The following is a 57349-nucleotide window of genomic DNA, read 5'->3' on the forward strand; positions in this document are numbered from 1 at the left end:
GAGACCAAAAAAGCTAGAAAACCTCAGAGCCACAAAGGGCTGGTTGAGACTTTCTAGCTTACGGTGAATAATCCAGGTGTAAGTAAAATATGCAGGAAATTTGCAATTTTTGGTGGGGTGCGGGGAGTGTCATTTTGCGAGAAATCCAGGTTAATGGCGAAGTCATGGTGCGAGTATGAGAATTAGCTAACATTTCCAGGGGAACCCTAAAAATCTCGTGATAAATCGCGCAAAACGCTTCCCCGCCAGCGCTTTAATTGTTATGATGAAGTTGTAAAAACGATACCACATGGATGGTTTACTATAGGAAGGACGGGATATTATGTATGAACGGATCTTAGTACCAATGGATGGTAGCAAAAACGCGCACGCAGCGCTGATTGAGGCCACCAAATTAGCCAAGGAGCTGGGTTCTAAATTGTTCATCGTTTCCGTCGCCAGCGATCAGACCTATGCCCACTATGGCGCGGAATTTGGCAGTGAAATTGTGACTCACTTCAAGGAAGCCGCCACGAGATTCCTGGAAAGCGCGGTCGCCGAAGTCGAAGCACAGGGTGTGCCGGTTGAAACTTCCTTTAAAGTGGGACTGCCGAAACCAACGATTGCTAAGACGTTGCCAGCTGAATTGCGCACCTCTCTGACGGTCATCGGTCGCTCCGGTGTTCACGGTTTTGGCCGGGCCATCATGGGGTCCACCACCAGTTACGTGGTTCACAATTCAGAGACCAGCGTGCTTGTGGTTGATTAGTCATCGCACTAATTTTTTAAAGATAAATTTGCTATTATTGAAGTCCACCGACCTGTTTCTAGGGCGGTGGATTTTTACGTTTAGCTGGTGGCAAGTTTCCCGGGGAAGTTACGAGCAGGCGTTAAATTTAGCCAGCAACCTGTTCAATTTCGCCACTAATTTAGGCGCAAAATGTTCCTACAGCAGAATCAAACGGCCACGTTCAAAGTTTGCCCCATACTGTGAAAGAATGTGGTAAGATAAACCAAGTATATGTGTACTGAGCTGGTAAGTTTCCGAGCCCAATACCCACGGATATTAATCACTGAGGGATGGATAAAATTATGAAGAAGTTTTTATTGGGCGCCCTGGGGCTGTTAGCCTTGACCCTGGCCGGCTGCTCGAGTAACGCACTGACCACGAACAAGACCAGCTACCACCCAACGGCGTTGACTGCGGTGATTAAGGGTGATGCGAAGGCGAAGACCGTCAGTTACCAAATTAACGACGGCAAAAAGCAGCACGTCAAAGTCAACGGGGGAACCTATTTCTTCCAAGTGCCCGCCGCAACCAAGCAACAGACGGTGAAATTGACGGCCGGTAGCGCGACTAAGACGGTGACGGTCAAGCGGGTGACTGCCCTGGGCAACTACAAGAAATTAGCCGCAACCTACAATCAAATGGCGATTGCCAGCTACCTGCCCACCAAGGTGCAAAAGCAGATGCTGACGGCCCAGAAGACTCAAGCAGCAACCAAGAAGAAGTTGGCCGCGTTAGCCAAGACGAACCCAACGGCCGCTGCCGCCGCAATTCAAAAGGAACAAGCAGCCGCCAAGCAACTACAAGCCAAGCTGGTCACGGCGAAGAAGCAGGCCAAAGACGACCTGTTGCCAACAACGGCCAAGGACGGCGTACAAAATTTGGTTAACAACCAGGACGTCACGGTTCGGGGTAACGTACAGGATGGCAAGCTGATGGGCTTAGCGCTGATTGTGCCAACCAAGCAGATGAAGACCAAGTCCGGTCAGAAGAAGTTTGGGACGACGTTTGCCTTACTGGGCACGACGCTGAAGGCCAAGCCGAAGTACGTCATCAACAAGTTTGAAAAGGTCTTGAAGGACGCTAAGAAGAACAGTAGCTCGACTACTACTAAGACGATCCGGTCGAACGGTATCCGGTTCAACACCGGCTTCTCAACCGATCACCTCTACATCTACATGACTAAGTAGCTTTGTCGCTTAAACTGTGTGTTTGCAGCGCCTCCGGGCTGGTGAAAATGAGACCGGATCGCTGTGGGCGGCCGCGCGGAGCCGAAAGGCGGTCTCCGCGCTTACTTTGAGCCGCTGAAGTGCGCGTCTCAAAGATACCAATTGCCTAAGCGGCGCACCCCGCCGCTAAGGCAATTCCCACGGCTTGGCTCATTTTCACCAGCCCTGCGGCTGACACTGGTTTGGCCCCGCGCTACTGGTCCTGGTAGTTGTTGTGTTCAGTTGGCGGATTTGTAGTTGAGCGTTTGTGTGTTTGTGCTGGAGCAAGTGTATGTGGCGTCCGTTCCCGGCGGCGAGTTTAAGGTGGCCTGCTGTGGGGGCCGGCTCCAGCCTGAGAAGCGGTCTTCCGCCTCGACTTGAAACCTCGCAAGATTCGCGAGTTTCCAAGGTCGGCCCATGGCCTAAGCTGAGAAACCGCTCAGCTAATGCCATCGACACAGCTGGTCACCTTGACTCGCCTCTAGTCACTTTACACGGATGTTCTCGGCTTCAGTGGGTGTTACCGTCGCTGGCTCATTTTCACCAGCCCCGTGGTTGATACTGGGTTATAGTCGCTAGGGGATTGGAATTAGCTGTAGCGCATGATGATTAGGCCATTGCCATCCGCTAGCACAGATAAATATGACATGTTTTGAAGTCTGAGGTTAACTCAGGCTTTTTATTTTGGCCACTACGGACTGTGTTCGTCCGCTTAATTGTGGTAAGTTAGAGGTACTGTCGCAATCTGAAGGCAAAATAAAACGCACCAACAATTATAAATTGTTAGTGCGTTCTATGGTATTGGCGTCCAGCTTACTTTTTGTTCTTTAACCAACGTTGTAAGTCTGAAATTTCGTCGCGGCGCTTCCGGTCCTTTTTACGGTTGACCTTCCGGCGGCCTTGTACGCCATTTGGATGTGCTTTTCTCATTGTAAAAACCCTCGCTTAATTAAAATAACAATCGACTGTAAGTGTACTGGTTTTTGCGCGGAAATGCAAGGCTTTCACGGTATTTCGCTATTTTTAACCAGCTATTATCCTAGTCAGAACGCGGGTTACTGTGATTTCATTAAAATTTTTCTGGGGACCATTTCCACCTCTCAGAAAGTGGTATATTGGATGCAACGTGGCAAAAGAGGTTAGGAAGGGACGGGCAACATGCAATTTTTTAAGACGAAAAAGGGGCGCCTGTGGACCTGGTTGCTGGTTCTTTTGATTGGTGGGGTGCTGGTCTGGGGCACGCACCATGACGCGGCCATTTATCACGATCCCATCATGCAGGTGACCAGCGTGCGCACCGGGGCGACGACCAAGGAGACGGATGACTTTCATAACGTTGACGCCCAAACCAAACAGACGTTGCAGGGGAAAATTTTAAATGGAACTTACAAGGGGCAGCGGTTGACCGTGACCAATACGTATTCCAAGTCGGGGGCCATGGATCAGCGCTATCGAATCGGTAGCCAACTCTTCGTGGTCGTCCATGAACGTAGCGGCGACACGCTAACCGCTACCGCCAAGGATATGAAACGTGACACACCGTTAGTCTTCATGATCTGGCTGGTCGTGGGGCTCCTCTTACTGATCATGCAATTCAGCGGATTCATGGCCTTTCTCAGCGTGGCGGCCAACGGGGTACTCTTCCTAATGGCCATCCTGCTAAATGGTTCGACGCAGGGCGCACAGGTACTGTGGATCTTCGGCAGTCTCGCGGTTGTGTTCGCGGCACTCACCCTGTGGCTCGTCCTCGGTGCGAACCGGCAAATGCTGATCACGCTGGCGACGACGCTGGGTGGGACTGCCTTTGCGATTGTGACAGCCTTACTGGTATTTCATTTTACCCATGAAAAGGGGATGTACTACGAATCAATGCAGTACGTTACCCAATTACCGCGACCTTTGTTCTTAGCCGAAACCTTACTGGGGTCGCTCGGGGCCGTCATGGATGAGTCAACGGATATCATTTCGTCGTTATTTGCCTTAAAACGGGAACGACCGGAGCTCTCCGCCAACCAGGTCTTCAAGTCTGGCCGGCAGATTGGGAGTACAATCATGGGGCCGCTGATCAACGTCCTCTTCTTCATCTTCGTGGCGGATACCTTCCCCATGGCGATGCTGTACCTGAAAAATGGCAACAGCTGGGGTTACACGTTCTCGATGAATATGTCGATGGGCGTCATCCAAAGCCTAATCAGTGGGATTGGGATCGTCTTGGCGGTGCCGTTAGCCAGCTTCTTGGCTAGCCGCTTTATGGAAAAGAAGGTGCGCGCATGAGTACGATTAGTGCCTTGGGACTTATCTTGTTGATTCTGATGATCCTAGTCGGGGGTAAAGCCGGCGCGCAGTCATTTCTGGCGTTAATTTTAAACTTCGGTCTGTTGTACCTGGCCATCGTGCTGGTGGCGTTTCAGTTCTCACCGTTGATCGTCACGCTGGTCGTGGGGATGTTGGTGTTGGCGCTGACTATCTTTATGAGCAGTGGGGATGACCTATCCAGTACCGTGGCGTTTATTGCGTCGGCCGCGGTGCTGGTGGTGCTGGTAATCCTGATCGTGCCGGTCGAACACTGGGCCATGGTCCAAGGGTTTGGGCCGGAAGACAGTGAAGACTTGGAGGGCCTGTCCGTCTTGGTGGGGGTCAACTTCGTGCAGGTAACCACCGCCACAGCCATTCTAAGCACGCTGGGGGCGATTGCGGAAGCAGCCATGGCCATTTCAGCGGGACTCAGTGAAATCCTTGAGCAGCACCCACAGGTCACTTTAAAGGCATTGCTGGGAGACGGGATTGCCGTGGGCAAGCAAATTATCGGGACCACGTTCAATACACTGTTTTTTGGCTTCTTTGGCGGTTTTCTGGCACTGTTCATTTGGTTCACCGGGGTACACTACTCGGTGGGTGAAATCTTAAACGATAAAATCTTTGTTTCAGAAATATTGATGATTCTCTTCGCCATGGTCAGTGTGATTCTGACCGTGCCAATCACCACGTGGGTTATGACGCGCGCGGTGGCGGGGCAACGGAAACGCGCAGTGAAGGGGCAGGAGAAACAGGAGTAAACAGAGAGGCATTCACGGGAAATAACGCCGTGAATGCCTTTTTTGAGATGACTATTCTAGTGAGGCCATGCCGGAACTTTTCATTTTCGCCTGACCATTAGCTAGAACGGTGATGGTGCCATAGGTGGATTCCGGGTCGGGGAAACCGTCCGTGAGCGTGTAAAGTTTCTCGTTTGCTTGACTGCCAAAGGTAACTTGACGGGAATTGTCAAGCCGCACATCAACGGGTCCTGGTTTGGGTGTAACGGGTTTTCTTAAGCCCTGGGGATCATGAACCACTTTAATGACGTGGTCGTGGTGATCGTAAAACTTGGCCGTCACGACGCGATTGTTTTTTATGATGAAGAGATTTGGATAGAAGAGGTAGCTCATGGCCAGACTCCGACTGAGATGGCCCTGGTGGTCGTAAACATTATAGACGCGTTGTGACAGGTGGTAACCGTGGCGCGTCGCTAGGGGCTGAATCTGCTTGGTTAGGCGCTCAGTTTTGTTCACGTGTAGAAGACGGGTTGCAGGATCCACGTATTCTCCCCGTGAGAGTTGAAAGCTGTTGCGAATCCAGCCAATGATTTTTGACTTGGTACGAAGCTGAAGGTAGGTACGCCCCTGGTTGTTCGTTGCGGTTTGAATGGCATACAGCTGTTGATACATGTAGGGAGTGACATCATTACTAGTGACGTTAGGTTGGCTGCCAGGAATCGCATTCCAGAGACGCATTGTCGTCATCTTATAATCGTTGGTCGTGTGGTAGCCATCAAAAGAGTTGAGATAGTACGGTCGACGAGCAAGTGATCTTTGCTTAACGACGGGATGAACGCGGTGCAAGTACTTAGCCGGAATGTAGCCGGAAATTTCTAGGAAGGTGAAGTTAGGCGTTGACAATTGATAAGGCGCAGGGGCATGACGCAGTGATTTGAATGTATCAAATAGATCATATCTGCGGATGGCCACCAGCCTTTTGCCATTGTGAAGGGTCCAAACGGCCATGTAGTTCGTTTTATTCGCAAATTTACTGAGATGGTAGCGGGCAGGAATCCGTGAATCGATTTGATAGGTGATGCGACGATTATTAGGCGTGATAATCCCCAAGTGATCCCGAAAGGTTGTGAGCTGCGATGCGGGATGATAAATGATTACGGTCACAACAAATAGAAGACAAATGGCGAGAATGAATTTCTTTAAGTGTCGTTTTGAATTTGGCATATGGGTGACTGCTCCTCGTCAGTTAGTAAATACAAAGTATGCTTAGTCGTCGGGTCCCGTTTCCGTGCTACGCATGAAGGCTTGTCCGTGAGTGGTGACCTTAATTGTTCCGTATGTAGATTCGGAATCTGGATTGCCATCGTCAAGTTCATACAGGTAGCGTCTGCCGTGGGACTGTGTGTTGAACGTCACCCACCGACCGTTACCGTTTCGATGATTCAGCGTCCCCGGTTTAGGGTTTTGTTCAATATATTTCGTCAAACCACTGGCATTTGTTACTTGTTTTACTAAGCGATAGTGGTGGTCGTAGAATTTAACGGCAACAACCTTGCCATGATGAATGTTCATGACGGTTGGATAAAAAAGATAACTCATTGATAACGAACGAATCCAGTCGTGATGGGAGTTGTAGAGGTTATAAACTCTCTGGGCATAATGATAGCCATGTTGCGTTGAGACGGGTTGCGTTTGGAGGCGCACGACATCGGTCTTTTTAGCATGTAACAGTCGTTGGGCGGGGGAGATGAATTTGCCTTGGGTGAGCTGAAAACTTTTACGAACCCAACCCACGGACTCCTTCGCGTTACGTAAGTGCAGATATGTTCGGCCTTGATTGTTCGTGGCTTCTGCTGTTGCGTAAAGTTGTTGGTAAAGAAGGTGACTGACATCTCCGCCAGTCACGTTGGGTTTAGAACCGGGAACAGCATTCCAGACACGCATGGGGGTCATTTTGATATCACTAGAGTGGTAACCGTCGAAAGAGTTTAGGTAGTAAGGGATATTTGGCAATTTTTGACTATGGCGAATGGCCTTTACCCGCCGAAGGTCTTGGATGGGGACGTAGCCCGAGATAGAAAAGTCATCATCGTCAGCCGGCTGTGCGCGATAAAAATGAGGCTTGGTCAGGTATGGTGTGTAAGTGTTGTGGAGGTCATAGACGCGAATTGCTACCAGCGTTTGTTTGGTTCCGTAATAGGTTCGAATAGCCATATAATTGAAATCCTGGTTGTGGGACGTGTAAGGGGCTAAATTATTTTCGTTATTACTGGTACGCTCATGATCTAGGAGACTATCGTAAAACTGGGCATTCTTCGCCAGATGATAAGTAATATGGCGATTGTTTGTGACAACCTTTTGAAGGCTACCCAATTTCTGTTGCAGGTTATGTAGCTGGCGGTGTGTCCGGTATTGAAGCCGTTGTTGTGCCAACAGATTTGCGGGGATGGTGTTCTGGGTATGGTAGACCATTGCCTGTCGTTTTTGTGCGCGTTGTCCGCGTTGATAGTTGTGGAAAATGCTAGTACCAATCAGTGCGAATACGGCCAGACTGCCAGTCAATATGCCGAGAACCATTTCCTTAGAATAGTGCATCCGTTTCTCCCCCCCGAAAAAATAAAATTGTTTATACGTTATTATATTCCTGAATCGGAGGCATTCATACTTGGAATTTATGACATGGATAATAAAAAAACGGCCACCCAAAAAAATGGGTAGCCGTTATTGACGATTGATTAACTTAATTACTGCTGCTGGCGCTACTAGTTGCCGTGGAACTTTCGCTAGCACTCGTGCTTGATGAACTAGCAGAGCTGGCAGAACTAGAGCTGACACTGGCGCTGGTCGTGGTAGCCGTCGTCACGTCCTTCACACCGCTTAAAGTCTTAGAGTAGACCCAGTAACGCGTCTTGCTCGTGGTGTTCTTGGAAGTCTTGATTCGGTACCAAACGGAGCCATTGCTCTTCTTGGCAACCATATCGATGTAGTACGTCTTGCCAACCTTAGGTGAAATCTTGGACCAACTTTGTTTCTTAGCGTTCTTGTTGGAGCCCTTCACGTGGTTGTAGAGGTAGTACTTCTTGTAGGTGCTGCTGAGAGTTGCCTGTTTGTTCGCTGACGTGTAAGTCGCGCTCATTAATTTGGTATGGTTAACGTTCATGGCGTTATAATATTTCGTAACCATTTGGTAGAACATCGCCATGGTGTACTTTTGACTGAAGTACTTACTACCGGCGCTGGCGTAGTAACCAACGGGATCGGTATGGGTTGAACCACCCAAGTATTTCGCAACGGCACCATGAGACCAAACCGTTCCCTTGCCATCGTAAACGGCATCGTTGGGCTTCAAGCCGTATTCGTTCAGGAGATAAGCCGTGTACCAAGAAGCGTTGGCAATTTCGTGAGCGAAGGCGGACTTACTGTGGACTTCGACCTGTTCAAATTGGACGAAGCGGGCGTTACCAGGAGACCCAACGCCCCAAGCCAAGTAATCCGTGTTGGCGATGTTGATGATCCGGGAGCCATCGACGAAGCTGTGAACGAAGGCGTTGTTGTAATTCCGCTTCATGTACGCAATTTCATTGTAAATGGTTGAAGAGGCGTTGGCCGTTTCGTGAATCACAACACCTTCGGGCTTACCTTTACCGTTTCGATACTTGTATTTTGGAAAGCCACTCCAGATGGATTTGGTAATACTTGCTGGTGTAATCTTTTGGCTACTGATGTAGTCGTTCACCTTGGAACTAGCGGAGGCAGTCGTGGTCGACGCGCCAAGAACGCCAGCGGCCCCAAGTGTCACCAGTGCAGTTAAAATAATTTTGTGCATTTTCACCGTGATCATCCCTCAAATCTTTCTTAGTCATTTTTAAAGCAACCCGTTGACCAGGTCACTCAGTCGTAATGGATTAATATTCGTTATCAACTATATACATTATCTGGGGCTGCGACAACCGTCAGACGGGGCTTTCCGCGTAATATTACGTGGCTTATAACGACCATGACGGCATTTGTTTAAGGTGTTTGCAAATAGATTAAAACTTAACGACACCTGTAATGTGGCTGTAACATGACTACGCCGGGCCTAAGCCGTGTTTCCATGAAAATGATTGTGAAAAGATGTTACGGCTACATTTGGAAGCCCTAACACGGTGGGGATGTGATAGGACAGGGCGTGGATACGACTAACAGTAGTGACAACATTGGTTAAACCGACCGGCTTACCGTTCGCCAGATTTAGGCTGGAACGTTGTGGGTAGGACGGCCCAAGCCATAGAGCGGTCTTGGGCCTCGCTTTGAACCGCCCAAACCGCGTTTCAAAGTCGCCATTTTCCAAGAAGACCACCTGGAAAATTCCACGGCTGAGCCTAAATTTGGCTCACTCACGCCTACGTAGCCGGTGAGCAATTTGGGTGAAAAAACCTTGTCAATCCAGCAATGTTCACGTCAATGCCATATTGAAAAACATTCCTAACCGGAGGACCGCTTCTCAGGCCGCAGACGGTCCCCATAGCAGCCGGAATCTCTGGCAGCCGCAGGTGGCAGGGATTCCGTAATCTTTGTCCTTTAGCGGATATTAAAAAAGGCCTAAGCACAGTGGCTTAAGCCTAACAATGAACCAACAATTAGTTTTGTTCCTGTGCCCAGGTCTGCCGTTGGGGATCGATGTGCAGCTTCTGCTGGCACTCGGGGCAGAGCCCGTAGACCTTAACGTGATTGCTGGTGACCAGGTAACCGGTTTGCTCGCTAGCCTGTTGGTTCAACTCATTCTCAATTTTAGAGAAATCGGGTGTGAAGACGTCGGTAATCTTGCCACAGTTTTCACAGATGACGTGGTAGTGGGGACGACCGAAAAAGTCGTAGCGAATCCCACCGTTGTCGTTGGGCAGTTCGATGACGATGCCCAGATCCACTAATAAGTTCAGCGTGTTGTAGACCGTCGCCATGCTCAGGTTGGGCATTTCTAGAGCCAAGGCACTGAAAATCGTATCAACGGACGGATGATTGTGATGGGTCACCAAGTAGGTCAAAATGACCTGGCGCTGGGGCGTCACCCGAACGTGATGATCCTTTAAAGTTTGTAAGGCGTGCGTTAAAAGTTGTTGCTGACCAGCCAAGGGTAGTCCCTCCTTAATAGAATAAGCCAGTTAGGAATTAATCTGAGGTAAGGTTAAAATTTTCCTCAACAAAAATATAGACCTGACCATTATAACCATCTTCGTTAGAAATAGTAAATCCTTTTTTTATAATCAATCTAATTTGACTCCATTAAACCACATTTAATCAAAACTTCCAGTAAAACGACTTATTTAGAATGAATCGCAATTATTTTGAAAAAATAGTGAATTACAGTTTACATTTGCCGGCTAGGTGCGTACAATGGATTTGGTTGTAGATGATAATCATTCTAAACTAGCAGAAAGTGTTAGCTGTCCCAAACTTTTATTTCTGTTAGTGTTAAAATGAAATAGTGAGCACCAAAACTTATCTGGGGGCGGATACGATGAAAAAAGCAAAGAAGCCAGCAACTTTGGCCCAACGAATCAACGTGTTACGGGCGAGCGTGATGGGCGCCAACGACGGCATCCTGTCAGTTGCCGGGATTGTTGTCGGGGTAGCTGGGGCGGCGACCAGTAGTTACGCGGTCTTTATTTCTGGGATTGCGGGGATGATTGCCGGAACGGTCTCGATGGCCATGGGTGAATACGTTTCCGTGAATACGCAAAAGGATGCGCAACGCAAGGCGATTGAGACGCAGACGGTGGCGTTGGATGAGAATTACGACAGCGAATACGGCTTTGTGCGTGACAAGTACATGGCAAGTGGTATCAAACCGGCACTGGCTGAGCAGGCCACCAAGGAAATGATGACGGCCGATCCACTCAAGACGACGGTCAGAGAACGTTTTGGTTTCAACGTGGGGGAGTACACCAATCCATTTTCCGCAGCGATTGCGTCGATGATTTCATTTCCAACCGGATCAATCTTACCGTTAGTGTCAATTAGTTTATTACCTAAGAATCTACGAATCATCGGAACCTTCGCGGCGGTTGTGGTGGCGCTCTCCATCACCGGATACGTCGCGGCTGTCTTGGGGAACGCCAACCGCCGCAACGGCACGGTCCGTAACGTGATTGCGGGGATTTTAACCATGCTGGTAACGTACGGTATCGGTCGGTTATTTGCATAAGAGTAGGCATAAGGGAGGCCCATTAAGATGGTCGCAAATCAAGAGTTACGGACAAAAAAGCAAAAGCAACACCAGACAATGGAAGAAAAATTAAATACGTTGCGGGCCGGTGTGCTGGGGTCTAATGACGGGATTCTAACCGTTGTTGGGGTACTGTTCAGTGTCGCCGCTGCCACAACCAATGAATTTACCATTTTCATCGCGGGGCTGTCGGATTTACTGGCGTGCGCCTTTTCCATGGCATCCGGGGAATACGCCTCTGTCAGTACGCAAAAAGATACGGAAAAGGCTGCGGTGGCACAAGAGGCAGCCTTGCTAAAGACGAATTTCGCCGATCAACAGGCGGCGGTGCAACAATTCTACGTGGACCGCGGGGTAACGGCCGAAACGTCCCTGGCGATTGCTAAAGATTTAATGGCGAAGGATGCGCTGAAGACGGTCGTCAACGTTAAGGAAGACATTGAATTAGGCCACTACATGAACCCGTGGGACGCGGCCTTTTCTTCCCTGTTTGCGGCAAGTCTGGGTGGTATTTTTCCATTGGCGGCGATGACGCTGTTTCCAGCCGCAACACAGTGGCCTGCGACCATTGTGGCCGTCCTGTTGTCCGTCACGTTAACCGGGTTTTTGAGTGCCAAATTAGGCCACGGCCTCGTCAAGACAGCTATCGTTCGGAATTTAATTGTGGGGATTATTACCATGTTTATTCACTATTACGTGGGTCAATTCTTCTAAGCAAACTATTCTCACTTTCTTATTGCAATGCCAGAGAGCTAGCGTAAAATTAATCGAATACGTCAGCGAAGTTGCTGGGCAAAACAAGCGGGAATCTGTCAACGCAGATTCACCCGCAGTGGGGACGGCCTTGCCTGGACAGCGACTTCGGCCTGACAGATTATTTTATAAGTGGGGGCGTTTGGCTTGAAGCGCAAGATGAGTTTATTTTCATTGGTCATGTTAACGCTGAGTGCCATCATCGGCTCTGGCTGGCTGTTTGGTGCCGGCATGGCTGCCCAAATTGCTGGGCCAGCCGCTGTTTTATCATGGATTTTAGGGGCGGTCGTGATTGGCCTGATTGCCTTAAATTACATCGAGTTGGGAACCATGTTTCCCACGAGCGGCGGGATGAGCCAATACGCCGCCTTCTCCCATGGGCCCTTGCTGGGGTTCGTGGCTGGGTGGGCGAACTGGTTGTCACTCCTAACCATTATCCCGATCGAAGCCGTGGCCGCCGTGCAATACATGGCATCGTGGCCGTGGTCCTGGGCGAATTGGACGCGGGGATTTATCAAAAATGGCAACATCACCAATCAAGGTTTAGTCATTGTCTTTTTATTTATTTTAGCATTTACGTTACTGAACTTCTGGTCGGTTAAATTACTGACGCGTTTTACCAGTTTCATTGCGATGTTCAAATTGCTGATTCCCACGCTGACGATTATTGTGTTGGTCTGGACGGGCTTTGAGCCCCAGAACTTTAGTCAGGCGGCAGGATTCATGCCAGCCGGGAGCGCGTCGATTTTCTCGGCGACGACCGCGGCCGGCATTATCTTTTCCTACAACGCCTTTCAGACGACCATCAATATGGGCAATGAAATCGAGCACCCGGAGCGCAACATTCTCTGGAGTATCGTGATTGCATTTGGCATTAGCGCGGTCATTTACACGCTCTTGCAGGTGGCCTTCATCGGTGCCGTCCCGGCAGGCAACCTCACGCACGGGTGGCAGGGGGTTAACTTCCAGTCGCCATTCGCTGATTTGGCGATCCTGCTAAATCTGGGCTGGCTGTCGACGTTGCTGTACCTAGACGCCTTCGTGTCGCCATTTGGCACCGGGGTGTCGTTCGTGGCGACCACGAGTCGGGCCTTGGCCGCGATGACGGGAACCAAACACATGCCGACCAAGCTGGGGGAAATTAACCGGAAATACCAAACACCGCGACGGGCCATGGTAGTTGACATGTTTCTAGGCGTGCTACTAGTCGCTGGTTTTCGGAACTGGAGCGCGTTGTCCAATGTGATTTCCACGTCGACCTTGATTGCTTATTTGACGGGGCCGGTGACGGTGAGCGCTTTGCGGCGACAAGGGGCCCACTTTAGTCGGCCATTTCGTTTGCGGGGCCTGCGTTGGTGGGCGCCACTAGCTTACATTTTAGCCAGTCTTGCCATCTATTGGGCGAAGTGGCCGACGACGATTGAGGTGTTCGGCGTGATTGCGCTGGGCCTCGTCTTTTACGTGTATTATGAAGTGCGGCGGCCCGCGGGGTGGCAAGCGTTGCGGGCTAGTCTCAAGGGTGGCCGGTGGCTGCTGGCGGAAATGGTATGGCTGACAATCATGTCGTTGGTCGGTAGCCATGAATTCGGCGGTGTCGGCTGGTTGCCATACCCGCTAGACTTCGTCGTGGTAGTGCTGGGCAGTTTGGCCTGTTACTACCTGGGCGTACGGGACGCGTATTACAGCGAGTCGTTTGAGATTGCTGAAGAACTGAACCGACGCGTTACGGAAGATTAAAGGGTCTTATAAATGAGTTTCCAACCGATTTATGTGGTGGAAACTTTTTTTGTGCTAAATTTTTGGGACGGGTTGGCTCAGTACGACTAGTTGTCAGCTCGAACAAGGCGGCTGGTTTTGGCCTTCGTTAAATTTGTGAAATTGTGTGGACTTGAAATGGTTGCACGGCTAAACTGGAAGTAGATTGGGGAGGTTCAATTCATGAAAAAAGTTATTAAGGGTATCGTTGCGCTCGGCGTCGGGGTGGGATTGTTTGGCAGCCTCGGCACAACGGCATCGGCCAAGTCACAGTATTCGGCTCGACGCTCCAACTCGGTTCGCTTAGTCTGGCGGACGAGCATGAAGCGCCACGCAATGACGGCAACTAAGGGTAGCCGTTATTCAAAACACCTGGGAACCTGGTATGGCTATAACAGCAGTCTGTCAGATGTCACGTGGTATACGAATGCTCATGAAAAATTATATGATGTGGCGACAGGAAAATACTTGATTTACTACCACGTGAACAGTGCGGATGGCCAGCATGGCGGGTGGATTTGGCGCGGCTACTTAAAGTCAGCAGCCAGCACCCCGGCAACGCTGACAACGTCCACGATGAACTGGGCATCAGCGACGAAGACCGCGGATTTACAGCCGGCTGATATTGCGCTCATGAAGTTGTTCCCGCACGCCACCTACGATCCTGATTTGATGACCGCCGTCAACCAGGTCTTTGCGTCGACGGACAATCAGCCCATTTTGTCAGAAGAAATTAGTTCAGCGAATGATGATTTTGACAACTTACTGACGGCTAATAACACCGAGTACAGTGGGTTTTACCTGGTTCGGTTCCACGTGAAGGATCCAGCTAACGCGGCCGAAGTAAAGCAAGCCATCGATGACGCCGTCACCGCGGCAGATCAAGCTGACTTGCAACGGTGGACCATTGCCGGGAAGATTGCGCCATTGGGAACCAAGACGCCTTACGTGAGTGGTGGCATGGGGTTGCTGGTGTTTGGGACGAAGTAAAGAGTGCGACAAAGGGCGGTTAGCTGGTGAGCATTAAGGCTGATAACCCAATAATCCTGGGCTTGGATTGTTGGGTTATCAGTTTTAAGCGGAGCTAGTTGCACTTTGTCACACGTTTCAGCAATGTAAGCTTGGAGCGACACCAAACGCAGTAAAACAACGCAATCAAAAGGCGTCACCCGTGAGACTAGTGGGTGACGCCTTTAATTTACATTGAGGTTTATCGCCGTACCATCCAGCGCCAACGCTTGTCAGTTTGGACAAAGCCAGCCGCTGCCAGAACGGCGTCGTCTAATTTACCAGCGCTGGTCAGCGTCATGTCAGTTAGTTGTAGTTCTTCGTGGCCAAAATTAACCAGTCGATTCACAATTTCTTGTTGCTCGCTAGCGGGAAGGCGCTTCCCGTTGAAGCCGATGTTACCGGTATGGGCAGTCAGGTCAAGGTCACTGAAGCCGCCCCAGGCAATCAGTTTGTGGGTTCGCCGCCGTTCGATTCCCCAGGTGAGGGCGGAACGGTCCATCGTGTTGCGCATGGTGGCATTGACCCAATCGGCCGTCACGCCCAGATCATTAGCGGTCAGGTCGGCGACGTACTTTAATTTAAATTGGGTGAGCCAGTCGAAACGAAATAAGGGGGTCAAAAGGGGATGATACCCTTCGAAACTAGACATGTGCGGTGAGTCCTTTCTTTGTCAGTTGTTCTGAATTGGTGTGATTGCTAAATGGCTTAGTCACATTTAGGATTAACTATCGTGGTCCTTATTTTTCAAGGATGCCATCCATACCATGATACTAATGTGAGGGAGAGGTTGCAACTAACTTTAGCCAGTCTATGAGAAATAAGGGGAAGGATTGTCGATGGAATGGTTAATGACTGCTGGTCGTGTTGACGGTCAAAATAGTTTTAGTAAGTCTGGACGTAGCGACCAACGGCTAACCAAGCTTAAGGTCGAAGTCGGCGAACGGCAATTAAGCAAGTGTGAACCGCAGGGCTGGTGAAAATGGGCCAAGCCGTGGGAATTCCCTTAGTGACGGTCTTTGTCGCTTAGGGAATTGATACTTTTGAGACGCGGGCTGTGCGGCTCAAAATAAGTCCGGAGACCGCACTATGGCTCCGGGCGGTCGCCCACAGCGATCCGGTCCCATGGTTACGTGATTTCAAAGGGGAGATTACTGTTGCCATTAATGCTTGGGAACGAGAGTGGTCAACGGATATCAGTCGCAGGGGCGGTCAAAATAGGCTAAGCCGTGGGAATTATCTTAGTGGCGGTCTTTGCCGCTTAGATAATTGGTACCTTTGAAACTCGGTTCTTAGAAGGTCAAAACAAACCTAAACCTAGAAGGACTAACAGAATCACGTAGCTTAAGGTCGAAGTCGGCAAACGGCAGTTAAACAAGTGTGAGCCGCAGGGGTGGTGAAAATGGGCCAAGCCGTGGGAATTCCCTTAGTGACGGTTCTTGTCGCTTAGGGAATTGATACTTTTGAGACGCGGGCTGTGCGGCTCAAAATAAGTCCGGAGACCGTACTGTGGCTCCGGACGGTCGCCCACCGCGATCCGGTCCCATTTTCACCAGCCCGGAGGCGCCGTTACCACACAACTTAACCGCCGTTGACCGACTTCCTCGGCCTTAAGCGGCTAGCTGTGCTATACTTAAGAGTGATATTGGCAAGTTGAAAGGGGCAGCACACATGACGGAAGATTTTTATATTGGAACTTATACCAAGCGCATCAGTCGTGGTATTTACCGGGTAACCGTAGACACCGCAGCGCCTAAGTTAATGGACTGCGAATGGTTAGCATCAGCTGGGAGCCCGACATACATTGCGAAGGCTGCGGCTAAGCGCCTGTACGTCATCAATAAAAAGGAAACGGATGGCACGACCCACGGTGGGTTGATCATCTATGACGTTTCCGAAGATAAGCCACGGGCCATTCAACAGGTCTTGGACTTGGGTTCATCACCGGCTTACGTTTCAGTTGATGAAGCACGGCAATTAGTCTACACGGCCAATTACCACACGGCTGCTGTGACGGTCTACGCCATCGCTGCTGACGGGACACTGAAGGAAACGGACCAGGTCATTGACCAGGATCCCGTTGGTCCAGCACCCGAACAAGCTGACGGTCCCCATCCTCATTTTGCCGACCTGACACCCGACAATCGCTTAGTTGTTTGTGACCTGGGTTCTGACAAGGTTTACGTGTACGACGTTTCTGACGCTGGCAAATTGTCACCGGTCAGTCAACTCGACATGCCTGCTGGCTACGGTCCACGGCACATCGTCTTTGATGACCAGAAGGGTGTCGCATACTTGGTTGGTGAATTAAGCAGTAACGTCGCCACGTTAAGTTACGACACCGCTACGGGTAAATTTGCTGTGAAGAGCATTATCTCCACGATTCCTGACGACTGGACGGAACATAACGGTGCCGCTGCCATTCGTTTGAGCAAGGATCGGCGCTTCCTATACGTTTCCAACCGGGGGAACAATTCGCTGGCAGTCTTCGCCACCGCTGAAGATGGCACGTTGACGCTGGTGCAACGGATCTCAACGGAAGGTGACTTCCCACGTGACTTCAACTGGACGGCCAATCAAGGCTTGTTGCTGGTTGTGAACCAAAACTCAGACAACGCCGCACTGTTCCAACGCGACGCTGAGAGCGGTAAGTTAACGCTGGTTCAAAAGGACTTCATGGTCCCAGAGGGCGTTAGCGTGTTACCAGCTTAACGTGTGATTGTCATATTAGTTTAGAGATAGCAAAGAGGCTGTGACGAAAATGTCACAGCCTCTTTTAATATCGCATTTATATTGCCTGCCAGCCAAGTACTGGTTCCACGCACTATTTCCGCGCAACAAACTGGCGAATCTGACCCACGTGAATGAAGACGTAAACGATGGCCAGCGCAGCCAATAAGGTCCACGAATCCCAATTGGGCGCCCGTAAGATGGTGGGCGTCAACAGGACTAACAGGGCCAGGCTTTTGAATGGCCGGTTCGCTTCATTCTCATCAGTCAGCTTACCCGGCACCGGTGTTGGTTTGGGTGCTGGCAACAAAGCAACCAGAATCGCGATGATTACGATACCCAGGTACTTGATTGCTGGAGGCCACCGAAAAAGCAAGAGCAGTAACATGACGAGCGCCAGGCTGACCCGAAGTATTTTTTGCGTCCGCGTTGCCCGTGCTGGCTGCTCCTCACTGGTCCGTAAAATGGGCGTTGCATTAAATTTGTACAGTTGCGCCATCTGCCTAACGACCCGCTTTGTCGGCTTCGTCAGGTTGTACTCCCACAAGAACAGCGTAACTGGTGATACATGGAGCCGCTGGGCGGCCGAGCCAAGGGACAAGCCCCGAGCTATCCGCGCCGTCCTTAACCTTTTCCCCGAATTCATGGTGAAGCACCCCTTATTTTTTGTGATCCTCACGATGCGCAATCCGAATGAGCTCAATGGGCATGGTCACGACGAACAGCACCCCGTAGATGGCTGCAATGCCGGTAAACAGAAGGCCCCACCACGTTTGATTCCCCGTGAACCACGCGATACCTTCTAAAATAGCCATTGGCCAAAATAAATAAGTCAAAATGCGGCCCCACCTTGAATACTGCCGGGTCACCTTGTTGGCGCCTAGCAGTCGCCAAACCGTGGAGCCCATAGTCCTTTGCCGTGTCATAAATGTTAACCCCTTCCCCGATAAGTCCAGTATAGCACTATCGGAGAAGGGGCAGGGATTACGCTGGAACATGGGTACTGCCACCAGTTTTAGACGGGGTAGTGTTGCTTGAAGTAGCCAGCCATGATCTGGAGATGGTGTTCCAAACTAAGACGCTTGACGACGCCGAGTCCCGGAAAATGCTGTTGCTGGTGGTAGTCGGCGAGGGCTAAGGCGGCAGGCGTTTGGCTTGCTGGATGTTGCGGCAGCCAGTCAGCGAGTTTGGCGACCGCCTGGAAGAATTTTTCCTTGGGGTGGCGGAAGTCTTCGCGGTCGTCGGACACAAAACGGTGAATCCGGAGCTGGTCGCCCTTGAAATAGGTCAGGTGGAGCGTGACTGCCCGCGCCGGATAGCCGTGCTCACTGTAATGGGCGCCACCAATCGTGTAGTCGCTGAAGCCCTGGTAGCCATCACTTTCGGCGAGGGACCAGTCATCACTGAAAAAGCCGTCAGCGATGTCCGCGTAACTGCGGTCGTGCTCTGGCAGCCAGGCGTGATCGAAGAGGCTGACGGTCGGGCGCGTCATTAACCGGCGAATGCGGGCCTCGGGCGGTACCAACAGATAAGTCGGCTCAGCCAACCAGCCGGCGTGTTGGGCCGCCGCGAGTTCGTCCGCTTGCCGACCAACGAGTAGCGTCTGGTGGCCGGTTGCTGGCTGCAGACTCGTAGGGATGAGCGTTGGCGTGAGAATGTGGCCAACGATTAAGGCGGGATTATCCGCCGCGGACCGCCAGTCGTAGAGTTTTTGTTGGGTCAGCGCGTAGTCACTGACGGTGGGGTTGGCAATCACGACCACTGGCTGGTCATGATCGACGAAGGCCGCCACGGTCTGGGGGAGCGCCCGGATGTCACGCACGGGTTCAATAATCGGGATAATGTTGGGTGGCAGAATCTGTTGCTGAGCAATATTTTTCAGTGCCAACAAGTCATACTGGCGACCACAAAAGTACGGAAAATAAATCATGGCCGGCGCTCCTTCAGCTGTTCCTGGAGGTCGTGCCGTTCCAGGTTCAGCGCATCAATTTCAGCCTGCAGGGCGGTGACGGCGGTTGACTGGGTATCATCAATGAATTGGTCGTAAAAATTGGCTTCCGGATCATAAATATCGTAATGTTGATGGCGTTTTTTCAATTCCTGATAGAGCCGCTCGGTCGAATACTGCTTGAGACCGGTGGCCATCTGCTTGGCCTTGCCAACCTCACGGGCCTGCGAGGCGATGAAGCGCGTGGTCAACGCCGATTCAGGGACCTGGAGCTCCTGGTGACGGGGTGGCCGGGCGACGGTCAGGTAGCCCGGTGTGGTGGGCGCCTCGGTCGCCGTCGCCAGCATTTCGGCATCAAAGGGCCGGTAGATCAGGACGCCAATCCGTGGAGGGATTTCTGCTTGTACGTCCTGATAGAGCTTGAGCGGTAGCACAAAGTAGTTGTAGTGGCCGACGAACGACAGCTTGGCCTTCGAATGGAAATCACTCTTGGTGACCTTCAACTCGTAGCAGCGCCATTCAATCTGTTGGTCGGGCATTTCCTGGTAGCTCAACGTGTCCACGATTCCCGCGTCGTCGGGCATGGTGACCTCTTCCACGGCAAACGCACCGGCTTCCCGGCAGTAGGCGTAGAGGGTTGCTTCCATTTCTAAGGTTAATTTCGTTTTCATCGGGGAACCTCCTGAAGCCAAAAATTTTGGATGGCGGGCTGCAATTGCTCGGGACGATAGATACGGCGAAAATGTTGCCAGTGGCGCGGATACAGGTTGGTGTAGCGGGGACTAGCGAAGCGTTGATCCATCAGTAAGATAATTCCCACGTCCTTGGACCCACGAATCAGCCGCCCCGCCGCTTGGAACACGTTGTTCAGGCCAGGCAATTGGTAGGCGTAGGCAAAGCCGCGGTGGGATTCTGCGTCAAAATAGTCGCGCAAAAGGTCAGTCTCGGGATTGATGCCGGGCAGGCCCACGCTGACGATACCGACGCCAATTAATCGGTCGGATTTCAGGTCGATGCCTTCGGAGAAGATCCCACCGAGGAGGGCAAAGCCGACCAACGTTTCACGCGGATCTGATTTGAAACTGGCGAGGAAAGCACTCCGATTGGCCTCGGCCATCTGGGACTCCTGACACACCGTTTTGATGTGCGGATAGGCTAAGTGAAAGGCCTGACTCACGTCGAGCAGGTAGCTGTAGGACGGCAAAAAGATCAGATAGTTGCCGGTCTTGCCGTCGACCAGCGTCTTGATGGCCAGTAAAATATTGGCCAGATTGGCGTTGCGCTGCTTGTAGGTCGTTTGAATGTAGGTCGTGACCAGAATATCTTGATGGGCCGGTTCAAATGGCGAATTGAGCTGGTAGGCCAAGCTTTCCTGGTCGCCACCCAACACGTTCTGATAGTAGTCCATGGGGGAAAGGGTCGCTGAAAACAGCACAGCACCGTGGCCCAGGGCGAGACTGTCAGCCAAAAATGCACTCGGATCCAGGCAGAGTTCCTTCAACATAATGTTACCGTTGTCCAGCTCTAGCCGCATCCGGTAGGTGTCGTCGTAGTATTCACCGATGCGCTGGTAGCTGATGGCGGCAAAGTAGTAGTCGAGCACGGACTGGGTAAAGGGCGTCTGTGGTTGGTCGACCAGCCAATCGTGGATGGCCTCCACCAAGCGACTCAGGTCGTGCTCAAAATTTTCTGGCGGCATCATGAAAGTGCTGTCGGTCTGACCATCGTCAATCAGGGGTTGCGCGATGTCGCTAAAGGTGGCCCGCAGATCCTTGAGCCGACGCCGTAATTTGGGAGTGGCTTGGTCGAGACCTTGACTTGTATCGATTAGGTGATCCAGCGGTCGACTGTTGATGGCGGCCGAATACATGTCGCGCGACCGACTGACCAGGTTGTGGGCTTCATCAATCAGAAAAAAATTATCCGGATCTTCCGTCGCAAAGAAGCGTTGGAGGTGAACCTGGGGGTCAAACAGGTAGTTGTAGTCCCCCACGATAAGATCACAAAAAAGACTGGCATCCAGCTGAAATTCAAACGGGTCCAGCGTGTGTTTGCGCGCATAGTCTTCGATGACTGGACGCGTGAGCTGATCATTGTGTTGAATCAAATCCAGAAGGGCCGGCTTTAACCGATCGTAGTAGCCTAGCATGTAAGGGTTCTCTTCGGGTTGCAGGTCGGCCTCCTCGGGAAACTTAATTTTATCCTTGGCTGTCAGCGTAATGCTCTTGAGTTTCAACCCCTGACTGGCCATGAGGGTGACCGCTTCTTCCGCGACACGGCGGGTGCTCTGCTTGGCCGTGAGGTAGAAAATCCGCTGGATAACGCCTTCGCCAATGGCTTTAATGGTAGGAAAGAGCGTGGAGATGGTTTTTCCGGTACCCGTGGGCGCTTCCGCAAACAGCCGCTTGCTGGTCACAATCGTTTTGTAGACGGCGACCGCTAATTCCCGCTGACCGGGACGGTAGTGGCCAAAGGGAAAGGCCAACTGCTTAATGGTCGGATCTCGCCGTTCGCGCAAGTCGGATCGAAACTTCAGCCAGGTAATGTATTCCGTAATGACCTGATCAAAGAACGCCGCCGCTTCGGTACGGGTAATGACCTGATCCGTCTGAGTGGTCGTCTCCGTGTTAGTTTGAAAATAGGTGAGCGTCAACGTGACCTGGTCGAGGTCGGTTTCCTTGGTCATTAGTAGGTAAGCGTAAATTTTCACCTGCGCCCAGTAAAGGGTCAGTGTGTTAGCGCTCAACTTGTCGAAGACGGTTTCGGATGTCTTGATTTCTTCGATGCTGGCCGCGTCGTCGGTGAGGGTAACGCCGTCCGCTCGGCCATGGAGTAGGTAGTCATCGCCGTTTAGTGTCAGTGCCTTGTCGAGGTAGTATTCCTTTTGGTAGTTTTCACCGCGTTGTTTCTGTAGACGACGGTGGATTTGTGCGCCCAGCAAGGCCGTGTTCTGGCTGCCAGAAGTCGAACTTAAATCACCCGTTCGCAGGGTAAATTCAACTAATTCCCGCACACCAAGCTTGGTAGTCATGTCCCCATCGCCTCCATTTCTGAAAATATCATACCACACTTTCGGCCAAGATTGAACGTGCGTTCGCAAGACAGATGTGGGTAGCCACATGTGATTTTTAGGACTGGCACAAGCGGGGATGGGGTTCACACCGCAACTTTGTGAAAAAGACTGAAAGGTATTGGCAAAGGTAATGTAATCGCTTACAATAATAAGCAGAGGTGATCACAGATGAAAACAATCGGAATTCCATTCTACCCAGAAACGCCCGCAATTGACGAAAGTGTCGCGCTCAAAAAAATTTGTCAGCGTTATACGAGCAAAGCCACGATTCGAATTCGCAATGAGGAACTGAATCCCAGTCTGGCACAAGAGGTGGCGCGACTTTCCAAGTGTGGTGGCGACTTTGTTCAAATCGTGGCGGACGGCCCGGATGAGGCCCAGCTCGTCGCCGCAATTCATCAGCAACTGGCTAAGGATAAGTATTGTTATTAAAAGGTTAAACACGGTAGGTAACAGCCGGCTTGCCGGTCGCCAAATTTAGGCTGGAACGCTGTGGGTAGGACGCTGAAACCTGAGAGGCGGTCTTTCAGCTCGCTTTGAACCGCCAAGACCGCGTTTCAAAGTCGCCATTTTCTAAGAAGACCACTTGGAAAATCCCACGGCTGAGCCTAAATTTGGCTCGCTCACGCCTACATTGTGTTAACCAACGACTAATCATGATACCAACAGTTAGTGGCAGTCTAATGGTTGATGATCCATTCCTTAGTAGGAGGGCTGGTGCGCAGACACTGACGGCTTATGTAGTCGCTGGCCATTGGGCAACGCCGATGTAATCCCTAAGTATTGAATTGTGTGGCCGTTCAAACCACTAAAAAGGTCGCTGACGACTTGACGCGCCGGTGTGGATTGGCTAAGCTCGAGTAAGATTTAAAAACGAGGGGGTCCCACCGTGAATGAAGAACAGGTTGAACGACTCTGTCAGATTGCACCAAAGTATGGGCTTTCCTTGGCACACGAGGGCTTGATTATTACGAAAGTTAACGATCAAACCACGACGCTGGATACGACGGCCTACATGCCTGATCAATTCATTGATTTGCTCGCCCAGATTATTGCGACGAACATGAAAGCTGACCTGTGGCAGTGGCAGTAAATTGCCTGCAAACAAATAACCCGCAAAATCATTTGATGTGATTTTGCGGGTTATTTTTGTCTAAAAGTTGTGGTCTTATTCTTTTTCCCAACGGTCAAAGTCGCTGGTATGACTGGCTAGGTAGGCGATTGCCTCTGTGGCCAAGGCCTCGCTAGCAGCGGAAAAGTCGTGGGTGGTGTCTTCGTCATCAGCATCGGCTTCATCCCGGAGAAAGCCCGAGGCGAGGTCTAAATACTTGGTACGGCGGCCCACCCCGTTATCCTTAAATAGCTCATCCAATGCAGTTACGTCAGTCTTTGCGGCCGCTGAAACTTTTTCCGCCAAGTCGGGTTGTTTCCCTAGCTTGTTGGCGGCATAGTCCATCAAAAAGTCATTCATATCAACGATGATAGCATGCCGTGCGGCCTTTTCATTTTTATTTGCCACTTCTGGTCACCTCTTACCTATAATTCTAGCCATTCTCTGGAGGTTACGCAATTAATCATCCGTAATTAGTTGATTAATCGTGTTTGGGGGTTAAGGACCGTAATATAAAAGGAATTATAAAGACTTCGGCAACATTTACCGAAAATTTACACGATTGCGACGTAAAACATAAATTGAGCACGTAGAATTGTCTTTGTAAGTTAAGGGGAGGCACCACGAGCATTAGCGACTTAGCTTACGTTGTGGTGGTTCTACTATATCTTAAAAAGACATGGAGTGACAGAGATGAATAAGGGATCAAAGGTAGCGATTGGTATTGCAGCACTTAGTTTTCTATTGGTAGGTTGTGGGAAGGCCACTAGCTCAACTAGCAGTAAGAGCAGTAGCAGTGAAGCACTTTCAGGTAAGGTAACGGCAGTGGGGTCAACGGCGTTACAACCATTAGCAGCTAAAGCTGGAGCCAACTTCCAAGCCAAGAACAGCAAGGTTAACTTGACCGTTCAAGGTGGGGGCTCTGGAACTGGGCTGAGCCAAGTGCAAGCTGGTGCCGTATCAATCGGGAACTCAGATATCTTTGCTGAAGAAAAAGAAGGCATCAAGGCTGACAAGTTAACTGACCACAAGGTAGCCGTTGTTGGAATGGCTCCCGTCGTTAACAAGGATACCGGTATCAAGAACTTGAAGATGGCCCAACTGAAACAAATCTTTACGGGTAAGATCACGAACTGGAAAGAAGTTGGTGGTAAGAACCAAAAGATTGTCATCATCAACCGGGCCCAAGGTAGTGGGACGCGAGCAACGTTTGAAAACGCCGTATTGAAGGGTGCCACCGCTGTTAAGTCTCAAGAACAAGATTCTAACGGTGCGGTTCAAAAGATTGTTTCCTCAACACCAGGTGCCGTTAGCTACTTGGCCTTCTCGTACTTCACCAGTAAGTTACAAGCCGTTTCTATCAACAATGTTACCCCAACGGACAACAACGTTGAAAACAACAAATGGCAAATCTGGTCTTACGAACACATGTACACCAAGGGCACGCCTGACAAGGCTACTGCTGCATTCCTAAAGTACATGGATTCCAAGACCGTTCAAAACAGCTTAGTTAAGGATATGGGCTACATCAGTATCCATGACATGAAAGTTACTAAGGACGCTAAGGGAACTGTTACCCAAAACTAAGCGTCACTAATAAATTGTCGTAGTCACATGGGGGGAGGTGCGGTCGAAGCACCTTCATTTTTGTTAAGGGGGAGTCAACGTATGGAACAAACAAATTTTCAACTTAAGAATCAAAAGACGCAGTCGAATGACTGGTCTGCACGCTTGCACCACGCGACCCGCGCCACTCGTGAAGACTGGATGGGTAAAGGGATTAGTTATCTATGTATCGGGGTCATTATCTTAGTGGTGGCATCCATGCTCTGGTTCATTACGTCTAAAGGAATTGCGACGTTTACTCAGAACCATGTGAGCCTGGTGAAGTTCCTGACTGGGACCAACTGGGCGCCTGATCAAGGTCAAATTGGAGCATTGCCCATGATTGTGGGGTCCTTTGCAGTGACCTTTGCCGCCGCAATCGTGGCGACCCCATTTGCCGTAGGGACTGCCATCTTCATGACGGAAATCTCACCCAACCGGGGTCGGAAATTATTGCAACCCGTGATTGAATTACTGGTTGGGATTCCTTCCGTTGTTTATGGGTTCATCGGTTTGGCCGTCGTGGTACCGTTCATGCGGCACCTGGTTGGCGGTTCTGGTTTCGGGATTATCTCAGCGACCTTTGTCCTGTTCGTCATGGTGTTACCAACGATCACGTCAATGACCGTCGATAGTCTGCGGGCCGTCCCCCGTCACTTTAAGGAAGCTTCCTTAGCCTTAGGCGCTACTCGCTGGCAAACTGTTTCGCGGGTGATCCTGCGTTCAGCGACGCCCGGAATCTTGACTGCCGTTATCTTCGGGATGGCCCGGGCTTTCGGGGAAGCCTTAGCTGTTCAAATGGTGATTGGGAACGCAGCGATTATGCCTAAGAACTTAATTTCACCGGCTTCAACATTAACTAGTCAACTAACTACCGGTATCGGGGACACCATTGATGGGACGCTTCCCAACAACGCCCTTTGGTCATTAGCTTTGATCCTGTTATTAATGTCATTATTCTTCAACGCACTTGTACGGGTCATCGCTAAGAGGGGGCAACTCAAACATGAACGCTAAACGGACTGATTTTCTAGCAACGGTCATCATTGATTTGATTGTTGCAACCGTCGTGGGTATTTTGATTTTCTTATTAGCCTACATTTTGATTTCTGGCTTACCCCACGTCAGCTGGTCCTTTCTGACAGGGACAACGGACGCCTTCAGTGGCGCCGGTGGTATCGGAGTTCAGCTGTTTAACTCCTTCTACCTGTTATTTCTGACGATGGTGATCTCCATTCCCATTTCCTTGGGTGCAGGGATTTATTTAGCAGAGTATGCTAAAGACAACTGGCGAACTAGCTTGATTCGTTCCGCCATCGAAGTGCTGAGTTCCTTGCCTTCCGTAGTGGTTGGGTTGTTTGGGTTCTTACTGTTCGTTGTGAAGTTTAAGATTGGCTTCTCAGTTATTTCCGGGGCCATTGCCTTAACCTTCTTCAACTTGCCGCTGTTGACGCGGAACATTGAAGAATCTCTGAGTGCTGTTTCTCGTGACCAACGGGAAGCGGGGCTGTCGCTAGGCTTATCTAAATGGAAGACGGAAATCGGGATTATCTTACCGGTTGCGTTGCCCGGCATCGTTACGGGGATCGTGTTGAGTGCCGGACGGGTCTTTGGGGAAGCCGCAGCTTTGATTTACACGGCCGGCCAAAGTGCGCCCGTCACCAACTTTGCTGATTGGAATCCCATGGATCCAGCGAGTCCGCTGAATCCCTTCCGACCAGCCGAAACGTTGGCGGTCCACATTTGGAAGGTCAACACTGAAGGCTTGGCCAGCAATGCCGCGCAGTTATCGGCCGCTGCCTCAGCCGTGTTGATTATTGCCGTTCTGTTATTCAACTTGTGTGCACGGTTACTGGGAAACTTCCTCTACCGGCGCGTCACGGCCAGCAAATAAGGAGGAGCTGCTATGTTAAAACAATATTCATTTGAAGACACTGCGGTGCAGACCTTTGATGACAAGACGTCGCTGGCCATGCGGACCGAGAACCTGCAAGTCTTCTACGGCACCAACCATGCCATGCACGATGCAGACCTGGCCTTCCCTAAGAACCAGATTACCGCGTTGATTGGGGCTTCTGGTTCTGGGAAATCCACGTACTTGCGGTCACTGAACCGGATGAACGATGGCATTGCCACGGTCACCGGGAAGATTTGGTACCACAACGTGGACATCAATGAACCAGACGTGAACATTTACGAGATTCGACGACACATCGGGATGGTCTTCCAACGACCGAACCCGTTTGCCAAGTCGATTCGTGAAAATATTGTCTACGCGCTGCGAGCCAATGGTATCAAAGGTAAGGCTGAATTGGCCGAACGCGTTGAGGCCAGTCTGAAGGGCGCTGCGCTGTGGGATGAAGTGAAGGACAGTCTGGATAAGAGTGCTTTATCCCTGTCTGGTGGGCAACAACAACGGTTGTGTATCGCCCGTTCAATTGCCATGGAGCCCGACGTCTTGCTACTGGATGAACCTTGTAGCGCGTTGGATCCCATTTCAACGGTCAAGGTGGAGGAAACCCTGCTGAAATTGCAGAAGAAGTACACCATCATTATCGTGACCCACAACATGCAACAGGCCGCGCGAGTTAGCAGTCAATGTGCCTTTTTCCATCTGGGACATGTGATGGAATACACGTCGACCGGAACCATGTTTAGCAATCCGCAAATCCCAGTGACCCAAGATTATATCGCTGGTAGTTTCGGTTAAAGGGGTTCGTGAGGGGATGCAGAGGCATCCGTTCACGAACTTTTTTTGCGTCATTTTAACGGTGGATAGCGTATAATCAAAGCAAAAGAAGTTTTGGGAGGGTGAACGTTTTGATTAAAGGCAAGTTATTCATTGCGGGATTAGTTGCCGTGAGCATTGGCGGGATGAGTGTTATTTCAGCCCAGGCCAGTACACAGTATTTGGGGGTGACCACCCATAAATTTTTAAAGACACAACGCAAGATTATCGCCAAAAATTCAGCAAAGAAGGGCAGCATCACAATTCCTAAGGGAACGGTTGTCCAGATTCAAGCCATCAGTGCCAGTAACGGCAAGACCTGGGTGGGGCTCAATCTGAATCAATTGAGTTATAGCGTGCGTAAGTCCTATCACTTGTCGGCGACCATGACCCAATCAATTCCGGCAACGACACAAAACTTTAAGCACGTGACGGTGCCTAAGTACCTGGGTTTTTATGCCACGCAAAAGGCCTACCCGGACGGCGCGTTACGTAATTATCGTGGGGATGGGAACCTGTATAAAGGTACCGCTTATCCTAAGAATGATACGAAGGCTAAGCTAGCGCGGGTGCATGTGACCACGAATGGTTATTTAGAATATTATAAGAGCAGTCCTTTCAAAGTGAGTGGCATGGATGGCAAGCCAACCACGTCCGTCAAAATAACCAAGACCGTTAAATCAAAGAATCAGCTGGTGGTGTACAGTAAGAGTGCCGTGCCCAAGGCGATTGGCACGAAGGTCACCAGCAAAGGGAATTATCGGTATAAAACAACGATTAAGCGGCTCAATAAATTCTATGGGACCACGTTCTACAATACCAAGAGTAAGAACGTCTTGAATTCCGTGGAGATTACCGCCGGGTACCAAGTTGGCAAGCAGTCCTACTTCATGCGCGAGTCAACGGTTTACCCAGCGTAATGGTTTAAAAGTACAAACAAAACAGGGGCCATGGCGATTGTCATGGTCCCTGCTTCGTTTGTAATTTCACTAGTGGTGCATCTTAAATTCCAAGTAGCGGTCGTTATACAAAGCCACCTTTGCTGGCGATAGATCCTGGTAAACCTGCAAATGCTTAATCGTGGTTTGGGTCGGGTAGAATTGCCGGTCGTTGCGGATGGCCTTTGGGAGCAAGGCCTTTGCTTGACGGTTTGGTGTGGCGTAGCCAATGTATTCGGCATTTTGAGCGGCATTTTCCGGCCGGCTCATGAAGTTGAGGAAGGCATAGATGGCGTCGGTATGTTGGGCCGTCTTGGGAATGACTAGGTTGTCAATCCACAAGTTACTGCCTTCACTCGGGACCACGTAATGGAGATGCGGGTTATTGGCCAGCATTTCTGCCGCCTCACCTGACCAGTCTACGGCCAGCGGCGCCTCGTTTTGCGTCATGTACATTTTGATTTCGTCGGCCACAATGGCCTTGACGTTTGGTGCCAATTGGTTCAGCTTGCGTTCAGCCGCCAGTAACGTCGCGGGGTTCGTGGTATTCATGGACTTGTTCAGTGTTACCAGGGACATCCCCATGATATCGCGGGCCGAATCAATTAACATGATTTTGTCGCGAAACTGCGGCGACCACAAGTCCTGCCAATGCTGAACTTGACTGGCCTTGACGAATTTATCATTGTAAACGATGCCCAGCGTTCCCCAGAAATACGGCATGGAATAGCGGTTGCCGCGGTCAAACGACTGGTTTAAAAACTGGGAATCGAAATTTTGCCAACCCGTTAGCCGGCGTTTGTCCAGCGGCTTCAGGAGATGGGCACGTTTCATTTTCGCCACCATGTATTCACTGGGCACCGCCAGATCGTAGTGGGTGCCGCCTTGGTTGATCTTGGTGTACATGGCCTCGTTGCTGTCGAAAGTCTCGACGTTAACGTGATAACCGGTTTCCTTTTGAAATTTCGTGATCAGGCTGGGATCAATGTAGTCCCCCCAATTGTAGAGGTTCAGTACCTTGGCGCCGGTACTGCCACTGGTGCGCTCCAGCTGGTGACTCGTGTAAGCTAGGAGACCACAGATGGCCAATAGCGCGACGACCAATGAGACGAGACGTTTCATGAGGCCACCTCCCGTCGCCGGTGTTTCCGTTTTTGACTGGCCTGTTGGATCCAGTAGTAGCCGCCGACCAGCAAGAGCGAGAACAGGAACATGACACCGGAGAGGGCGTTGATTTCCAAATTAATGCCTTGCCGGGCGCGCGAATAAATTTCCACGGAGAGGGTGGAGAAGCCGTTGCCAGTGACGAAGAAGGTTACGGCAAAGTCGTCTAGCGAGTAGGTCAACGCCATGAAAAAACCGGCGAAGATACCGGGCGAGATAAACGGCAAAATGACGCGTGATAGGAGTTGCCGCGTGGTGGCGCCCAAGTCCTCCGCGGCGTCGAGCATGGCCGCCGACATTTCACGCAGGCGGGGTAGCACCATGAGAACCACAATCGGAATCTCAAACGCGATATGACTCATCAGCACGGAACCAAATCCCAAGGGAATCTTGAGCATCGTGAAGAAAATCAGAAAGCTGGCCCCGATAATCACGTCCGGGGACACCATCAAAACGTTGTTGAGGGTCAGGAGGGATTCACGCGTCACCCGTTTTGTCGTCCGATTGATGCTGAGAGCGCCCAGCGTACCGATGATGGTGGCAATTAGTGAGGACAGAAGCGCGACTAACAGTGTGTTGGCCACGATAGCCAGCATGCGGGCGTCGGTGAACAGCGTTTGGTAGTGGCGCCAGGTGAAACCGTGATAGTTGGTCATGGTGTCGCCCTGGCTGAAGGAGTAGACGATTAAAAATAGAATGGGCGCGTACAGAATCACGAAAACTAGAATCAAATAAGTATGGGCCAAGTGACGTTTCATCGGGGCGTCCCTCCCTTCGACTGTTGGTCACCGGTCAGGGTCATCACGATAATCATGGCAACAATCAGAATGACGCCAATCGTGGAGCCCATGCCCCAGTTCATGGTGGTTAAGAAATGTTCCTCAATCGCCGTTCCCAGCGTGATGACTTTGTTGCCGCCAATCAAGCGGGTCAACATGAAAAGGGATAGCGAGGGGATGAAGACGGCCTGAATGCCGGCCTTGACGCCGGGGAGTGTCAAGGGGAAGATGATGTGGTGAAACGTTTGCCACCCGCTGGCGCCCAGGTCCTTACTGGCGTTAATGAAGGCCGGATTGAGATCATCGAGCGCGTTGAAGATGGGCAGGATCATAAAGGGAATCTGAATGTAAGTCGCCACAAAGATGAAACTGGCGGTGGTGAAGAGAATCTGTTGCGGGCCGATGCCAATGAACGTCAGAAATTGATTGGCAAGGCCGGCCTGACTGAAGATGCCGATGAAGGCGTAGGCCTTGAGTAAAATATTGATCCAAGTGGGCAGAATCACCAGCAACAGCCAGAACTGGCGGTGCTTGAGGTGATGTAAAAAGTAGGCCGTGGGGTAGCTGATTAGGATGGTGAATAGCGTAATCAGGAAGGCGACCCACACGGAGTTCAGCGTCATTTTTAAATAGGTAGCTGATTGAAAATAAGTGGTGTAATTGCTGATGGTCAGGTGATGGCTGAGGTCGAAAAAGGATTGGTAAATGATCAAGGCGACGGGCGCAATGACGAAGAGGGCCAACCACAGGCCATAGGGGATGGCGTACAGCCACGTTTTACGCTTCGTCATGGCCATCGTCCTCCGTTTCGTAGGTTTCGAGGCGGGCGTCGAACTCGGCTTCCTTTTCCCCAAAGCGCATGACGTGGAGGTCTTGCGGGCGGAAAGTAATCCCGACGCGTTCGCCGTCTTCAGTAGGGTTGACCGAGTGAATCAGCCAATGATTGCCCAGGTTGTCGGTCGCAGTAATTTCGTAGTAGTCGCCCCGGAAAAGTTGAGCGTCGATGGTGACGGTCAATTTGGCCTGCGCCAAATCAGTCAGCGTCAGATCTTCCGGGCGAATGACGATTTCAACGGGCTCGTTGACCGGGATGCCGGCGTCGGCACATTCAAATTGATGACCGCCAAAGGCCACCTCGAAGTCGGCAATCATTTTACCCGGTAAGATGTTACTTTCGCCTATAAAATCTGCGACAAAGTGGTTAATGGGTTCATCATAAATGTCCACGGGCGAGCCACTTTGCAACACCTCGCCTTGATTCATGACAAAAATTTCGTCACTCATGGCCAGGGCTTCTTCCTGGTCGTGGGTCACAAATAAGAAGGTAATCCCCAGTCGCTGCTGCAGATCCCGTAACTCGGCCTGCATTTGCCGGCGGAGCTTAGCGTCGAGGGCGGACAAGGGTTCGTCCAATAACAAGACTTGGGGTTCCATCACGATGGCCCGAGCAATGGCGATGCGCTGTTGTTGGCCACCGGAGAGCGCACTGATTTCGCGGTCGCCGTAATCGGCCAGTTGGACGAGTTGTAGGGCCTGGGTCACGCGTTTGGCAATTTCTTTTTTAGGTAATTTTTTGAGCGTCAACCCGAAGGCCACATTTTCCGCCACGGTCATATGGGGGAAGAGCGCGTAGTCTTGGAAGACGGTGTTAACGTTCCGTTTATTAGCGGGGACGTCGTTGATCCGTTTGCCAGCGAACAGGACGTCGCCAGTACTCACGTCGGTAAAGCCGGCAATCGTTCTCAGAATCGTGGTCTTGCCGCAGCCGGACGGACCCAGCAGGGTATAAAATTTGCCGGATTCTAGGGTGAGGTTAATGTTTTTTAAAATGGTCGCGTCGCCGTAACGTTTGGTGACGTGGTGTAGTGTAATGATGGGTTGCGTCATTAGGCTGCCTCCTTTGGATAATAAATAGGGAATGACGGTATCCGACCCGAATTTTGCGTGGCTGGTCAGGGATAGCGTCGGGGATGCAATTGTTGCAGCTTCATTGATTATAGCGGGTTTAGCGGGAAAAAGGAATAAAAAAGATGACGGCAGGTTGAATGGTTGAGGGCCGCAATTACTAATGAAAAAGAACGTTGGTCCGGCTGGACAGTAAGCCGGTTGAAAGTCGCTTAAATGATGCGCAGTGGCGCGGCCTTGCTGGTGGGCGATGCCCGTTGCTTCTTGGTAAGACACAGCGGCGGTCCAGGAGCGTCGTGGCCATGGGCAATTTGTGAAATTGAGTCGAAAAAAGCCATGTTCAGCGCGGATTGGCGAACATGGCTTTGCTAACTTAAAAATTAACTGAAGACGACTTTCCACAGAACGGTCGCGCAGATGGCACCCGCGATTGGGGCGACGATGGGCACCCAACTGTAGTCAAACTGAGAGCTCCCCTTATGTGGAAACGGCCAGATGGCATGGAGTAAGCGGGGACCAATGTCTCTGGCAGGGTTCAACGCTGGACCGGTGGGACCACCCAGTGACACGACTAAACACATGACCAGAAAGCCCAAGCCAATGAAGTCAGCGCGGGGGTCAATTTTGTCAGAAGTCATGGCGACGGCACCCAGGACCAGCAGAAAAGTTCCCAGGAACTCGTTGATGAAACCGTTCAATTTGCTATCGGCGGCATCAATTGTGGAGAACGTTCCCAGAATGGCGGTGGTATCCGTCGTTTGTTCGTAGTACGGCTTGTAGGCCAGAACCACGGCCAATTGACCGATGATGGCACCCAGTAACTGGGCCACTATGTAAGGTACAACGTCCTGCCAGGGGAAATTGCCAACGACTGCGGCGGCAATCGTCATGGCAGGATTAATTTGGGCACCGGAAATGGTTCCAAACATGAGGGCGGGGATCATGACACCAACACCGTAGCCCCAGCCAATTAACAGCCAGCTACCGTGATAACCCTTGGTTCCTTTGAGCTCAACGTTGGCAACGGAACCGTTACCCAGGGCCACCATGATGGCTGTCCCAATAAATTCGGCAACGCACCGAATGATTAATGAATCGTGCATGGTTTCAACTCCACTAATGTAAGATAGGCGACGACCGTTTTCAACCCGTAACCGACCACTGGTAGCGGCTTGTGAAAACAGCAGTATTTTCATCATACACTTAATGGCGGTGATTTTCATAACTATTTTCACAATATGAAAATTAATTTTGAAAATAGTCTGCTTTATGACAATTGTGTGTTGTAAACCCGCTGAACTTCCGGGATAATCGGAAATGTTGTTGCCTAACCCACACTTGCAACAGTGGGGAGGTGAGTAACATGTTCCAATTCTTTCTAGCACCATTGGTTGTGGGCATTCTGGTCGCCATTTTTGCGGGCGGGTTAGGTCGTAGACGGCACAGAGAGTCTTAGGCAACCTGACCCACCTGTTTAGAGCTGTAAATAAACAAAAAGCCTTGACTAGCTACGACTGGCCAGGGCTTTTGGTGAGTAAGCATGCTTCAATTCTTTCTGATTTCATTTTAAACTGGTCGAATTCGACCAGTTTTCGTCTGCAACCTGTGGATAACTTTCACATCTGTTCCTTGATACCAGAAAACATTTGAGAGTGTGAATACTGATGGTTCAGCCGTTAAGGTATTTCCAATGGTGAGAATTTCCAAAATGCAGCATATGAACTTGCTGCAACTAGATGATGATTTGTGTCAAAATATCATCAATTTTGGACGACAAAAAAAGAGCAAACAACGATTGTTTCAAGCTTGCTCCAATTAATGTCTTTTCCAATGGACCCTACCGGATTTGAACCGACGACCTCCTACATGCGAAGCAGGCGCTCTCCCAGCTGAGCTAAGGGCCCATACCACTTACGTTTTCAATTATAGCACGTTACCGTGAAATGTGAATGCGTAAATGGATTTTGTCTTTAGTGCTTGAAGCTGTGAATCAAATGTTGCCACATATTTTCACTATCCGTTTGGAGCATCAACCGCTGATACTGGCGGCCGATGTACAGGGCGAAGAGGGCAATGGTGGCCAGTAAGACCACGAGTGAGGCCAGCTGTTCGCCCAGACTGACAGTCCCGTTGATGACCCGCATCGGCATGAAATAGGATGAGAAGAAGGGTACGTACGACAGAATTTTAACGGCCAAGGCGTCCAAATTATTCTGGAACGGAAAGGCAGCGAAGAACCCTAACATCCCCAGCATGACCACGGGTTGGGCAGCCTTGGAGGCATCCTCGGCCTTCGAGACCAGCGCACCACTGTAGGCGGCCAAAATCGTGTAGATAATCACACCCAGCAGCACGTACAACAGATTTAAGTTGACGATGTTATGAATAACGCTGTCGACCAGCGACTGATTGGCTGTGACTAGTCGCTTGATGCCGGCGTTGTGCATGGCCAGCCCGTAGCCGGCCCAACCACCCAGTAGATAAATTGCAATCTGAGTGACAATGACCAGCAGAATGCCGAGAATCTTGCCGACAAAGTAGCTGGTGGCCGTGGTACTCGAGAAGATGATTTCCATGATCTTCGTGCCCTTATCCGACGCAATCTCTTGAGCCGTGATGGAGGAGTACGTAATCAGGATGATGTAAATCATGGTAATCAGGATCCAGAAGGAAATAATTTTGGCGAGATTGGTAGCGCCATCCTTGGTGGCGACGTGCTGTTTGAGGATTGGCGTCTGGGCCAGGGCTTGTTTTTGCTTGGCGCTGAGCTTGGCTTCCTGATAGTTGCGCCCGGTCTGAACCTGGTTTAGGAAATTTTGTACCTGCGCCTTGAGGCCGTTGCCCATGACCTTGCTGCTGTGATAGTCGGCGCGTAATTGTTGATTACTGGTACTGATAGTCAGATAGCCGGCTAGATGGTTGGCCTTGAGGGCCTTCTTTGCGGCGCTAGTCGTGGTGATCTTGGTGTTGATGCCGTCTTGATGCTGTTGCAGGTAGCTCTGACGCAGGACCTTTGAATCGCTAATGATGGCGACCTGCTGACTACTGCGACTGCTGTTGGCACTGATGTAACTGATTCCCACGGTTAAGGCAATCATGACGAAGGGGCCCAGAATCATAAACAGAAAGCTCCAGGATTTAATCTGCCGCAGGTACGTTTCAAATGTGACGACCCAGGTTTTAGACATGGTCCTCACCCACTTTCAAACGGAAAATTTCATCCAGGGTCGGCGGCTGTTGACTGAATTCTTCAATGTAATGCCCTTGTGTGAGCGCATCAAAAATATTAGGGCCAGCCGCAGCGTCCGTGAGATGCAAGACGTAGCGGTTACCATGACGTTTCGTCACGCTACCCACACCAGGCAATGCCCGCAACTGTTCCGCGGGCCAATCAGTCGTGACAAAGAGTTCCGTCTTGCCAAATTGTTCGCGGACATCATCTAAGGAACCGTGAAGGGCAACGTTACCCTTGCGAAGCATGACCAACTGGTCACAGACAGCCGTGACGTGTTCCATGTCATGGCTGGAGAAGATGATGGCGGCACCCCGTTCCTTGGCAGCCACGATGGCTTGCTTCAACAGGTCGGCGTTGACGGGGTCCAGCCCACTGAAGGGTTCGTCCAATATTAAGAGATCTGGCTGGTGAATCAGGGTGCAAATTAACTGGACCTTCTGCTGGTTTCCCTTAGACAAGTCGTTGATTTTGCTCTTCCGGGTACCTTTGACAGCAAAACGTTCTAGCCAATCATCAATTTGCGGTCGAATAACCTTAGCCGGTTGACCTTTTAGGCGGGCGAGATAGACAATCTGCTGTTCAATTGTCAGCTTCGTCATCAGGCTTCGTTCTTCTGGCAGGTAGCCAATGTGGTTGAAGTCTTCGGCGGACAGGGTGTGTCCCTGCCACTGGATGCTACCGCTGTAGTCAATAAAATTTAAAATACTGTGGAAAGTGGTCGACTTACCGGCACCGTTTTGGCCGATCAGTCCCAGTATCTGGCCATCGGGGACGTCAAAGCTGACATCGTTGAGGGCTTTAACTGGGCCAAATTCCTTGCTGATATGCTGAATACTTAGCATGGTCAAACTCCTATCGAATTAAGGTTTTGGTACTAGTCATAATGCATTAGAAAAATTAAAAATTGGCAACGTTGTCTGCCCCTGCCGGCTTACCGTTCGCCAAATTTAGGCTGGAACGCTGTGGGCAGGACACGCTGGCAGCCTGAGAAACGGTCTGCCAGCTCGCTTTGAACCGCCAAGTACGCGTTTTAAAGTCGCCATTTTCCAAGACGATAACATGGAAAATCCCACGGCTGAGCCTAAATCTTGGCCACCTACATAGACAGTGTCCAATTGTGGGAGACGAATGTTGCCGGTCCAGCGATTGTCATCTCAATGTCATGTTGAAGAACAATCATAACCGAAGGCGGACAGAGATGGAGGCAGCTGTGTCGACGGTGTAAGCTGAGAATCAGCTTACACCGTGGGACGTGTTTGGAGACTGTCGGTTTTGGACAGGCTTCAAACCGAGCCGAAGGACCGCCCCACAGGCCGCAGGCGTTCCCCACAGCAGCTGGAATCTCTGGCAGCCGCAGGTGGGAATCAGTCAGTATTTTTTGTGGATTGATTCTCTGTGTTAGCTGGACTTTCAATCGCTAACTCTCATTATACGCAGACCGTGGTGGAAAACTAAAGGCGTCTGTCCACTTTGTAAGGTTGTTGTCACATGATGGCCGACCAACTTAGATCTACTCGTTTAGGAAATGACGTAATCACAGCTTAACATGGAACGGGCATAGAGGAAAGTAATTACCCACATGAATATAGTATAATATTAATTATATTGATGCAGGTAAGGATTGTCCGTCAAACCAGCATTAGTTCAGGGATGGTCCACGCAAAAAAACGACCAACCAGGGCAAAGGACCCGGTTAGTCGTTTCAACATAATTTTTAGTTTTTATCTTGTGGCTGGGCGTCGCTGTTGACCTGCGCTTGAGCCGGGGCAACGGTACGGCTTGGCCGCATGTTGAAGATGATGTTGAGGAACACGGCGGAGAAGCTACCAATGACGACCCCGTTGTTCATCACGATTTGCAGTGACTGGGGGAGGGCTTGGAAAATCTGTGGGTAGACGGTGACGCCTAAGCCCAGCCCAATCGAGATAGCGGAGACTAACAGGTTGTTGTTATCTTGGAAATCGACCTGTTGGAGCATCCGGATGCCTTGGACCCCAACCATACCAAACATCACAATCATGGCACCGCCCAAGACGGCATCGGGGATGACCGTGGCCAATGCCCCAATTTTCGGTAAGAGACCCAGCAACATTAAGAAGGCAGCCGAGAAGTAGAGTGGCTTGCGCGTCTTGACGCCGGAGAGTTGCACGACTCCGACGTTTTCGGAGAAGGTTGAGTAAGGGAAGGTGTTGAAGAGTCCACCCAGGATAACGGCGATGCCTTCAGCCCGGTAGCCACGCTTCAAATCCTTTTCGCCAATCTTCTTGCCGGTGATGTCACCTAGCGCGAAGAAGACCCCAGTCGATTCCACCATCGTGGTCAGGGAGACCAGAATCATGGTGAGAATGGACGACCATTCAAACTTGGGCGTGCCAAAGTAGAAGAATTGCGGCAGGTGGAACCAGCTAGCCTGGCCCACGGCCTTTAAGGAAACCATCCCCATGGCGCCGGCGATGAACGTGCCAATCAGAATCCCTGCTAAAATGGCTAAGGACTTCAGGAAACCCTTGGCAAAGGCGTTTAGGCCTAAGATGATGCCCATTGTCAGAAACCCAACCAGTAACATTTTGGGATCACCGAAGTTCTTCGCCGTGGCATCCCCGCCACCCAGGTCTTGAAAGCCGACCGGAATCAGCGTGAAGCCGATGATGGTGATGAGCGAACCGGTCACAACGGGCGGGAAGAAATTCTTAATTTTAGAAAACCACCCGGCGCTGAGAAAGACGAAGATTCCGGCACTGATGATGGCGCCGTACATGACGCCGACCCCGTACTGGTTACCAATGGCGCTCAGGGGCGTGACGGCTTGAACCGCACAACCGAGAACGACGGGTAAACCGATCCCGGTCAAGGGGGTCCGTTTGAGCTGTAGAAGGGTTGCAACCCCACACATGAAGATATCCGCACTGATTAAATAGGCCATTTGCATGGCGTTAAAATGAAGCGCGCCCCCAATCAGTAAGGGAACGATGACGTCACCGGAATACATGGCTAATAAATGCTGGAAACCGAGAATGGCCGCTCGCCACATGGGAAGTGACTGGCCTTGATCTGATGACGAAACGGGTGTTGCGGACTTAGTGGACTGCAAGAAAGTTTCCTCCTTCTCGTGATGTCCATACGCCGCCAAGATAATGTTGAAAACAAAAAAGCTCCCTTTGCAAAAAGGGGGCTAATGAAAACTCTGCCGACGAACTCTTTTCATCGGCAAAAAGAGTTTCGTCCTCAATTTGCTTATAGTCCAGAGTTTACGGCTCTGGGTAGAAACTCGCCAACCTTATCTTGGCATTATATAGGCAATCACTTTATTTTTTTAATGGAATGTCATTTACTTTACCACGGAAAAATGAAAATAACAATACCGGTTATCATTTTTTTTGTTTTGACCAGAGTCGCTGAATCTGCTTCCATAAAGCCTTAAATAAACCGCCTGCCCATTCCAGCAGGGGACCCCAGTCAGCCAGGCCGCCGGATGAACTGTATTTCTTAGGATGGACGTGAACGCCAGGAATGGTGCCGTTTTCTTCATCTTTTTTGGACATTGTTAACATCCTCTCTGAATTCTAACTTAATTTTACCGCAAGTACGGTACAATGTGGATAGCGAATCTTTCCGGGAGCGGGAATCCAGTTGACACGGACCAGCCGCTTCGCGTGAAACGCCTACTTGGTTGAAGAACAAGAGTGGGACAAAAGGCGGTTAGCTGGTGAGCATTAAGGCTGATAGCCGGATAATCCCGGGTTTGGATTATTTGGCTATCAGGTTTAAGCGGAGCCCGCTGCCTTTTGCCGCACGTTTCAACAATATAGCATCAGAGATACAACGCGAGTCTGGGTTTTTGTCCCACTCTCAAAGTTTAAACGAAAGAAGTTGACGGTTGTGAAGAAGATTTTAGCCATCCATACGGGTGGAACCATTTCCATGTCCCAAAATGAACAGGGTGAGGTCGTTCCTAACGCCCAGAACCCGATTGCTCAACAGGAGACTATCCTAGCTGGCCGGGTCGAATTACACACGGACGAGCTGTTTAACCTGCCATCACCACACATGACGCCGGTCCAGATGCTACAAATCAAGGAACGCATCGATCAGGCGGAAAAGGACGGTATCGACGGCGTGGTCATTACCCACGGTACCGACACACTGGAAGAAACAGCGTACTTCCTCGATCTGACCCTGCCTAGCACAATTCCCGTTGTCGTGACGGGGGCTATGCGGTCTTCTAATGAAGTTGGGTCGGATGGCCTGTACAACTTTCAGTCAGCCATTGAAGTGGCCGCAGACGATGCCTCACGCGGTAATGGGGTGATGGTCGTCATGAATGATGAGATTCACACGGCGCGCTACGTGACCAAGACCCACACCACCAACGTTGCCACCTTCCGGACGCCAACGTTTGGGCCGATTGGTATCGTCGCCAAGGACCACGCCGTTTATTTTCAGAAATTAATTAGTCAAGATACCTGCAACATCGATCACGTCATCGACCACGTTTACCTGTTGAAGGCCTATGCGGGGATGGACGGCAGCCTGTTTGATTTCTTAGATAATGATCAGACGGCCGGATTGGTAATTGAAGGCTTAGGGGCCGGTAATCTTCCGCCACAAACGTTGGCAGCTGTGCAGCGTCTCTTAGACCGGCACATTCCTTTAGTTCTGGTGTCGCGGTGTTATAATGGCGTCGCCGAGGACATTTACGATTACGAGGGTGGTGGCATTGGACTACGCAAGATGGGTCTCATGCTGTGCCAAGGCCTGAACGGTCAAAAGGCGCGGATCAAGTTGTTAGTCGGGCTTAGCGCTGGCCTGCAGGGAGATGCGCTCGCCCAATTCTTAAGCACCGCCGTTTCGTAAAGTTTCGCCAGTTAACTGACGGGCTATTTTAGGTGATATATGGTAAGATTTTCAAATAAGTACTTGCGGCGCGGATAAATGACGGTCCAGTTATTTTGAGGATTTGCCGCCGTTTTTCAGTGACGTTGCGGGTATAATTAGATAAAGGGGGTCGTCATGTGAATTCGATTGTGAATGATTTAAACCGGGCATTGGCCCAGCGCATGTTGGTAAATGTTTATCAAACCAACCAGGAGGTCGTGTACACCGGCTACGTGACGACAGTCGGCGAGACCGGTATTATTCTAGCAACCTACGATGATTTTGGGTTGCCTGACGGTGCAGTCTTTCTGGCACTCAACGTCATTGATGAAGTTGAATTTTCGAGTGATGATTTAGATAATATGGCTTTTCGAATCAAAACGGCCCAGGAAGAACGGTTCGTGCAAGCGGACGGCCTGACGATGGACTTTGATGACCACCGTGATTTGCGGCGGCAAGTCTTGAGCCACGCGTGGGTCGACCACTTAGTCGTTATGCTGGTACTGAAAAACGATGAACATTTTTATGAAGGCCTGGTCACCAGCGTGGCGAGCAACGAAGTGGGCGTTCAGCTGATCAACAAATTTGATTACTCCGACCAACCCGCCATGGTGTTAAAGCCGGCGGATATTGAAGTCATTGAATTTTTGGGCCAGGAGTTGACGCTCCAAGGGATTGCGGCACCGCATCTGAAGAAGCTGTCCCACGTGGATCAGGTGGCCATCACGGCGCCCGAGGAGTTTCGGGACACCCTGCAACAGTTGGTGGGCAAGGAGCCGTTGGTATCTCTGGTACCCAAACACAATCACGAATTATTTTTCGTCGGTAAAATTAACGTTCTGACGCAGGATGCGGTCATTATGAGTCTGCTTGACATGTCCGGTCAATTCGGGGGCTACACCCTGATGCGCCTGAGCGAGCTGCACGCCATTGTGATTGAATCCGACTACTTGCAAACGATGCGGCTCTTCTCGTTGTTGAACCAGGCGCGGCAACAACCGCTTCAACCCGTGTTAAATGATGAACGGTTGTTTGATGAAACCGTGGATCAATTCCGTGAACGGCTGAGTCAGGCGGCAACATTCCGGACGATTATCCACGTGAAATTGAAGGACGGCGACAGCCAGACGGGTTATCCCAGTCAGGTTGGCGGCGAACGCTTCATTTTCCACGAGGTTGGTGAAGATGAAATTGACCAAGTTGGCAAGGCTTATCGCGTCGATGACGTGGATGAGCTGTCATTTGGCTACCTCGATGCGTATCTGACTGAACGCCAGCTGCGGGTCGAAGGCGATTTATAAAGCAACACGTATCACTGTAAATTTAGCAATGAAAACAGGCTGCGGATCGTTGTCACAGCCCCATACATAAGGAGTTTTTGAACATGAAATGGCAAAATTTACCACGCTGGGCACGGGACACGATTTCAGTCGTGGGTGCGATGGCCGTTTTGTTAGTGATTTATGACGGGTTCTTTGCGAAGAACGTGAACTGGGTATTGGTGCCCATTCAAATCGTGGTTGCGCTATTGGCAGTGGGTGTTTGGAGTTTCTTCAGCTACCGTAGCCAACAGAAGCGAAAACTCGCCGAGGAACAGAAGCAAGCTGCGGCCAAGCAACGCGCCATTGATCGGGAACAAAAGAAGGCCGCGGGTGCAAAGATGGCAGCGGCCACGCGGGAAAAGAATTTAGCCCGAAACCAATCCGGGCAACAGCAACAACGGCATCACGAATAGGAGGGACAGTCTTGGCGACCGAATTAAAATTTTGTCCGCATTGCGGTGCGGCTGTGACGGCGGACGATGACGTTTGCCCGCAGTGCCAGACGGATCTCCGGCCTTACCGCCAGGCCCCAAGGTCAGCGGCTTCTAGTCAGAAATTAAATCTCACGTCGTTGTATTCTAACCCGTATCGCGAGGGGATGAAACGCATGAAGTCGCGGGACAGTCAGACGCCAGCGAAGCCGAAGAAAAAGTGGCACTGGCCGTGGTCAAAGGAGTGATTAGATGGCAGAATTTACGGTAATGCTCGGTGACATCACGGAGAGTAAGGTCGATGCCATTGTGAATGCGGCGAACACCACGTTATTGGGTGGCGGCGGTGTGGACGGTGCGATTCACCGGGCGGCGGGGCCAGAATTATTTGCGGCTTGCGTCCCGCTCAATGGGTGTGCTACCGGCGAGGCAAAAATCACGCCGGGGTTTAAACTACCTGCAACCTGGGTGATTCATACGCCGGGGCCAGTCTGGCACGGTGGCCAACAGGGTGAAGCCGACCTGCTGGCGAACTGTTATCGCAACAGTTTACGCTTAGCGGAGAGCCACGATTGTCAGACAGTGGACTTCCCATCGATCAGCACGGGCGTGTACGGTTACCCGCTAGAAGAGGCTGCGGCAGTCGCCACCCAGACGATTGCGACCGAATTGGCACGCAGCTCCAATCTGACCCACGTGCGCTTGGTGGCCTTTGACGCAGAGACCGCTACGGCCTACCGCACGGCTTGGGCGACTTTAGCGGATTAAAACTAACAGTTGAAGCTAGATTGATGAAAGTTGCCACCTGCGGCTGCCAGAGATTCCGGCTGCTATGGGGAGCGCCTGCGGCCTGAGGGGCGGTCCTCCGGCTCGGTTTGAAGCCTGCCCAAATCCGGCAGTCTCCAAACACGTCCCACGGTGTAAGCTGGTCCCCAGCTAACACCGTCGACACAGCTGACTATATCTCTGGCATCCTCCGGTTAACACTGTTCTTCAATATGACATTGAATTGGCCAATCGCTAAATCTGGCAATGTTTGTCCACGATAATTGGTCACAGGTCATGTAGGCGTGAGTGAGCTAAATTTAGGCTCAGCTGTGGGATTTGGCTCTCTAACCTAAAATTGTCGAAACGTGTGTCAGATGGCAGCTGGCTCCGCTTAACACTGATAACCAAATAATCCAAGCCCAGGATTATTCGGTTATCACCGTTAATGCTCACCAGCTAACCGCCATCTGCCACACTCTTGCCCACAGCGTTCCAGCCTAAATTTGGCGAACGGTAAGCCGGCATTTTTACTCAATATGGCTGTTTTCAACCTTTAGACCAAACAAATAGACGTTTCAGAAGCGAACTACCGGAGTTGCCGGGAAAGGGTTTCTGAAACGTCTATTTTTAACTGATGGTAGGGAACGGTTGGCAAACGAACGAATCGTTCTGAAGATGAAAATTTAGATTAATGGGGTTTGGTGGCAATTAAGCCTTTCAGATTGCTCTGCTCCTCACCGGTTGGTTGCAGTTCGCCAGTCTTGATCGCGTGAAACCGTTCAACTGAAATGCGGGAGCCAAAGGCCATTTCCCCGTCCGTCTTATCGTATTTCTTTTGGTAGGCGATGATTGCTTCGGCCAAATCGTTTAATTCTTGACTCATAGAAATCCCTCCAAATGATAATCCTAATGACTGCTTAAGTTCATTATACTAAAGTTTTCAAGAATCGGCGGGATTAGTCTCGATATCTGAAAGTTTTTTTCGATAATGCTTGCCCCCCGACGAAAAATTGCGTAAACTTATACCCAATATGACATTTGCCTGCAAGCCAATAAGACGGGGCTGTTGCGGAATTGTTAAGGAAATAACGCTAGCCTGTCACGTTGCTGCAATGTTTTACGTTTAAGCTAGTTATTAGAATAATTCAGTATCATAACTAGTGAGGTGGCAGGATGAATTTAAAACACGTAATCGGGAGCTTAATGACCGCGGTCATTCTCCTAGCTGTCATCAGCGGCTTGTCTTGGTACACGATGGGCAAGCGCACCACGACGCACCAGAGCTCAAGTCCCGTGGGTGTCGTTAACACTTCCCGGACTCGCGCCTGGCACGCGGCCGTGAAATAAAGCGGATCAATCCGCCCCGGGGCCGGATCATCCGGCTGCTCCAACTTAAAATTTGGTAATCATTGTGATTACAAAACTACAGTCACTTGTAGTTTATCAAGCGGGAAAACAGGTCGGCCTTCGGGCGGGCCTGTTTTTCTTTTTTAAGAGCGTAGAGCAGGGCGCCTAGCTGGCGAGCATTAACGGCGCTAAGTGAAGGCCCCCGGGCTTGGGGGCTTTGCTTAGCGTTGTTAAGCGGAACCAGTTGCCCTGCGGAGCGCGTTTCAGAGGCTGCCAGACTCGGGATAGTTCCGCGAAGAACCAGTCAAACGGTCTAAAGCAACATACTGTGAAAAGGAAATAGAGGCTTGGGTCATTGCTGAACCGGGGTTAAGCGCAGGAACCTGGCTCGCGGAGCACGTTTCAGAAGCTGCCAGACTCGGGATAGTTCCGCGAAGGACCAGTCCAACGGTCTAACATAATGCAAACAAAACCTGTCATTGCTGAACGCTTGAATAGCAATCACCACAAGAACGATACGCAAGCCAATCACGAAAATAGAAAAGACGCAGACAACCATCGGCGATCGATAGCGTCTGCATCTGATTTTGAATTTATAAATTTTTCAGATAATGTCAAGTTAACCAACAACGTGAACCGGAGGAAGCCAGGGACGGAGCCGGCTGTGTCGACGGCGTTGGTCGGGGTATTTTCCCGACCTACCCCGTGGGACGACCTTGGAGACACGGGTCTTTCGTGGCTTCAAGTCGAGGTGGAAGCCCGCCCTTAGGCTGGAACCGACCCCATAGCAGGCGGAGCTCCCTGGAAGCCGCAGGTGTACCAGTTTCGACAACCTCGTCAGCAATTTACCAAGTACCGACAACCTCGTCAGCAATCTAACAAGCATCGACTAACTTACAACCAATCCCAAGCCTGCCAAATCAGTTAAAGTGAAACCAATCGCTCTGATTGCGCCGAACGTCCTTGCGAATCCCAAAGAAGTAAATCAAGAAAGTCGCCACGGCCAGTCCCAGGACAATGGTCCAGAGCCAATTTTGCGTATGGATAAACGTGAAATAAGCAAATCCCAACGTGCTCAGCCCAATCAGGGTCAAGTTGAAGGGCAGGTGTTTACTGTGGATAAAGGCGACTGCTAAAGCCAGCACCACGGCGCCACCAAACATATTGTCGCCGCTGAGCTTGCTTCCCGGGTTGCTGAGGAGCGCGTAAAGTTCAATTGCGATGCCCAGCACGAATGCCAGGTAGCCAAAAAATTCCAAAAAAGTCAGTCGTTTCAAGACTGCCACCTGCTTTCTCTTATGCGGTACTTCTATTATAACGCAGGTTTAGTGGGTTGAAAATACAGACGCGTAGTTAGTCGACTAACGGTGGCTAGTTAACGAACTGCAAATAAAAAGACCGTCACTGACGACCGGTCCCAGGAATATGCTTATGAACGCCGAGTAGCGGGCGTCAACGACCAGTCCTCGTGGTCCAAAGCCATTTGCCAAAATTGTAATTCGTACCAGCTGCTCTTTTCAAAAATAGCGAGCAACTGATCAGTGTTGTCTGGCGTAGCTACGTAATTGGCCAGCGCCAACTGTTCTGTCATCGAATCGGTATAGTCGGCCGCATTGTACGTGTCAATCCAGGCTTGGTAAATGGGTACCGGTGACCCCGTACCAGCCAACGCCTGACCAATCTCGGCGTACAGCCAGTAACACGGCAGTAAACCAGCAACCGCACCAGCCGGGCCTGCCGTCATCAGCGACCGGTACAGGTGACTGGTATAGGCATAGCCGGTGGGGGCAACCGGCGTCTGAGCGACTTCTTCAGGCGTAATGTCCAGGCGGTCAAAGAAGGTTTGGCGGACCGCAATTTCACCCTGCCGCAGGTGTTCGGCACCCGCCCGCAACTGGTCAATGACCCGCGGATCGTCACTTTGGTCGGCTGCCAAATCGTGGAGCTTCCCGAATTCTTGGAGGTAATAGTGGTCCTGAATTAGATAGTAACGGAACGTTTCACGGGGCAGTGTCCCGGCCTGAAGCTGTTGAATGAAGGGGTGGCGCTTAGACGCGTCCCAACTGGCTTGCGTTGCGGTGTGGGCTAAATCAGTAAACATGGCAGAAACTCCTTTTCAAATTGAATGCGGGGCAACGGTGAGAGAGCCAACTAAGGCAGGCCAACGAACAAACCGACCTGCACCAGGATTAGGCTGATCCCGAACAGCCACCAGTCCTTGGGGTGTATGGCGACCGTGACAGCGTGGGTGCGCGGGGCGCCTTCCACAAAACCGTGGGACGTCATGGCCGCAGCCAATTGGTCCGACCAGTTCATGGCGGCGAGAATCACTTTGAAATACAACTGTGGCGACCAGACGTGCAGGACTTGCCCGCGCATCAACGCCGCGGCCTTGATAGTGGCCACCTCCGCCTGAATCTTGGGCATCAGGTTGAACGCCGCCAGAAAGCCGTACGCAAATTTAGACGGCAACTTGGCATTTTGTTCGAGTGACCGGGTCAATGTCAGGGGGTCCGTCGTCTGGGTGAACAGCCCGCCCATGTAAACGTAGACGAACATCCGCGTGAAGATGACCAACAGAAAGTGGTGGGTCGTCGTACCTTGAAGCGCTAAGGACCAGACCAGCGCGCTGGCGAAGAACAACGGGACCACCGTCAACCACGCCAGCCGCTTGAATTTAACGTGGCAGGCCAACATGAGGACCAGGCTCACCACGATTAGGGCGACATTAATCGTCCAGACTTGCGTGAAGGAGACCTCGAGTGCAATCAGGATCACGAGCGCTAATTTTAAACTCGGATTCATGGCTGGGCCCCCTTATAGGTGAGATGATGGTCGGCGAGCGTGAGGTGCAGCGTAATCAGGTCGTCCAGGCCGCTCAACTGGTGGCTGATCATGATTAACGTGAGCTGCAGGTCGTGCTGGGCGGTGGTTAAAATGTGCATGACCGCTTGAATTGACGCAAAGTCCAGGCCCTTCAACGGTTCGTCGAGCAGGAGCACGGCCGGGGCCATCATCAGCATGCATAACAGCTGTAACTTCTTTTGCTGACCACTACTTAACGAGTAAATGATTTGGTCGGTGTGGTCCGCGAGATTGAGCTGGGTCAACAGGCCCTGGACGCGCTCAGGCGTGAAGTAATCCTGGTTGCCAAATTTACGGGACAGCGCCAGTTCCTCTTCAACGGTGACATTGAGAAATTGGGAACTGGCCGTCTGAAACATGAGGCCAACCGAGCGGGCATATTGTTTGCGCGGTAACTTCTGAATGTCGTTGCCATCGTAGGTGAGCAGGCCTTGGTACTTGCCCAAACGAACCAGCGCCCGAAAGAGGGTGGATTTGCCACTGCCGTTTGGTCCGGTGATCAAGGTGGCTTGATGGGCAAATAATGTCAAATCCTGCGGCGCAACCAGTTGGCGGTCACTGTGGCCGAGGGCTAATTGGGTGCCTTTCATAACCACCGGCTGGTCAGTCGGCAGTGTGACCCGGGTTAATTTTAACTTATCGGGTGTAAACGCCGCGAACCGGGCTTGCGTTTCGGCCGGGGACAGCAGGGTAAGCTTACCAGCATCCAGGACGGCCAGGTGGTCCACCCACTGATCATAATTGCTAAGGTCGTGATCGGCCAAGATGATGGTTTTTCCGCGCTCGGTGCAGAGGGCCATGAGCTTGCCCAGCAGTGCCAGGCGCGTTGGCGGGTCAATGCTGGCGAAGGGCTCGTCGAGTAAAATGACATCACTGTCCATCGCCACGATGATTGCCAAGGCCACCTTCTGTTGTTCGCCGCCGGACAGTTGCATGAGCTGGCGGTCTTGGAGATCCGTGATGCCAATGAAGGCCAGCGCGGCGTGGACCTTCGCAGGAATTTCTGCGGGGTCCACGCACTGATTTTCCAGGGCAAAACGCAACTCGTTGGTGACGGTGTCCATGGTAAATTGCGTGCTGGGTTCCTGGAACAGCATGGCCACGGTGGCCGCCCGTTGCGTAGGGGCAATCTGGGCCAGCGGCTGGTCGTTGAAGGTAATGTTACCAGCGGTCGGTAGTGGCGTCAGGCCGGCAATTAATTTCAGCAGCGTGGATTTCCCGCCACCGGACACGCCGGTCAGTAGGGAAAATTTGCCACTGGGAAAAGTGACGGTCAGGTCATCGAGGACGGGCCGGGTGCGTTTGGGATAGGTAAATGTCAGTGAATGAACCGCTACGGTGGCCACATTGATTCCTCCAATTCTACGATTGTTTTGGTTCTTTTGATTGTGTGATGCACGCGCCTTGCCGGGCGGTGGCAATATGCCGGAACGCTGGGGGCGGACACTCGAAGCCTGGGGTGCGGTCTTCGAGTTCGCTTTGAGCTTCAGAGTGCGAATCTCAAAGGCGCCAATTATCTAATCGGCAGAACCCACCGATAAGATAATTCCCCCGGCTGAGCATATTGCCACCGCCCTATCGGCTGATATGGTGTTAACCAGCTATGGTGGTTGGTCGGACTCCAGGTTGTTCACCGTGTGTTGGTGGTGTCTTTGCGTGTAATTGTGTGATGTCCACGCCTTGCCAGGCGGTGGCAATATGCCGGAACGCTGGGGGCGGACACTTGAAGCCTGAGGTGCGGTTTTCGAGCTCGCTTTGAGCCTCTGGGATGCGAGTCTCAAAGACGCCAATTATCTAATCGGCACAACCCACCGATAAGATAATTCCCCCGGCTGAGCATATTGCCACCGCCCTATCGGCTGATATGGTGTTAACCAGCCACGTTGGTGGGACGGAGTCCAGGCTACCACCGATTATTGGTGGTTGGGTGAGTTCGGCTGAAACCCTGCAGTTGCTTTGCCACAGTCATGACTAAGTTGTTGTGCTAGAGATCCTTTTTACTAGCAAGCAATTAAGTTGGTGTCCCATAGCCGATTCCTGACCAAGGAAAAGTCAGGAATCACGTAGCGGTTAGCGCCACGTACAGGATACTTGCTGATACTAACGTTGCCGTAACACAGTTAACCAGACAGGCAGAAGAAAAGGAGACTAACGTCAGGCACACCACCAGAAAAACTTAAACCACCCACGTGAGTGACCAGAGGCGAGTCAAGGTGCCCAGCTGTGTCGATGGCATTAGCCGAGTGGTTTGCTCGGCTTAGGCCATGGGACGACCTTGGAGATTCACGGTTCTAAGTGAGTCTTCAAGTCGAGGTGCAGGACCGTCCCTCAGGCCGGAGCCGGCCCCACAGCAGGGCACCTTGAACTCGCCGCCGGGAACGGATGCAGTCCGCAGTCTAAGCTTCTGGTGTTATTTCACGTTAGGTAAGACGTGCGCGCGGGCTAACAGGTTCGTGATTAGCTTCGTCAGGACGCCGCCGAAGAGGAAGACCGAGCAGAACCGCACAGCGAACAGCAGGACCAGAAAGCCGAAGTGATAAGCTGAATACCCACTCCGAACCAGATCCCAGGTGAAGGTGACAATTGTGGTGGTCAGCGCAGTTAAGACCAACGTTACCCAGTCATAACGCTTGTACCGGGTTGCGGCGAAACCAATTTCGGCCCCCAAACCTTGGACGGCGCCGGAAATCAGTGTGCTTGCACCCCAGATACCACCCAAGAACATTTCGACGACGGCCCCGAGAAATTCGCCCAAGGTTGCGGCGCCGGGAATCCGAATGATAAAGCCGGCAAGGGGCCCCGCCATGACCCAGATACCCAACAACAGTTCATTTGCCAAGGGTTGAAGACCAAACGGCGCCAGTGCGGCCGCCAATAACGTGTAAACGGGATTAATGACCCAGAAGATAACGCCCATAAAAATAGCTAAAATCGTAACTAAAATAATATCTCTAATATGCCAAGCTTTCATAACCAGATGCCTCCTAGAATTTTTTTGACAGGGGAATCTAACGAAAAAAATCCCCACTAAGAAAATTGCTTAGTGGGGTTCATTGACAGCATAAAAGTACGCATCCCTTCGCTGGTATTAACCAGAGCAGGTTCAATGGGTTTAATCTCAGCCGCGAGGCACCCCAGTCGTATTTGATTGACTCTAGCGTAACTAATTTGGCGGGTAAATGCAACCATTGCCCAAAATAATCGTCCCTAGTCGCTGATTTATTCAGGATGGAAACGTTTTTTACAGTTTCGTTACGGGGCTGATTTCACCATCTAAAATGGCAGAATGCACTATTCGGCGTTAACCAAGAGTGCTATTCTAATAGTTGGTTCACTGAATGATTAAAAGATAGGAAGGATTCAACTCATGAGTAAAGTACATATGAAACGCGGCCTGATGGCGTTTGCCATTGCCTTAACGGTTGGTGGAACTGTTAGTGCAGTCGTTCCTGCGAACGCTGCATCAGCCTATAAGACGGTCAGTACCAAAACCATTAAGAAGACGGCTTATCACAAGAAGGCCAGCAAAGGGGCCATTTACAACAAGACCCACACGCGTAAGGTCAGTAACCTAACGACGCACCCGCACACGACTTGGTACGCCACGAAGCAGGCGACGTTGAAGCACGGCAAGTCGACGGGCACTTACTTCTACGTGCAGAATAGCAAGAACAGCGTCAAAGGCTGGATCTGGCATGGCTACCTGAAGAAAGGCAAGGCACCGTTTGTCTTGACTAAGGCGAAGGCGGCCGTGGCGATGGATGCCAAGACTGGCAAGGTTGTTTGGTCTAAGAACGGCAACACGGCGCGGCCCATCGCGTCCGTTTCCAAATTGATGACGTTGTACCTGGCCCTGAAGAAGGTTGATGGTAAGACCAGCAACTGGAATCACAAGGTTAAGATTACCAGTAGCGGCTTGGTTTCCATGAGTCGGAGCGCTGATTGTGGCGGTTTTCATTTCAAATTGAACCACAGCTACACGGTCAAGCAACTGTACTACGCGGCCTTTCTGGATTCCTCGAACAATTCGGCCATCGCGCTGGGCAAATGGGTCAGTGGCAGTAACGGCAAGTTCATTCAGAAAATGAACGCGCAAGCAAAAGCCTGGAAATTAGGCAAGGCCCACTTTGTATCCGCCTCCGGGTTGGAAAACAGTGACCTGCGGCGGTACGGCTACGCTTACGGGAGCGCTAACGCTAACAAGGTTTCTGCTAAGGACGTGGCCATTATTGCCCGTCACTTAATCACCAGCTATCCCCGGATTTTAAAGGACGGCAAGATTGGCTCGATGAAGGTCAACGGCCAGGTTTGCCACAACTACAACAACCTCTTGAAGGGGCGGAAATACTACCGCGCCTCACTTAAGGTCGATGGCTTGAAGACGGGGTACACGCCGCTGGCCGGCTACTGTTTCGTCGGGACTGGCCAGAAGAGTGGCAAGCACCGGGTTATCACGGTTGTGTTGCATGATGAAAATGAGTTTACGGAAACGAAGTCTTTGATGGATCACGCTTACAGCTTCAGCAGCATGAACGATTAGGCCATTCATTGCGCCTCCGGGCTGGGGGAAATGAGACCGGATCGCTGTGGGCGGACGCCCGGAGCCGGAGGGCGGTCTCCAGGCTTACTTTGAGCCTCTTAACCCGAGGCTCAAAGATACCAATTCCCTAAGTGACAAGACCCGTCACTAAGGGAATTCCCACGGCTTGGCTCATTTCCCCCAGCCCTGCGGCTCATATTGGCCTAATCAGCAACATATATTGGGATAATCAACTTGAATTGGTTTCCTACATTCCAAAGGCTCAGTTAGTGAAGGCATCTGCCCTTACCAATTGAGCCTTTTAGCTATCTAAAAATACTAGCCAGGTTTGCAACGAGGAGGCGGTCAACTGCTGATACGGTTGGAGTCGCTGACTATATATTGGAAATCCAACAATGCAGGCGTAAGTTCGCAAATTTAGGCTCGACCGTGGGATTTTCTTGGGGAATGGCGTCCTACCCACAGCGTTCCAGCCTCAATTTGGCGAACAGTAAGCCGCCAGCCAACCATAATTAACTAGTTAAGGAACGAAGTTGTTCAACGTCTAACCTGTGGATTACGACCAAGTTACGTCCCCAACAAGTAAGTTACAAATCACACCTAACCCTTGTGGCACGGGCATTTTACATGTTAGGGTAACTAGTGAACGTTTCTAATGAGGAGAGGACTACATAATGAGAAAATCTGGAAAAACGACCTGGCTCGTGTTGGCCTTGGTGTTTGTGTTTACCCTGGGTGCTGGCATGAGCATGCAAGTGACCGCGCAAGCTGCTAGCTACACCACGGTTTCGACGAGTAACATGACCAAGACGGCTTACCACAAGACGAGCACGGCCGGTGCCATTTATAATCAGACGCATACGAAGAAAATCGCCGCTCTGAAGACGTATCCCAACACCACTTGGTACGCCACACAAAAGGCAACTTTGCAGCACGGCAATACCAAGGGCATCTACTATTATGTTTCTAATAGTGGCGGCACGGTTAAGGGGTGGGTTTGGCACGGCTACCTGACCAAGGGCAAGGCGTTTAGTTTGAAATACGCTAAGAATGCGATTGCGATGGACTACACGACTGGGAAAGCGGTTTGGTCCAAGAGTGCCAACACGGCGCGGCCAATCGCTTCCGTTTCCAAATTGATGACGCTGTACCTGGTTTTGAAAAAGGTTGACGGTAGCGCCACGGCCTGGAATCAAGTCGTCGACACCAGCAGTAAGGGCCTGATCGCCATGAGTAAGAGTTCGGCTTGTGGGGGCTTCGTCTTCCAGACGGGTCACAAGTACACGGTTAAGCAGCTGTATGACGCCGCTTTGCTGGATTCTTCCAACAACGCCGCCATCGCCTTGGGCAAGTGGGTTGCCGGCAGTAATGCGAAATTTATCCAACAAATGAACGCACAGGCCAAGAGCTGGAACTTGGGCAAGGCCAGTTTCGTTTCCGCCTCCGGGTTGGAAAATAGCGACTTGAAGACGTATGGTTATTCCTACGGGAGCGCCAACGCCAACATGGTTTCTGCGAAGGACGTTGCCTTGATTGCGCGGCACTTGATCCAGGACTATCCGCAAATTTTGACGGACGGTTCGGTTGGCTCCAAGTACGTGGACGGTCAACTTTGCTACAATTATAACAATATGTTGTCCGGTCGGAAGTACTACCAAGCTTCCTTGAAAGTGGACGGCTTGAAGACTGGCTACACGCCACTCGCTGATTACTGCTTCGTGGGAACCGGTCAGATGGCGGGCAAGCACCGGGTCATTACCGTCGTCTTGCACGATGAAAATGAGTTCACGGAGACCCAATCATTAATGAAATACGCGTACAGCTTTAGTAGTATGGCTAGCTAGATTCACAGGTGAAAGACGTTGTTGCCGAAATGGCAATGAGGTCTTTTTATTTTTGGACAGAACTACTTTAGGGGTGATCTGGTTGTTGGGGTATTTGCTATCTATTGGGGGGATGAACCGGTATGATGGGTGAGTGAAAGCCTAACTGTGGGGTGCTCACAAATGAAAGCGAGGACTGGTTGTGACAGTTAAAATATATCAATACGAGTCAAGCGAACCCGTTGCCCCAGGGGGCTCCTTGAAAGAATTCATGAACGTGCAAGGTATCTCCGCAACGCAACTCGCTGAGCAAGGGAACGTCTCACCGGAATACGTGCCAGCAGATTTTTGGTTGCGATACGATGCAAAATACCACCAGGCGTTGACAGCTGCACAGAAGCGTGAGGAATAGGTAATTGATTGAACACCAACTAAGAAAACCGGCGGCGGACACGAAGCAGTAAACCAAGTCTAAAGCCAATAAAACAGGCCATTGACGTAAGCTCTCAGGGAGCCGGTCGATGGCCTGTTTTAGATTGGACTAATGTGGAAAACCAGTTGATAAATGAAACACCACCTCGGAGGCAACTGGTGACACACTATTACCTACAGTTCAAACCACTCGTCCGGGTGGTCAAAAGCCGCCTGCAAGCGCTCGAAGAACTGGCTCACGTGATACCCGTCCGCCACCGCGTGATGGATCGTCACGGAGAGGGGCATTTGCCAGCGACCGGCTTCATTGACAAACTTACCGGCCTGAACCACGGGGAAAAAGGTGTTCAGCGGCGCGAATGGTAGTGGCGTGTAGCTGGCAAAGTGTGTCCAGGGGATGCTGCCAATCATGTAGGTGTTGGCGCTTTGCGGTGCCTGGGGCATGGGCGTGTGGGCGTCACCGAATTGTTTTTGGTCCGCCAGGTAGTTTTCGTAGAAGCGGTTAAAGTTGGCATCGTAGGCCGTCCAGAGGCTCGAAATGGTATGGTCGTCGGCGTGCATGACCGAATAGGACGGGTGGAGCACGTCGTAACGGACCAGCTGGCCGTCGTCGGTTCGACTGATCCGGAACTCAGGTAACTGAGCGATGACTTTTGAGACCAGGTACAGGTAGGCGGCGTTGAACTTGAATTGCCGCGCCGCCAGCCATTCCTTGGTGGCAGTCACGTCAAGGTCGACGTTCAGGGTGAAACCGGTCGGCATCATCTTGGTGAAGTAGTAAAAGTATTCACGCCGCGGCCAAGTCGTCTGGTCGATGGGCGTCTGGTGTATGTTCAGTGTGGTCATAGGAAACTCCTTTAATGTTGGTTGTAAGCGGGCTGACATTTTTCCAGCCATTCCGCCTTGAGATCGCGTAGCTTGTGGCGTAAATTCACGACATCGGTGGCGTCCTTTTTCCACAGCACCGAGTAGCTGAAGTGTTCGGCGCCCAAGGTGTTCCAGTCGTCTTGAAGCGCGGTGTCGTGGTAAAAATTACCGTTCAGATTCGTTTGGTAATAGCCCCAGCGGTTGTGCAGGTTCGGGGCAACATCGATAAATGTTTGGCCCGTCTGGTCATTCTTGATTTGAATGACGCCGTAGAAGGTGGGCGTGGCCTTGTATTGCTGGATGATTTCTTTCTTGTTCATGGGTTACTCCTTATAGCTTGGGTTGCGCCAGTAATCGGTTCCGTCGTTCGTCCGTTGCACGAAGTCGTAGTCGACCAGGTAGCGACGCAACAGGGGGAAGTCGGGATAGATGGGCTTTAAAATTTGGTTGAGGCCAACTTCGGTGAAGTGCTCGCCCAACGGAATCTCTGCCGTGAGGCGTTTTAAAATGGCTAAGATGGCCTTCTGATGTTTCGGCCACCGGGCCAGCCGCAACGGATCCGTGGTCGTGAAATATTTGGCCACGAGTTGGTGGTATTCACTGGTGGTAATGGCAAAGCGCGCGTCTTCGGGTCCCGCCTGATCTGGCAAGCTGATCAGCGTGTCGGGCACGGCGGGTTGATTGAAGACTTGGTCGTAGACGGCCAGGTACAGCTTGGCTTGCTTTGCTTTCTCGCGGAAGGTGAATTTCTGGTGACGAACGGTAGCAGCCGCGACCCCGGTTGCCTCGGCAATGTCGGCGTCCTTTTGGCCCGTGCTAAAGGCGGCTAAAAGCTCGCGCTGCTTGGCCGTTAGGGTGTTGTACTTACTAGCGTCGTTGATCAGCAGGTGGACGGCATCCGGATGGACTTGCGCCACGTGGCGTTGGACCATTTGGAGAGCCGGATAAAACTGGTCGCCATCTGGAAATACCTGGTCGGTGGCAAAGCTGGTTTGACAGTAGTTACAGACGTAGGCGTTGGCCTTTAGGTGCCAACCCTGTTCAATTTCGATGAGGGACAGATTTTGTAAGTTCATGGGACAGACCTCCAATGGAATTTAGTGTACAGATGTTTACGATAACTGTCAACATTTATTTAAAACAATCAGTCATAGATAAACATTTTTATTTCTCAGTGAACGCGCGTGAAAAATGAAATCGCCGCCCCACCACAATTGGCCACTGCAATTCTTATGATTATATTTATAAGAGATTATCGTTGCGCACCGCCTCCCAGCCAGGTATGATGGGTGCAAGTTAGCTTTACGAAGGGGAGATGGGTGACGTGAGACCGCGGTTGATTGCAACGGATTTGGATGGCACTTTTTTGGATGGCGTGGGGCGTTATGATGCGCACCGGTTTGACCAGCAATTGGCGAAAATGCAGGCCCGCCAGATACGGTTTGTCGTGACCACCGGGGACCCGCTGGATCACGCCCAGGAGTTGTTTGCCCCACTGAAGAACCGCGCCACGATTACCTACGTGGTGGAGGATGGCGCGCTGATTGCGCAGGCGACCGGGCAAGTCTTGCAGTGTGCCGCCATCGCGCCAGCGCGCTGGCAGGCGGCCACCAACTGGATTCGGCGGACGCCACTAATGACTGGCTGTTTTGTGATTGCATGTGGCTGGAAGAAAGCTTACACGCAGTTGCCGGCGGCCGGTCAGCGTTTCCAGGAGTCACGGGTGTTCTATCCCAGTCTGACGCACGTGGACGACTTAAACACGGTGACCGATAGCATTCTCAAATTAGATTTAACTTGGTTGAAAACGGATATTGTGCCCCAGGTGGCGGCTTTCAATCGCCGTTTCGTGGGAAACTTAGTGGCGACCAGTAGTGGTCTGGGTGGCATGAACGTGACGCTACCAGGCGTGAACAAGGCCGCGGCGCTCCAGTACCTGGGCGATCGGTGGCAAATTGGTTCCGGCCAGATGGCGGCCTTTGGTGACTCTGGTAATGATTTAGCCATGCTCCGTGAGGTCGGTCAAGGGTTTGCGGTGGCCAACGCCGCGCCGGAAGTTCTGGCGGGGAGTCCGCAACAGACCAGCGATACCAATGAGGCCGGTGCCGTCCTCAACCAGATCGACCGGTG

At 51.3% G+C, this 57349-nt stretch carries 56 protein-coding genes, 1 tRNA gene and 2 riboswitches (1 of these 59 cut by a window edge); of the genes, 27 read left to right on the forward strand and 30 right to left on the reverse strand.

Annotated features, from left to right (window positions below):
- The first annotated feature begins 322 nt into the window (after positions 1-322).
- The 4 genes from EKM99_RS02210 to EKM99_RS02225 all read left to right on the forward strand — a co-directional run bounded on the left by EKM99_RS02210 (position 323) and on the right by EKM99_RS02225 (position 5030).
- Positions 323-748, forward strand: a complete 426-nt coding sequence (locus EKM99_RS02210; protein ID WP_125580502.1) for a universal stress protein — start codon at positions 323-325, stop codon at positions 746-748.
- A 323-nt stretch (positions 749-1071) separates the two neighbouring features.
- Positions 1072-1956, forward strand: coding sequence for a hypothetical protein (locus tag EKM99_RS02215; protein WP_125580504.1), 885 nt, complete (start codon positions 1072-1074; stop codon positions 1954-1956).
- Positions 1957-3132: 1176 nt separating this feature from the next.
- Complete coding sequence (locus EKM99_RS02220; RefSeq protein ID WP_125580506.1) at positions 3133-4248, forward strand: YibE/F family protein; 1116 nt, start codon at positions 3133-3135, stop codon at positions 4246-4248.
- The gene (locus EKM99_RS02225; RefSeq protein ID WP_125580508.1) at positions 4245-5030 is read left to right on the forward strand and encodes a YibE/F family protein; all 786 of its coding nucleotides are present in this window, start codon (positions 4245-4247) and stop codon (positions 5028-5030) included. Before EKM99_RS02220 ends, EKM99_RS02225 begins: the two co-directional genes overlap by 4 nt.
- 51 nt (positions 5031-5081) lie before the next feature.
- Here the strand turns inward: EKM99_RS02225 and EKM99_RS02230 are convergent, their stop codons facing one another.
- The 4 genes from EKM99_RS02230 to EKM99_RS02245 all read right to left on the reverse strand — a co-directional run bounded on the left by EKM99_RS02230 (position 5082) and on the right by EKM99_RS02245 (position 10123).
- Positions 5082-6233: an SH3-like domain-containing protein gene (locus EKM99_RS02230; protein ID WP_125580510.1), complete on the reverse strand. Its 1152-nt coding sequence runs from the start codon at positions 6231-6233 to the stop codon at positions 5082-5084.
- Positions 6234-6275: 42 nt separating this feature from the next.
- Positions 6276-7604 (reverse strand): GW dipeptide domain-containing protein, encoded by a 1329-nt coding sequence (locus EKM99_RS02235; RefSeq protein WP_125580512.1) that lies wholly within the window; start codon positions 7602-7604, stop codon positions 6276-6278.
- Between the two features lie 145 nt (positions 7605-7749).
- Positions 7750-8835 carry a peptidoglycan recognition protein family protein gene (locus tag EKM99_RS02240; RefSeq protein ID WP_125580514.1) on the reverse strand — a complete coding sequence of 362 codons (1086 nt, stop codon included), beginning with the start codon at positions 8833-8835 and terminating at the stop codon, positions 7750-7752.
- A gap of 796 nt (positions 8836-9631) precedes the next feature.
- Positions 9632-10123, reverse strand: coding sequence for a Fur family transcriptional regulator (locus EKM99_RS02245; protein ID WP_125580517.1), 492 nt, complete (start codon positions 10121-10123; stop codon positions 9632-9634).
- Between the two features lie 386 nt (positions 10124-10509).
- On the opposite strand from EKM99_RS02245, the gene EKM99_RS02250 reads away from it, so the two are divergent.
- From EKM99_RS02250 to EKM99_RS15955, 4 genes are all read left to right on the forward strand, one after another.
- Entirely contained in the window at positions 10510-11196 is a 687-nt protein-coding gene (locus tag EKM99_RS02250; RefSeq protein WP_125580519.1) for a VIT1/CCC1 transporter family protein, read from the forward strand.
- 27 nt (positions 11197-11223) lie between these two features.
- Positions 11224-11931 (forward strand): VIT1/CCC1 transporter family protein, encoded by a 708-nt coding sequence (locus tag EKM99_RS02255; protein ID WP_125580521.1) that lies wholly within the window; start codon positions 11224-11226, stop codon positions 11929-11931.
- Between the two features lie 198 nt (positions 11932-12129).
- Positions 12130-13707 carry an APC family permease gene (locus tag EKM99_RS02260; RefSeq protein ID WP_164511487.1) on the forward strand — a complete coding sequence of 526 codons (1578 nt, stop codon included), beginning with the start codon at positions 12130-12132 and terminating at the stop codon, positions 13705-13707.
- Positions 13708-13908: 201 nt separating this feature from the next.
- Positions 13909-14715 carry a hypothetical protein gene (locus EKM99_RS15955; protein ID WP_225419755.1) on the forward strand — a complete coding sequence of 269 codons (807 nt, stop codon included), beginning with the start codon at positions 13909-13911 and terminating at the stop codon, positions 14713-14715.
- A gap of 220 nt (positions 14716-14935) precedes the next feature.
- Here EKM99_RS15955 and EKM99_RS02270 read toward each other — a convergent pair whose 3' ends face one another.
- Complete coding sequence (locus EKM99_RS02270) at positions 14936-15385, reverse strand: GNAT family N-acetyltransferase (RefSeq protein ID WP_125580525.1); 450 nt, start codon at positions 15383-15385, stop codon at positions 14936-14938.
- Positions 15386-15572: 187 nt separating this feature from the next.
- Here EKM99_RS02270 and EKM99_RS15710 point away from each other — a divergent pair, with 187 nt between their 5' ends.
- Both EKM99_RS15710 and EKM99_RS02275 read left to right on the forward strand, forming a co-directional pair.
- Positions 15573-15713, forward strand: a complete 141-nt coding sequence (locus EKM99_RS15710; RefSeq protein WP_164511488.1) for a hypothetical protein — start codon at positions 15573-15575, stop codon at positions 15711-15713.
- A gap of 691 nt (positions 15714-16404) precedes the next feature.
- Positions 16405-17445: a lactonase family protein gene (locus EKM99_RS02275; RefSeq protein ID WP_125580526.1), complete on the forward strand. Its 1041-nt coding sequence runs from the start codon at positions 16405-16407 to the stop codon at positions 17443-17445.
- 112 nt (positions 17446-17557) lie between these two features.
- Here the strand turns inward: EKM99_RS02275 and EKM99_RS02280 are convergent, their stop codons facing one another.
- From EKM99_RS02280 to EKM99_RS02300, 5 genes are all read right to left on the reverse strand, one after another.
- A complete protein-coding gene (locus tag EKM99_RS02280) occupies positions 17558-18109 on the reverse strand; it encodes a helix-turn-helix domain-containing protein (RefSeq protein ID WP_125580527.1) in 552 nt (183 codons plus the stop codon).
- A gap of 13 nt (positions 18110-18122) precedes the next feature.
- Positions 18123-18389: a hypothetical protein gene (locus EKM99_RS02285; protein ID WP_125580528.1), complete on the reverse strand. Its 267-nt coding sequence runs from the start codon at positions 18387-18389 to the stop codon at positions 18123-18125.
- 89 nt (positions 18390-18478) lie between these two features.
- Positions 18479-19393: a sce7725 family protein gene (locus EKM99_RS02290; RefSeq protein WP_125580529.1), complete on the reverse strand. Its 915-nt coding sequence runs from the start codon at positions 19391-19393 to the stop codon at positions 18479-18481.
- A complete protein-coding gene (locus EKM99_RS02295; protein ID WP_125580532.1) occupies positions 19390-20082 on the reverse strand; it encodes a hypothetical protein in 693 nt (230 codons plus the stop codon). The genes EKM99_RS02290 and EKM99_RS02295 overlap by 4 nt, the downstream gene beginning before the upstream one ends.
- Positions 20079-22442, reverse strand: a complete 2364-nt coding sequence (locus tag EKM99_RS02300; protein WP_125580533.1) for an ATP-dependent DNA helicase — start codon at positions 22440-22442, stop codon at positions 20079-20081. Before EKM99_RS02300 ends, EKM99_RS02295 begins: the two co-directional genes overlap by 4 nt.
- Positions 22443-22652: 210 nt before the next feature.
- On the opposite strand from EKM99_RS02300, the gene EKM99_RS02305 reads away from it, so the two are divergent.
- Together EKM99_RS02305 and EKM99_RS02310 are read left to right on the forward strand one after the other, a co-directional pair.
- Positions 22653-22916 (forward strand): HPr family phosphocarrier protein, encoded by a 264-nt coding sequence (locus EKM99_RS02305; protein WP_125580535.1) that lies wholly within the window; start codon positions 22653-22655, stop codon positions 22914-22916.
- A gap of 457 nt (positions 22917-23373) precedes the next feature.
- Complete coding sequence (locus EKM99_RS02310) at positions 23374-23577, forward strand: hypothetical protein (protein ID WP_125580537.1); 204 nt, start codon at positions 23374-23376, stop codon at positions 23575-23577.
- Between the two features lie 75 nt (positions 23578-23652).
- Here the strand turns inward: EKM99_RS02310 and EKM99_RS02315 are convergent, their stop codons facing one another.
- Entirely contained in the window at positions 23653-24003 is a 351-nt protein-coding gene (locus EKM99_RS02315; protein WP_125580539.1) for a hypothetical protein, read from the reverse strand.
- A gap of 285 nt (positions 24004-24288) precedes the next feature.
- On the opposite strand from EKM99_RS02315, the gene EKM99_RS02320 reads away from it, so the two are divergent.
- From EKM99_RS02320 to EKM99_RS02340, 5 genes are all read left to right on the forward strand, one after another.
- Positions 24289-25182 carry a phosphate ABC transporter substrate-binding protein PstS family protein gene (locus EKM99_RS02320; protein ID WP_125580541.1) on the forward strand — a complete coding sequence of 298 codons (894 nt, stop codon included), beginning with the start codon at positions 24289-24291 and terminating at the stop codon, positions 25180-25182.
- A 180-nt stretch (positions 25183-25362) separates the two neighbouring features.
- Positions 25363-26217 carry a phosphate ABC transporter permease subunit PstC gene (gene pstC, locus EKM99_RS02325; RefSeq protein WP_225419759.1) on the forward strand — a complete coding sequence of 285 codons (855 nt, stop codon included), beginning with the start codon at positions 25363-25365 and terminating at the stop codon, positions 26215-26217.
- Positions 26207-27094 carry a phosphate ABC transporter permease PstA gene (gene pstA, locus EKM99_RS02330; RefSeq protein ID WP_125580545.1) on the forward strand — a complete coding sequence of 296 codons (888 nt, stop codon included), beginning with the start codon at positions 26207-26209 and terminating at the stop codon, positions 27092-27094. Before pstC ends, pstA begins: the two co-directional genes overlap by 11 nt.
- A 12-nt stretch (positions 27095-27106) precedes the next feature.
- Positions 27107-27910 (forward strand): phosphate ABC transporter ATP-binding protein PstB, encoded by an 804-nt coding sequence (gene pstB, locus EKM99_RS02335; RefSeq protein ID WP_125580547.1) that lies wholly within the window; start codon positions 27107-27109, stop codon positions 27908-27910.
- 110 nt (positions 27911-28020) lie between these two features.
- Entirely contained in the window at positions 28021-28848 is an 828-nt protein-coding gene (locus EKM99_RS02340; RefSeq protein WP_125580549.1) for a hypothetical protein, read from the forward strand.
- Positions 28849-28917: 69 nt separating this feature from the next.
- On the opposite strand, the gene EKM99_RS02345 is transcribed toward EKM99_RS02340, so the two are convergent.
- The 10 genes from EKM99_RS02345 to EKM99_RS15715 form a co-directional block, all read right to left on the reverse strand.
- A complete protein-coding gene (locus tag EKM99_RS02345) occupies positions 28918-29988 on the reverse strand; it encodes an ABC transporter substrate-binding protein (RefSeq protein WP_125580551.1) in 1071 nt (356 codons plus the stop codon).
- A complete protein-coding gene (locus tag EKM99_RS02350) occupies positions 29985-30788 on the reverse strand; it encodes an ABC transporter permease (RefSeq protein ID WP_125580553.1) in 804 nt (267 codons plus the stop codon). Before EKM99_RS02350 ends, EKM99_RS02345 begins: the two co-directional genes overlap by 4 nt.
- Positions 30785-31600, reverse strand: coding sequence for an ABC transporter permease (locus EKM99_RS02355; protein WP_164511489.1), 816 nt, complete (start codon positions 31598-31600; stop codon positions 30785-30787). Before EKM99_RS02355 ends, EKM99_RS02350 begins: the two co-directional genes overlap by 4 nt.
- Positions 31587-32696 (reverse strand): ABC transporter ATP-binding protein, encoded by a 1110-nt coding sequence (locus EKM99_RS02360; protein WP_125580557.1) that lies wholly within the window; start codon positions 32694-32696, stop codon positions 31587-31589. The genes EKM99_RS02355 and EKM99_RS02360 overlap by 14 nt, the downstream gene beginning before the upstream one ends.
- 398 nt (positions 32697-33094) lie before the next feature.
- Positions 33095-33817 (reverse strand): MIP/aquaporin family protein, encoded by a 723-nt coding sequence (locus EKM99_RS02365; RefSeq protein ID WP_125580743.1) that lies wholly within the window; start codon positions 33815-33817, stop codon positions 33095-33097.
- Between the two features lie 728 nt (positions 33818-34545).
- Positions 34546-34618: transfer RNA gene (locus EKM99_RS02370), tRNA-Ala, on the reverse strand.
- Positions 34619-34684: 66 nt separating this feature from the next.
- Positions 34685-35902 carry an ABC transporter permease gene (locus tag EKM99_RS02375; protein WP_125580559.1) on the reverse strand — a complete coding sequence of 406 codons (1218 nt, stop codon included), beginning with the start codon at positions 35900-35902 and terminating at the stop codon, positions 34685-34687.
- Entirely contained in the window at positions 35895-36791 is an 897-nt protein-coding gene (locus tag EKM99_RS02380) for an ABC transporter ATP-binding protein (protein WP_125580561.1), read from the reverse strand. Before EKM99_RS02380 ends, EKM99_RS02375 begins: the two co-directional genes overlap by 8 nt.
- 872 nt (positions 36792-37663) lie before the next feature.
- A complete protein-coding gene (locus EKM99_RS02385) occupies positions 37664-38980 on the reverse strand; it encodes a nucleobase:cation symporter-2 family protein (protein WP_125580745.1) in 1317 nt (438 codons plus the stop codon).
- 186 nt (positions 38981-39166) lie between these two features.
- Positions 39167-39265: riboswitch (purine riboswitch) on the reverse strand.
- Between the two features lie 52 nt (positions 39266-39317).
- Complete coding sequence (locus EKM99_RS15715; RefSeq protein WP_164511490.1) at positions 39318-39491, reverse strand: hypothetical protein; 174 nt, start codon at positions 39489-39491, stop codon at positions 39318-39320.
- A gap of 328 nt (positions 39492-39819) precedes the next feature.
- On the opposite strand from EKM99_RS15715, the gene EKM99_RS02390 reads away from it, so the two are divergent.
- The 5 genes from EKM99_RS02390 (at position 39820) to EKM99_RS02410 (ending at position 43345) form a co-directional block, all read left to right on the forward strand.
- On the forward strand, positions 39820-40803 hold the full coding sequence (locus tag EKM99_RS02390) for an asparaginase (protein ID WP_318531056.1): 984 nt from the start codon (positions 39820-39822) through the stop codon (positions 40801-40803).
- 158 nt (positions 40804-40961) lie between these two features.
- Entirely contained in the window at positions 40962-42125 is a 1164-nt protein-coding gene (locus tag EKM99_RS02395) for a hypothetical protein (RefSeq protein ID WP_125580565.1), read from the forward strand.
- Between the two features lie 83 nt (positions 42126-42208).
- Complete coding sequence (locus EKM99_RS02400) at positions 42209-42559, forward strand: hypothetical protein (protein ID WP_125580567.1); 351 nt, start codon at positions 42209-42211, stop codon at positions 42557-42559.
- 11 nt (positions 42560-42570) lie between these two features.
- Positions 42571-42825 (forward strand): zinc ribbon domain-containing protein, encoded by a 255-nt coding sequence (locus EKM99_RS02405; RefSeq protein WP_164511491.1) that lies wholly within the window; start codon positions 42571-42573, stop codon positions 42823-42825.
- A 4-nt stretch (positions 42826-42829) separates the two neighbouring features.
- Positions 42830-43345 carry an O-acetyl-ADP-ribose deacetylase gene (locus EKM99_RS02410; protein WP_125580571.1) on the forward strand — a complete coding sequence of 172 codons (516 nt, stop codon included), beginning with the start codon at positions 42830-42832 and terminating at the stop codon, positions 43343-43345.
- A gap of 688 nt (positions 43346-44033) precedes the next feature.
- Here EKM99_RS02410 and EKM99_RS02415 read toward each other — a convergent pair.
- Complete coding sequence (locus EKM99_RS02415; protein WP_125580573.1) at positions 44034-44228, reverse strand: LBP_cg2779 family protein; 195 nt, start codon at positions 44226-44228, stop codon at positions 44034-44036.
- Positions 44229-44518: 290 nt separating this feature from the next.
- Between EKM99_RS02415 and EKM99_RS15720 the strand changes: the two genes are divergently transcribed.
- Positions 44519-44692, forward strand: a complete 174-nt coding sequence (locus EKM99_RS15720; protein ID WP_164511492.1) for a hypothetical protein — start codon at positions 44519-44521, stop codon at positions 44690-44692.
- Positions 44693-45612: 920 nt separating this feature from the next.
- Here EKM99_RS15720 and EKM99_RS02420 read toward each other — a convergent pair.
- The 5 genes from EKM99_RS02420 to EKM99_RS02440 form a co-directional block, all read right to left on the reverse strand.
- Entirely contained in the window at positions 45613-45978 is a 366-nt protein-coding gene (locus EKM99_RS02420) for a hypothetical protein (RefSeq protein WP_125580575.1), read from the reverse strand.
- A 143-nt stretch (positions 45979-46121) separates the two neighbouring features.
- Positions 46122-46793, reverse strand: coding sequence for a thiaminase II (gene tenA / locus EKM99_RS02425; protein ID WP_125580577.1), 672 nt, complete (start codon positions 46791-46793; stop codon positions 46122-46124).
- 50 nt (positions 46794-46843) lie between these two features.
- Complete coding sequence (locus tag EKM99_RS02430; protein ID WP_125580579.1) at positions 46844-47497, reverse strand: energy-coupling factor transporter transmembrane component T family protein; 654 nt, start codon at positions 47495-47497, stop codon at positions 46844-46846.
- Positions 47494-48903 carry an ABC transporter ATP-binding protein gene (locus EKM99_RS02435; protein ID WP_125580581.1) on the reverse strand — a complete coding sequence of 470 codons (1410 nt, stop codon included), beginning with the start codon at positions 48901-48903 and terminating at the stop codon, positions 47494-47496. The genes EKM99_RS02430 and EKM99_RS02435 overlap by 4 nt, the downstream gene beginning before the upstream one ends.
- A gap of 1064 nt (positions 48904-49967) precedes the next feature.
- Complete coding sequence (locus EKM99_RS02440) at positions 49968-50528, reverse strand: ECF transporter S component (RefSeq protein ID WP_125580583.1); 561 nt, start codon at positions 50526-50528, stop codon at positions 49968-49970.
- Positions 50529-50614: 86 nt separating this feature from the next.
- A riboswitch (TPP riboswitch) is annotated at positions 50615-50704 on the reverse strand.
- 220 nt (positions 50705-50924) lie between these two features.
- Here EKM99_RS02440 and EKM99_RS02445 point away from each other — a divergent pair.
- From EKM99_RS02445 to EKM99_RS02455, 3 genes are all read left to right on the forward strand, one after another.
- Complete coding sequence (locus tag EKM99_RS02445) at positions 50925-52097, forward strand: D-alanyl-D-alanine carboxypeptidase family protein (RefSeq protein ID WP_125580585.1); 1173 nt, start codon at positions 50925-50927, stop codon at positions 52095-52097.
- A 674-nt stretch (positions 52098-52771) separates the two neighbouring features.
- Positions 52772-53941 carry a serine hydrolase gene (locus EKM99_RS02450; protein WP_125580587.1) on the forward strand — a complete coding sequence of 390 codons (1170 nt, stop codon included), beginning with the start codon at positions 52772-52774 and terminating at the stop codon, positions 53939-53941.
- A gap of 181 nt (positions 53942-54122) precedes the next feature.
- The gene (locus tag EKM99_RS02455; protein WP_125580589.1) at positions 54123-54332 is read left to right on the forward strand and encodes a hypothetical protein; all 210 of its coding nucleotides are present in this window, start codon (positions 54123-54125) and stop codon (positions 54330-54332) included.
- Between the two features lie 194 nt (positions 54333-54526).
- Here EKM99_RS02455 and EKM99_RS02460 read toward each other — a convergent pair whose 3' ends face one another.
- From EKM99_RS02460 to EKM99_RS02470, 3 genes are read right to left on the reverse strand one after another with little or no spacing between them, the layout of a single operon-like run.
- On the reverse strand, positions 54527-55198 hold the full coding sequence (locus EKM99_RS02460) for a chloramphenicol acetyltransferase (RefSeq protein ID WP_125580591.1): 672 nt from the start codon (positions 55196-55198) through the stop codon (positions 54527-54529).
- Positions 55199-55209: 11 nt separating this feature from the next.
- On the reverse strand, positions 55210-55539 hold the full coding sequence (locus EKM99_RS02465) for a GIY-YIG nuclease family protein (protein ID WP_125580593.1): 330 nt from the start codon (positions 55537-55539) through the stop codon (positions 55210-55212).
- A gap of 3 nt (positions 55540-55542) precedes the next feature.
- Positions 55543-56295 carry a DUF2087 domain-containing protein gene (locus tag EKM99_RS02470; protein ID WP_125580595.1) on the reverse strand — a complete coding sequence of 251 codons (753 nt, stop codon included), beginning with the start codon at positions 56293-56295 and terminating at the stop codon, positions 55543-55545.
- 239 nt (positions 56296-56534) lie between these two features.
- On the opposite strand from EKM99_RS02470, the gene EKM99_RS02475 reads away from it, so the two are divergent.
- Positions 56535-57349, forward strand: the 5' portion of a protein-coding gene (locus EKM99_RS02475; protein ID WP_125580597.1) for an HAD-IIB family hydrolase. Its footprint extends 10 nt past the window's final position; only the first 815 of its 825 coding nucleotides appear in the window; the start codon lies at positions 56535-56537; the stop codon falls past the right edge of the window.

The sequence above is a fragment of the Levilactobacillus cerevisiae genome, from assembly GCF_003946245.1.
GTDB lineage: Bacteria > Bacillota > Bacilli > Lactobacillales > Lactobacillaceae > Levilactobacillus > Levilactobacillus cerevisiae.

Coding starts and splice junctions, on each gene's coding strand:
- EKM99_RS02350 (WP_125580553.1), bottom strand. CDS start 30,788: ATGAAACGTCACTTGGCCCATACTTATTTGATTCTAGTTTTCGTGATT.
- EKM99_RS02270 (WP_125580525.1), bottom strand. CDS start 15,385: ATGTCTAGTTTCGAAGGGTATCATCCCCTTTTGACCCCCTTATTTCGT.
- EKM99_RS02305 (WP_125580535.1), top strand. CDS start 22,653: ATGAAAACAATCGGAATTCCATTCTACCCAGAAACGCCCGCAATTGAC.
- EKM99_RS02320 (WP_125580541.1), top strand. CDS start 24,289: ATGAATAAGGGATCAAAGGTAGCGATTGGTATTGCAGCACTTAGTTTT.
- pstC (WP_225419759.1), top strand. CDS start 25,363: ATGGGTAAAGGGATTAGTTATCTATGTATCGGGGTCATTATCTTAGTG.
- EKM99_RS02230 (WP_125580510.1), bottom strand. CDS start 6,233: ATGCCAAATTCAAAACGACACTTAAAGAAATTCATTCTCGCCATTTGT.
- EKM99_RS15955 (WP_225419755.1), top strand. CDS start 13,909: ATGAAAAAAGTTATTAAGGGTATCGTTGCGCTCGGCGTCGGGGTGGGA.
- EKM99_RS02220 (WP_125580506.1), top strand. CDS start 3,133: ATGCAATTTTTTAAGACGAAAAAGGGGCGCCTGTGGACCTGGTTGCTG.
- EKM99_RS02295 (WP_125580532.1), bottom strand. CDS start 20,082: ATGAAAACGAAATTAACCTTAGAAATGGAAGCAACCCTCTACGCCTAC.
- EKM99_RS02380 (WP_125580561.1), bottom strand. CDS start 36,791: ATGCTAAGTATTCAGCATATCAGCAAGGAATTTGGCCCAGTTAAAGCC.
- tenA (WP_125580577.1), bottom strand. CDS start 46,793: ATGTTTACTGATTTAGCCCACACCGCAACGCAAGCCAGTTGGGACGCG.
- EKM99_RS02360 (WP_125580557.1), bottom strand. CDS start 32,696: ATGACGCAACCCATCATTACACTACACCACGTCACCAAACGTTACGGC.
- EKM99_RS02225 (WP_125580508.1), top strand. CDS start 4,245: ATGAGTACGATTAGTGCCTTGGGACTTATCTTGTTGATTCTGATGATC.
- EKM99_RS02260 (WP_164511487.1), top strand. CDS start 12,130: ATGAGTTTATTTTCATTGGTCATGTTAACGCTGAGTGCCATCATCGGC.
- EKM99_RS02450 (WP_125580587.1), top strand. CDS start 52,772: ATGAGAAAATCTGGAAAAACGACCTGGCTCGTGTTGGCCTTGGTGTTT.
- EKM99_RS02460 (WP_125580591.1), bottom strand. CDS start 55,198: ATGACCACACTGAACATACACCAGACGCCCATCGACCAGACGACTTGG.
- EKM99_RS02240 (WP_125580514.1), bottom strand. CDS start 8,835: ATGCACAAAATTATTTTAACTGCACTGGTGACACTTGGGGCCGCTGGC.
- EKM99_RS02445 (WP_125580585.1), top strand. CDS start 50,925: ATGAGTAAAGTACATATGAAACGCGGCCTGATGGCGTTTGCCATTGCC.
- EKM99_RS02410 (WP_125580571.1), top strand. CDS start 42,830: ATGGCAGAATTTACGGTAATGCTCGGTGACATCACGGAGAGTAAGGTC.
- EKM99_RS02235 (WP_125580512.1), bottom strand. CDS start 7,604: ATGCACTATTCTAAGGAAATGGTTCTCGGCATATTGACTGGCAGTCTG.
- EKM99_RS15720 (WP_164511492.1), top strand. CDS start 44,519: ATGAATTTAAAACACGTAATCGGGAGCTTAATGACCGCGGTCATTCTC.
- pstA (WP_125580545.1), top strand. CDS start 26,207: ATGAACGCTAAACGGACTGATTTTCTAGCAACGGTCATCATTGATTTG.
- EKM99_RS02430 (WP_125580579.1), bottom strand. CDS start 47,497: ATGAATCCGAGTTTAAAATTAGCGCTCGTGATCCTGATTGCACTCGAG.
- EKM99_RS15710 (WP_164511488.1), top strand. CDS start 15,573: ATGGAATGGTTAATGACTGCTGGTCGTGTTGACGGTCAAAATAGTTTT.
- EKM99_RS02210 (WP_125580502.1), top strand. CDS start 323: ATGTATGAACGGATCTTAGTACCAATGGATGGTAGCAAAAACGCGCAC.
- EKM99_RS02290 (WP_125580529.1), bottom strand. CDS start 19,393: ATGATTTATTTTCCGTACTTTTGTGGTCGCCAGTATGACTTGTTGGCA.
- EKM99_RS02375 (WP_125580559.1), bottom strand. CDS start 35,902: ATGTCTAAAACCTGGGTCGTCACATTTGAAACGTACCTGCGGCAGATT.
- EKM99_RS02285 (WP_125580528.1), bottom strand. CDS start 18,389: ATGACACGGCAAAGGACTATGGGCTCCACGGTTTGGCGACTGCTAGGC.
- EKM99_RS02355 (WP_164511489.1), bottom strand. CDS start 31,600: ATGACGAAGCGTAAAACGTGGCTGTACGCCATCCCCTATGGCCTGTGG.
- EKM99_RS02280 (WP_125580527.1), bottom strand. CDS start 18,109: ATGAATTCGGGGAAAAGGTTAAGGACGGCGCGGATAGCTCGGGGCTTG.
- EKM99_RS02300 (WP_125580533.1), bottom strand. CDS start 22,442: ATGACTACCAAGCTTGGTGTGCGGGAATTAGTTGAATTTACCCTGCGA.
- EKM99_RS02275 (WP_125580526.1), top strand. CDS start 16,405: ATGACGGAAGATTTTTATATTGGAACTTATACCAAGCGCATCAGTCGT.
- EKM99_RS15715 (WP_164511490.1), bottom strand. CDS start 39,491: ATGTCCAAAAAAGATGAAGAAAACGGCACCATTCCTGGCGTTCACGTC.
- EKM99_RS02250 (WP_125580519.1), top strand. CDS start 10,510: ATGAAAAAAGCAAAGAAGCCAGCAACTTTGGCCCAACGAATCAACGTG.
- EKM99_RS02465 (WP_125580593.1), bottom strand. CDS start 55,539: ATGAACAAGAAAGAAATCATCCAGCAATACAAGGCCACGCCCACCTTC.
- EKM99_RS02470 (WP_125580595.1), bottom strand. CDS start 56,295: ATGAACTTACAAAATCTGTCCCTCATCGAAATTGAACAGGGTTGGCAC.
- EKM99_RS02215 (WP_125580504.1), top strand. CDS start 1,072: ATGAAGAAGTTTTTATTGGGCGCCCTGGGGCTGTTAGCCTTGACCCTG.
- EKM99_RS02385 (WP_125580745.1), bottom strand. CDS start 38,980: ATGTGGCGAGCGGCCATTCTCGGTTTCCAGCATTTATTAGCCATGTAT.
- EKM99_RS02400 (WP_125580567.1), top strand. CDS start 42,209: ATGAAATGGCAAAATTTACCACGCTGGGCACGGGACACGATTTCAGTC.
- EKM99_RS02255 (WP_125580521.1), top strand. CDS start 11,224: ATGGTCGCAAATCAAGAGTTACGGACAAAAAAGCAAAAGCAACACCAG.
- pstB (WP_125580547.1), top strand. CDS start 27,107: ATGTTAAAACAATATTCATTTGAAGACACTGCGGTGCAGACCTTTGAT.
- EKM99_RS02440 (WP_125580583.1), bottom strand. CDS start 50,528: ATGAAAGCTTGGCATATTAGAGATATTATTTTAGTTACGATTTTAGCT.
- EKM99_RS02345 (WP_125580551.1), bottom strand. CDS start 29,988: ATGAAACGTCTCGTCTCATTGGTCGTCGCGCTATTGGCCATCTGTGGT.
- EKM99_RS02365 (WP_125580743.1), bottom strand. CDS start 33,817: ATGCACGATTCATTAATCATTCGGTGCGTTGCCGAATTTATTGGGACA.
- EKM99_RS02415 (WP_125580573.1), bottom strand. CDS start 44,228: ATGAGTCAAGAATTAAACGATTTGGCCGAAGCAATCATCGCCTACCAA.